Origin of the sequence: Vibrio sp. OPT24, assembly GCF_015163545.1 — a bacterium.
GTDB classification, from domain to species: Bacteria; Pseudomonadota; Gammaproteobacteria; order Enterobacterales; family Vibrionaceae; genus Vibrio; species Vibrio cyclitrophicus.
Window position 1 is genome coordinate 1 of sequence record NZ_JADDYI010000044.1, and the last position, 57671, is coordinate 57671.

Sequence of the window (57671 nt, forward strand, 5' to 3'; positions counted from 1 at the left end):
AGGCAGGGTGTGTAAGTGCTGCGAGGCATTGAGCTAACCTGTACTAATTGCCCGTGAGGCTTAACCATACAACACCCAAGGGGTTTTGTGGACTCAAAACTGTTTGTTTCCGCTTTTAAAAAGCAGAAGCAAAACTACAAACGCTTGAATGAGTTTGTGAGAAACTTTTATAGCTCTATTAAATAGAGAAGCAGCTTTCCAGATTATTTTGCCTTCAGTTTTTAAAAACTGAAAGTAAAAGCAAAATTTGCTTGGCGACCATAGCATTGTGGACCCACCTGATTCCATGCCGAACTCAGAAGTGAAACACAATAGCGCCGATGGTAGTGTGGGGCTTCCCCATGTGAGAGTAGGACATCGCCAGGCTTTAAATTTATTTTCACTTTTTTAAAAGTGAAGACAAAAGGTATCGCTATTTGCGTATGCAATTAGCAACATCATTAGTGTACTAATCTATTGATGACAATTTGTTGGAGGGATGGCTGAGTGGTCGAAAGCACCGGTCTTGAAAACCGGCAACCGTTAATAGCGGTTCTAGGGTTCAAATCCCTATCCCTCCACCACCATTGAAAAGCCCGCTGAGAAATCAGCGGGCTTTTTTTGTCTGAAAATCATATGAAAACAAGTGTTTATCTTTCAATGCATGTATTAGCATAGGGAATTCGGGTATTTAAAATAACTTCCTTTTAAAATGGTCCCGAATGAAACTGAAGTACTGCAGTTTTAGGCTGGCGAAGTACTTTGACACAATGGAATGATTAACTCATTTATGTTGATGCAGGGCCTGAACTGCTTGATTGTTTTCGTTGGCAACCGCTGCTTAAGGCGTACCGCCATACTCGATTGCGTTTGGCAACTACGTCCTCGGTTTGATGCTCCTAGCTATGCCGAGCGATTAGAAAGCTTTGAATGGTGGCATTGGGATGATGAAACACTAGCAGAAATATTGCCACCATTCCAAAAAGATTGCGGTGAGTTTTTGGCTTACTTTGAGCAAGTCTAACCCCAATATATTTTAAGTCTGAAACTAAAAAAGCAGCCTAGGTGGCTGCTTTTTCGTTTAATAACTTTATAGCGGTTTAGCTGGCAAGCCGTTTAGTTCGCTAACTGATTAATTAGAAAGCTTAGCCTCGACTTGCCCAAGTGCGCGTTGGTACATAAACCAAGCACATGTACCGGCAAGCACATTACCCACCATGGCACCCCAGAACAGGCCTTCAATACCAGCAAGCTGCGAACCAACCCACAAGCAAGGCAAGAAGAAGGCGAACAGGCGCAGCGCTGAAATCGTCAAGGCGGTGTAAGACTTGCCTAGAGCGTTAGACACAGAAACCATCAGCATACAGATTCCCAATGGCCCTAAGCTAATAGGCACGATCAGTAGGTGATAGTTCAAAATCGTTGATACTTCGCTTTCACTGGTCATTAGGTTGGCCAGTCCGCTCGAAAATAACCAAGTCACTAATGCTATCACCAGCTGGAAACCCAATACGAACATGACTGCAATCTTAACGAGCTTACGTATGTTTATCAGGTTGTTCTCTCCTAACATGCGTCCAATCATTGGTGGCATCGACATCGTTAGTGCAAGCACGGCGACAATCGAGAAGAATTCAAAACGTGAACCCAACGCCCAAGCAGCAACGGCAGCGGTGCCATAGCTAGCAAGTAGCTTAGTGGCAAACATTGATGAAACGGGTGGCAGCAGCTGACTGATCATCGCTGGTCCCATGATGTTGCCAATGGAGCGAACACTCTTACCAATGTTGAGATCGTGCCAGTCAAATGTCATCCAATGTTTCTTAGTTACCTTAGGAGCAACGATAAAGATGCCCGCACCGAACGCTAAAATGGTCGCAATGGCTGCTCCATTGATGCCCATGTCGAAAGTAAAGATGAAAATCGGATCCAATATCAAGTTGATGATACTGGTCGCGATCATCATTGAACCGGGCAGCATGGTATTACCGTTGGCACGACAAACACTGTAAAAGAAGTAGAGTAGGGCTCCTGTCCAAGAGCTGGCTAGCCAATAGATCCAATAAGAATCAATGATCGGTAATACCGTCGGTGGCGCATCCAACAATTGTAAAATTGGCCCACGAAGCAGATAGATGATGACAGAGAAAAGCGCGACACTCACGCTGCCCATCGCAATCACTAATCCACCAAGCTGCTTAGCGTAGCGCGTTTCATTCGCGCCAATGGCTCTTGCAATTACCGCGGTCGTTGCGATTCCTAGCCCGACCTGTATACCAATGATGATCATCTGTATCGGAAGTGTAAAACCTTGAACAGCGAGCGGTAGCACGCCCAGTTGGCCAATGAAAGCACTGTCTACAAGTTGGAAGCTCATCAGGGAAAGTACCCCAAATAGCATTGGCCATGTCATTGTATAGAGTTGTCGGCCAAGAGAAGGCAAGGGAGTTGCGGTAGTAGAATTCATAACACTCTTATCGGTCTTGAAGTTAGGCTTGTTGTGGTGACAAACCTCTCAATGAAGAATTGCGTAAAGGATAACGTAAGGTCAGCTCGATACCAATAATTGTTATTAGATCTATCGATATTACCTTTGCACAGCTTCATCGGTATGTGAGCATTGTGCGATGCAACTTTATGCGTTCGCTTATTGAAATTTACGGTGTCGTATCTTGTTTCTGAGTTTTATATTGGCGGATTGGGTCTAAAGGTTTTTAAGTCGACTATTTCTAATGTTTCGCTTTGTGCCGATAACTTGGTGCTGTGATACCAACCCAACCTTTGAAAGCACGGTTAAAGTTGCTCAAATCACTGTAACCAACTTGCCAACTGATCTCTTGAACTGAAAGGTCGGTCTCTTCGAGTAGCCGTTTTGCCTTGGTTTCACGAACTTGTTCTTTGGCTTCTTTAAAAAGAATGCCTTTACTCTTTAGATTTCTCTGTAGTGTTCGTTTTGTCATGCCGAGCATGGTCGCAAACCACTCAATATTGAACCAAGGTAAAGTCGAGTAAGTGTTTATCAGTGTCTTTACTGCTTGATCCCAATCTTGGGTACTATTTTGTTCTGAGATAGCGCGATAGTCGTCGGGCAGTGGGATCGCAATCGCACCATATTGTTGCTCAAACTGAATATCAGAATTAAAAAAGTGTTTAGGTAACTGACGCGCACCGTTGTTGGTAGAGACAAGTTTAGCGCGTGATGGTTGCCACTGGTCGTCTATAAACTTACGGCATAGGGTAATCACTGTAAGAGATCTAAACCATTCGGATTGTTCAAATCCAGAGGTTGATGGATGATAGCAACTGCGATGACATAACCACCACAAGCCATCTTTTTTCTCGGTCCATATCGTGACGTGGTTGTTCAAACTAGGCATTTCAGCGATCAAACAACGAATGGCTTGTTCTAACGATATGCATTTCTCTATCTCATGGTGTAGCTGTGGTGAAAGTTGTTCGAGAGAGGTTTTTCGCCCAACTTCAATACCAATCGAATAACCAAACTTACGTTCAAGTCGATGAATAAAAAGAATTAAATCTTGGGTAGGGAGCCATTGGTTAGACTGTGTTAGCTCAATTGGTAAACCGCACTCGATAGCGACACTGCGCCAGTCAAGCGATCTCTTGTCACAATATGCAATGTACGGGGCAATATTACTGGTAGAGCTCAATAGTATGTTAGTTATGTTCGATGATGCTTTCATTATTGTTAGTATTACCTATAAATGTCACCAAATGACCTAATTAAGTGTAGCGCAACTTCATATACTTCTTCTAACCCAAAGAGGAGAAGAACATGAAACTTACACCTATTGCCCTAATTCTTTCATCACTCACGATTTCATCGCTTGCTGTGTCATCGACTGTATTTGCAGAAAACCCAGTAGAAGCTGCGCTTAAGATTGAAGGCGCGCAGGTTACTCTACCTGTAAAAGATGCTCACCAATCTTTTACTCCTAGTTTCGTTGATTCAGCTCGCGAAAATTTCAATAATTTCCATTGGCAAATGGGTGGTGATCATAGTGTTTATTACAACATGCACATGAGTGAATTTATGCCGACTGCTCTTGCCGCTCCTAATGCTGAATATAAGCCATTGGTTAAAAACATCGATTCACGCCTTGCTAAATTAACCGTAAACACCGAAACCAAAGGTGAACTGACGATGGAGCAATACCTAGCGGATGAGCAGTTCAGAACTCAAGGCTTCATGTTAATTCACAAGGGTGAAATTGTTTATCAGGCTTACCCTGGCATGAGCCCAACAGACACCCACGTTTGGGCGTCAACAGCGAAAACGACAGTAGGCGCAGTAGTCGCAATGTTGGTTGAAGAGGGAAAAGTCGATCCTGAACAAGACATTACTCACTTTGTTCCCGAACTCAAAGCAACTAATTGGGAAGGCATCACTGTTCATCAGATTCTCAATATGTCGACTGCGCTAGACAACGAAGAAACGCTTGAATCGATACTTAACCCTGATTCTGACGTAGTGCGTTTCTTTGCTGCATCGTTTAATTCACCAAGAGCTAAAACCGGTGAGATGGAAACGTGGATGAATGTTGCGAAAGGAGCACAAAAACTAGAGGGTGAGAAAGCAGGTGATCATTTCCGCTATGCCTCAATCAATACCATGGTTTTGACCAAACTAGTCGAAAACATTGAAAACAAGACTTGGACTGAGGTATTTGAAGACCGTGTTTGGTCTAAGGTACATGCTCGTCAGCCTATGCAGATCAACCTAACACCTGATGGAATGGGTATCGCGGTAGGTTTGGTTTCGACGACCTTAGAAGATATGGCACGTTGGGGAACGTTATTTACACCGAGCTGGAAAGCCGTTGCTGATGAGCCTGTGATCTCACAAGCGGTGATTGACCGCATTCATAATGGTGGCGATCCGAAAACCTTCGAAGGCACCAGCAAAGATAGTAGTTCAGTGCATGCTTTTAACGAAAAGGCCGACTACAACTCTTATCAATTCGATTATATCTTCAATGACGGTGCGATGTCGAAAAGTGGCAACCTTGGCCAGTTTATCTATATCGACCCAGAGCGTGATTTTGTAGGCGTGATGTTTTCAACCAACCCATACCACTCAGGTTTTGGTGAGAATAAAGGCCCGGCACTGATGCGCTCTGCAGCGAAACTACTTGCCGGCAAATAATCTACTTATAATCCAACAGGATGTTCCAGGCTTCAAGGAGGAAGCAAACGACTTTCGAGATATATAATGAAAAAGTTTGCTCTATTGATCCCTTTGAGTTTAGGTTTAGCGCTGCCTGCACATGCAGAGTCCGAACGTGTTATCGACCCGGCTGATGTCACCAAAGTTTATACTCAAGCTGCATTGATGTTGAACGGTAGCTCAGATATCCAATTTCAGGGACAAGTTTCTGGCGGTTTAGAAAACGGTCAACAGTTTGCCCTACTTGCTGAAGCGACGTTTGTCGATGAAAGTAACACAGCGCTTCGCGATCCAGACAAGTTTGGCACTGAGTACAGTAACTCTAGAGTCCAGTATTTCCATGTATTTGAGACGGGTACTAAGGCGACACCTAAAGTGGGTCTGTCATTAGATTACATTAATACGCGTACTAACATCAAAAACGATTTGTTGTCGGTTGGCGGGGTTGTTGCGATTAATCCTGCTTATACCGGTGGATTTCTTGTATTTCCAAGAGCAGGGTTGATGACAGGTAGCATGGAGATCCCTGGTGTTACTTCATCTAAAGATGATTTAACGGGATACTCTCTTGGTTTGATTACCGCGAAGCATCTCGGTGACTTTGGCGCCTATGTGTCTTTAGTACCAGAGTGGCAGGATCTTTCTGGCGATGACATCGATATGCAGAACTTCTCTTTCAAAACATCATTAAATGTACCGATGAACAGTGCAAGAACTTGGTGGTTGAATACGCGTTATGACATTACCAAAGCAGATGTTGATGTGAAAGGTGTGTCAATGCCGAATGATTGGCAAACCGAGGCTTGGATTGGTGTGAGATACTACTTCTAACCCCTAGTTTGCTAACATGCAAAGAACCTAGAAAAGCCAGTCATCGTGACTGGCTTTTGTCGTTTAGGTCTCGCACGAAGCGTTATTTATTTGCTACGTTACCAAGCTTCAACCATGTATCGATAACCGTGTCTGGGTTTAGGGATACAGAGCTGATGCCTTGTTCCATTAACCACTCCGCTAGGTCATCATGGTCAGATGGGCCTTGACCACAAATGCCCACGTATTTACCCGCTTTGGTTGCCGCGTCGATAGCCATTTTCAGCATCGCTTTTACAGCAGGGTTACGCTCATCGAATAGGTGTGCAACATCGCCAGAGTCACGGTCAAGACCAAGCGTCAGCTGTGTCATGTCGTTTGAACCGATAGAGAAGCCATCGAAGTATTTCAAGAACTCTTCAGCCAAAATTGCATTCGATGGTAGTTCACACATCATGATGACTTTCAGACCTTGGTCGCCACGGCGAAGGTCGAACTTAGCCAGAATGTCGATAACCGATGCTGCTTCGCTTGGAGTACGAACGAATGGAATCATGATTTCAACGTTTTTCAGACCCATTTCGTTGCGAACACGCTTGATCGCTTGAGTCTCTAGCTCGAAACAGTCTTCGAATACTGGTGAGATATAACGAGATGCGCCACGGAAGCCCAGCATTGGGTTCTCTTCATGTGGTTCAAACGTTTTACCACCGACTAGGTTGCTGTACTCGTTCGACTTAAAGTCAGACATACGTACGATTACACGCTTAGGCCAGAATGCAGATGCGATAGTCGCGATGCCTTCTGTCAGCTTGCTTACGTAGAAATCGATTGGATCTTTGTAGCCGCGAATACGCTCACTGATTTCTGCTTTTAGCTCGTCAGTTTGAGCATCGAAGTTCAATAGAGCTTTCGGGTGAATGCCGATCATCTTGTTGATGATGAACTCTAAACGAGCAAGGCCAACACCTTCGTTTGGAATCTGTGCAAAGTCGAATGCGCGATCTGGGTTACCCACGTTCATCATGACTTTGGTTGGCAGCATTGGCAGCTCATCAACTTCAGAACGTTTGATTTCAAAGTCGAGTTCGCCGTTGTAAACGTAGCCGGTTTCGCCTTCTGAACATGACACTGTTACTGTGTCGCCGTCATTCAGGCTGCTTGTCGCTGTACCACAACCAACAATTGCAGGAATACCTAGCTCACGAGCTATGATTGCTGCGTGACAAGTACGGCCACCACGGTTAGTCACAATCGCGGACGCTTTCTTCATCACAGGTTCCCAGTCTGGGTCTGTCATGTCTGTTACCAGTACGTCGCCTTCTTGAACCAATGACATTTGGTCTAGAGAATCAACTAAGCGAACAGGGCCTGAACCGATGCGTTGACCGATAGCACGGCCTTCAACCAAGACATCCGCCTTGTTGTTTAGTTCGTAACGCTCGATAACGTTTTGGTCACTTTGAGAACATACGGTTTCAGGACGAGCTTGGACGATGTAAAGCTTACCGTCGATGCCATCTTTTGCCCACTCAATGTCCATCGGACGTTGGTAGTGCTTCTCGATGATCATCGCTTGTTTCGCTAGTTCTTTGATCTCTTCATCGTTCAGTGAGAACTCGTTACGCTCTTGTGTATCGGTGTCGATGATATCAACTTGCTTGCCGATCTCTTGGTTGGTTGAGTAGATCATCTTGATCAACTTAGAACCAAATGTCTTTTTAACGATTGGATAGTGACCCGCTTCTAACATTGGCTTATGAACGTAGAACTCATCTGGGTTCACCGCGCCTTGTACAACCATTTCACCTAGACCCCAAGAAGAGGTAATGAACACCACTTGGTCGAAGCCAGACTCAGTATCAAGCGTAAACATTACACCTGAAGAGGCTTTGTCTGAGCGAACCATACGCTGGATACCTGCAGACAATGAAATTCCACGGTGATCAAAGCCTTGGTGTACACGGTAAGAGATGGCACGGTCGTTAAACAGTGAAGCATAAACGTGCTTGGTTGCTTCGAGTACCGCATCGATACCTTTCACGTTAAGGAAGGTTTCTTGTTGGCCGGCGAAAGAAGCATCTGGAAGGTCTTCTGCGGTTGCAGATGAACGAACCGCAACAGACAATTCTTCGTTGTCTTCGATCAGCTCGCGGTAGTTATCGCGGATGTCTTGCTCTAGTGATTCAGGGAAGGGGGCGTCTAGAACCCATTGTCGAATTGTTGCACCTGTCTTACGCAGTGCGTCAACGTCTTCAACATCAAGTTCATCAAGTAGTTGGTGAATGCGCTCATCAAGACCTTTGTAGTCAAGAAAGTCGTTAAACGCATACGAAGTGGTAGCAAAACCATTAGGTACAGAAACACCAGCATTGGATAGGTTAGAAACCATCTCGCCCAGTGAGGCGTTCTTACCGCCGACTTTGTCGACATCTTCCATGGATAGGCCATTGAACCATAGGGTATTATTTTGCATTTATTTCTCCAGAAACATAGCAAGCATTGTAGGGATTTAAAGGCAAACGATTACGTATCAGTTTAAAAAAATGTAAATTATTTTCTAAAGCTGTGGGGGACGTAATAGTCAGCAGGGTTTTATTATCTATATTATGGTTACCATCCTACTCAAAATAATTTTAAACATTAAATAAAAAATGCAAATTGATATTCAAAGTCGTGATGTATTCTATGTTTCTGATGGAACGGCCATAACATGTGAGACTTTAGGGCATGTTGTTCTAGGTCAATTCCCATTCAAAGCCAATGAAAAAACCTTTCCGTTTGTGGAAAGTGAGGACAAACTTTCTGATTTATTAAAAGAGATTGATATTTCGTATCGTGATACCGGGTTAGAGCCGTTAGTGTTCTTTTCTATTGTGATCCCAGATATCAAAGCGAAATTACTTACAGCGCAAGCTCACTGTTATGACGTATTGGAAAGTATTGTTCAAAAGGTTCAGGATGATATTCAAATGGCACCGGTTCCTAAATTACAGCGCTCACGCAGTGTAAATAAGGATTCGGTTAAGTATTTCGACCGTATTGCAGCAATTGAATATACGCTCGCGCATGATGACGGCATTACTTTAAAAGGCCTGGAAGAGGCGGACATCATCTTACTGGGTGTTTCTCGAAGCGGTAAGACACCGACAAGCTTATACATGGCAATGCAATTTGGTTTGCGCGTTGCGAACTACCCATTTATCCATGACGATTTAGCGCGTTTGAAGCTTTTGCCAGAGTTTGAGATTTACCGACATAAGCTGTTTGGTTTGACCATAGATGCAGAACGATTGACTGAAATCCGTGAGAACCGATTGGCAGGCAGTGAGTATGCCAGTGATTCGCAATGTTTGTATGAGTTACAGACTGTAGAGGCGATGTTCCGCCGAGAAGCGATACCTTATATCAACACTTCTTCGCTATCAGTTGAAGAAATTTCTACACGGATCTTGGAGCGTACAGGGTTGAGGAGACGCTTGCTCTAATTAGGGGTATAGGGTGTTTAAAAAGAGAAGTTCATCGGTGATCTTCTCTTTTTGTTTTTAACGAGTTAACGAAGCAGCGAAAGCTTAAGTGTTTGGCTCTGGTGTTCTAACCAACGCTCAAGTGCTGGTGGCCACGTGATGCTTGGCTCAACGCAGAAACCGCGCAACATAGAAAAATACACAGCTTGGTCAATAAGCGGCAGCGACGACTGACCATTTTCTAGGTTCAGTAGAAGCTCAGTATCTTTTAATAACGGGTTAATCTGATCAACAAACTGTGGTGTTTGCTCAATCAGCTTATCGAAGTTGAGTTCTTCGGTTTCTTTGGCTGCACGCCATGCTTCTTTGCTTGCTGGTGATTGGTATTCGGCAAGGTCCAGTTTCCACCAACGTGGCAAACCAATACGCTGACTCAACGGGAATGCGCGGCTTTGAAACAGAATCACCTGCTCTGAAGGTTCTCGCTGTTCATCGCTTGATTTCAAATTCATAAAGTAAGCGATGATATCTAAGCTCTCCGCCATGATAGAACCGTCATCTTTTTGTAAGACCGGTACCATTTTTTTACCGATCAAATCGATAAGGGTTTGAGCATCGTCATAATCCACAGAGACAAGCTCGATGTTCAATTCTAGAGATTGAGCGATGTAGGCAACTCTTGCACAGAAAGGGCAGTGGTCGTAAATGTAAAGCTTCATAGCTTCCCTTAGTTCATAGTCAATACAAGTATCAGATGACGCTAATGTAACAGAAGTCTAGGCGGACAATAAGTGTTTGGTTTAAATGGCTACCGTCTAACTGTATGGCCCAAGTTTAGCCTGAGGCTTCTACTCTATGTATAAGATAATCAGTAGATTGAGGGAATTGCAGGCATAAAAAAGGCTCTGATTGTCCACTCTAATGCAGAAGAGTGAAGTCAACCAAAGCCTCAATATTGTTATCTTTAGAAGAGTGACTACTAAAGGAACACAGCAATCAAACTATGCTTTTTTAAGATCTTGCATTGGGTAAGTAAGCGGCAGTGCGCTTTCTACAGTTTTAACGTGAACGTAGTAACCACCAGCACTTAGGCCTGTAACTACCATCTCACCAAGCTCAACACCTTTTGTTGCAACAACGCGATCATCAACTGAAAACACTTTACACACCTTCAATAAATTAAATTAATACGATAGATATCGAACGCGGATTTAAACAGATGGTACGTTAATCGACTAATCCGGTTATTTGTCGTAAAGATTAAATTTGATTATGTATAAATTAAGAGATCTTAAAAATCATATTGTTAACTGACTAAGCGAGTTTATTTGTCCGCAGGATAAACGACACCAACTTGCTGACGCATCTCTGTAATTAACTTAGCAACTGTTAAAGCGCGTTTTTCCGCTTCAGCTTGTGTTGTTTTATCCCCACCGATACAGTTTGCAAAAGCTTGCGCTTCGTAACTCATTGAGTTCTCGCTCTGTGTTTGAGTGAGATTTTCAATGCGGCCATCTCGGTATCGGATCTTAACATCGGTACATTCGGCGATGTGATCGATGATGATCGCGCCGCACTCACCTTGGATCTCACTTGGTGCGTAAGAGTCACTGACTTTGGAGTGCGCAAGGGTTACGTCAAACTCTGGGTATTGGAAGACCGCACAGCCATGCGCATCAACGCCAGAATCAAGCAGTTTTGCTGAAGCATGTGCACTTTCTGGCTTGCCAAACAGAGCAACTGTTGCGGCTACGCAGTAAAAGCCGATATCGACCAAAGAGCCGTTAGAGAAGGCTGGATTGAAGGTATTAGGATTATCTCCGTTTAGATATTTCTGATAACGCGATGAATATTGGCAGTAATTGATGTGTGCCTTATGTACCTTGCCGATTTTTTCTAATCCGAGTTGCACTTGTTTAAAGTTTGGCAGAAATTGAGATTTATACGCTTCAAAAAGCACCACACCGTTTTGCTCTGCGACTTCAAACATTTGAGTTGCTTCATCGATATTGGATGCGACAGGCTTTTCACATATGACATGCTTGCCATGTTTCATCATTAAGATGGATTGTGTGCAGTGCAATGAATTTGGTGAAGCAATGTAGACCGCTTCGATAGTGCTATCACTCGCCAAAGCATCAAGCGAGTCGTAGGTTGTATTAACATTGAACTCTTGAGCGAATTGAGAGGCGCTCTCTATGTTTCTTGAATAAACTGCAGCAAGTTTCATCGATTGAGTTTCGTGGGCAGCTTGAACAAACTTCTGAGTGATCCAATTGGTTCCAATTACAGCAAACTTAATCATATAGGTATCCAGTCGTTAGTGTGTTGATTCTGCAGAGATAGTAGCATTCCACGTCATCGAATGTGTCTGAGAATTGAGGAACAATTAGTTCCCAAATGTTGCCTTATATCAAAAATACGGAATCATGGGACACGTTGGGATTCAGTTACAACGGTGCATAACGAAGGCATTTTTGCTAAAGTATTATGGAATTTAAATAAGGTAATGATATGCAAGTTCGGACAGCCAAGGTAACTGATATTCGCTCGATCTTAGAGCTTTCTGACCAGATAAATCGCCAACATCATCATGGCGCTCCAATGGTGTTTGCTCCCGCGTCTCAATCTTTTTCAGATAGTGAAGAGTACTGGTTGGGGCTGATGCTCGATCCCATTGGTGCTTTCTTAGTCGCTGTTAAGGGTGGTCAAGTTATCGGATTTTTGGCTGGGAAAGTTACGCAGAATCGCGGGGTGAGTTTTATCCAACCTCACAAGATCGCGAGAGTGAATACGATTGTAGTTAACGATGAAGTTCAGAGCCAAGGTGTTGGTAAGTCATTAATGAAGTCATTTAATCAGTGGGCTCAAGCGAGAGGAGCCATTGAACTCCGTTTGGAAGTGATGGAATTCAACCAACAAGCTCAGAGTTTTTATGAATCCTTGGGTATGGAGACGCAATCACGAACCATGTCTATGCGATTTGAGGAGATTTAAGCGTGCGTCTGTTTGCTCCTTTATTCGCTTATTTAGTTGTGTCGATGCAGATTGTTTATGCTGAAACATCTCCAATCGTGGATGTCCCCGTCTATGGTAACAAGTTAGTCGTAGAAAAAATCGTTTCAGATGCAACAGCTATTGAAACTATTGTGTTTGAGTCCGCACCTTCTCAATCTAGTCGCACTCCAACGTCATCAGTATCAGTGCCTCCAAAGCCTATCCTTAACCAAGACTCGCATAAAAATGGCGTTATTCAAAATACTAATAGCGAGCAGTTCGCCCAACTATCTCAATGGACATCCCGCCGAATTTACACAAAACAAAATACCGATTCTTCAATCGATCCGTTGTTACAAGTTGTGACTTTGGTGAAGGTTGATAAATCTAAACGTCGAATGTATCTGCTGAAAGGGAATGAGGTCATTCAGGAGTTTCGAATAGCGTTGGGCAAGGAACCAAAAGGGCATAAACGTTTTGAAGGGGATAACCGCACGCCAGAAGGTCAGTATCAACTGGATTACATCATGGAAGACTCTGATTTCTATCGTTCGGTGCACATTAATTACCCGCGTTCTTCCGATAAGCAATGGGCCAAAAAAAACAAGGTCGACCCAGGTGGCAATATCAAAGTCCACGGTATTAAAAATGGTGAATGGCGTTCACCTAGTTTTATCCAAAGCTTCGATTGGACTGATGGCTGTATTGCATTGACCAATCAAGATATGGATCAGTTTATCGAATTAGTTGGAATGGGTACCCCTATCCATATTGAATGGTAGGATATCGGCACCCAATTTCCCTGAACAACTCTCAAAACAACTCTCAAAAACAATTGCCGAAATCAGCGCTAGAGCCAGTTACAGTAAGACTCGACCTGCACTGAAGATAGCAATTACAATGAGCAGTGCAATCGTGACGGGCTTGAATTTCTCTCCGCCAAATCTCTCAAACAACTTAGAACCCACATAGCCACCCAACATACTGCTTGGTAAAAGAACTGCGGTATGCCAGATCACATCTCGGTTTACTAAGCCTGCTATCGAAGCAGAAACAAATGCACTCGAATCGGCCAAAACAAAGAAAGCGATTAAGCCCGCTCTTGCAATGTGAGGCTCTACTGGGCTAGCTAATGCATGTGTACCAACAGGAGGCCCTGACATTGATGCTGCACCATTCATTACGCCAGCAAGGCTTCCCAGAAGATAAGGAGCAAATCTAGGCTCACTTTGATACTGGAACCCTTTGTAGATCATAAGTGCAGAGGCGAAGATAAATGCACTTATGATCAAGATTATCGCATCTTGGTTCACGGATTTGAGCAGGATTAAGCCGACAGGGGTGAAGGCTAAGCAAGGAATAAACACCTTCGAAACCCAGCGCCAATTTACGTGATGTTTAACCTTCGGTAATAATTGGATATTGCCTAACAGGTCGATCAGCATGAAAACGGGAACGAGTTCGATAACAGGCACGAATAACGCACTTAATGGCAATGCCACTAGGGTGAAACCGAAACCTGAGAAGCCACGAACTATGGCAGCGAAAATGAAGATTGCACCCAAAATTGGGAAAGTTGGACTAAAAATGAGATCCATAAATGAAGTAACCAATGAAGCTGCTTAAGAAAAGCGAGCTAATGAAACCAAGTGAGTAGCGGAATGTACTCCTACTCACTTGTGTTTACTACTTAATTTGCAGGTTTCTCGGGGTTAATTTCAAAGACGTTAAAGGTTATTTTCTGGTATTTACCAGGTCAATTTATAGCGCTGAATTTATCTGGAAAATCAGTGAATACCGCGTCCACTTTTGAAAGGAATTTGAAGCGAGAGGGGTCATTCACGGTATAGCACCATGTTTGAATTTTTGCTTCGTTAAGCGTATCAAGATCGCTCTGATTCACGTGTTCATAATTCATATGGCAGCTGAACGCTTTGACCTTATCAATGAGCATCAGATCGGCTTGAGTCAGTTGTTCGGTAATCACGCCAACGCGGTATCTCGGTAAATGGTGAGCGATTTCAACGATCACTTGATGACTGAAGCTAGATAATAAAATCCTATCTGTATCCAGATTTGAACGGATCAATTCTGAGTGCAACAGATCAACCACATGCGGGGCTTGATGTCTGCTATCGACCTTGATCTCTAGGTTAACGCTAAGACCGTGTTGTTCAACTAGGCCAAGTAGCTCTGAGAGCGTCAGTATTTTTTCTCCAGAGAACTCTTCAGATTTCCAGTTTCCGAAATCAAGTTGGCGCAGCTCTGCGAGCGTGTGCTCATCGACACGCCCTTTACCATCACTACAACGTTCTAGTGTGTGATCGTGACAAACCACAAGTTGATCATCCTGTGTAGGTTGAATATCAACTTCCACCCATTTCAAACCGAGTTTTGCGGCTTGTTCAATGCTTGCTTTGGTATTTTCTGGGTGAGTACCTGCTACACCTCGATGACCTACGATGATAGACGACATAATTAATCCTTCTTAAAGACGCACCGTAAAAACGCATTAATTATCAGTGTACTCGATTAAGCTAGAGCCGTCGTTAAGCTTGTCGTATCTTCGTGTGACTCCTGTGATGTGAAGTTATTTGGGTGAATGCGTTTGCCATGATTGTCAAAAATATGCAGGTTGGATTTATCGATGCTTAGTCCGAGAGGGACGGCTTGGCACAGCGCCGTTTCGGGTGTCACAGCGATAAAGGGTTGTTCGTTCACAAGGCCATGAACCAATTGATTTGGCCCTAAAGGCTCAACCACGCTGATGCGTAATTCAAGCGGCAGCGCGTTCATGACTAAATCGGCACAAACCTCAGAGTGTTCTGGCCGAATACCAAGTGTGATGGATGTGTTTTTTACGTGGGCGTATTCGGGCAAGTACATTTGCTGGTCGCCAATTTCAAGGTAGCCGTCGTCGAGTGTTGCTGGTAAGAAATTCATCGCAGGGCTGCCAATGAAGCTTGCCACAAAGGTACTGGCTGGCTGGTGGTAGACCTCTCTTGGTGTACCGACTTGCTCTATTTGACCGTTGTTGAGTACCACAATTCTGTCAGCTAGTGTCATGGCTTCAACTTGATCATGAGTGACGTAAACACTGGTCACGCCAAGCTCGCGTTGCAGCTTTTTGATTTCTAACCTCATGTGAGCACGCAGTGAGGCATCTAGGTTAGATAAAGGTTCATCAAACAAGAACAGTTGAGGGTCGCGTACGATCGCTCGTCCCATGGCAACACGTTGACGTTGACCGCCTGACAATTTAGCGGGTTTACGATTGAGATATTCTTCGATTTTGAGTGTCTTGGCGACTTTCTCAATTTTCTCTTCAATTGTGTGTTGGCTGACACCTCGGTTTTTTAACCCATAAGCCAGATTTTTATACACTGTCATGTGTGGGTAGAGCGCATAATTCTGAAAAACCATTGCGATATCGCGCTTTGCTGGCTTCTCGGTATCGACTCGACGACCGGCTAAGTGAATCTCACCGCCAGAGATGCTTTCTAACCCAGCAATGGAGCGCAAAATAGAAGATTTACCACAGCCTGAAGGGCCAACTAACACGAGAAATTCACCTTTTTCGATATCAAGAGATACTCCTTTAACGGCACGGTGACCATTTTCGTAAGTCTTGACCAAGTTCTTGATACTCAACATGATTGGTGTCTTACGCGTCTGTCCGTTGTTTGTCTGGTGGTGACCAAGTATTTGATGACGAGTCGTCATTTGCGAGTCCTCTGTATTTTTGTGGATAGTTTGTTGAGAAGCTTTGTACTCATCTAGCGATTGAATATGGTTATCTTTCATTTGAGTTGTGTCGTTATTATTTTTCACTTTCTACTAGCCCTTTTACAAACCAACGCTGAAATACAACCACCACTAAAACGGGCGGTAACATGGCTAAAATGACCATGGCGAAAACATAGTCGTAGCGTGGTAAACTGGTTTCATTGATGTTGTTGAGTACTTGTTTGATACCCATCACGATGGTGTTGTAGCCTTCGTCGGTGGTCATCATGATTGGCCACAGATATTGGTTCCAACCCACCACAAACATGATGATGAAGATTGCGGCGATCATGGTTTTAGACAGTGGCAGTAAGATGTCGATCAAAAACCTAAATGGACCTGCGTTATCTAATTGTGCGGCTTCTAGCAATTCGTCGGGGATGGTTTTGAAGAACTGCCTAAAAAAGAACGTCGCGGTGGCTGACGCGATCAAAGGCAGAATTAAACCTGTGTAGCTATTAAGAAGCCCGAGCCCTGCAACAACTTCATAGGAAGGGATAATACGAACCTCTAATGGCAGTAACAGCGTCACGAAGATCAGCCAAAACCACGCCGTGGCGTAAGGGAGTCTAAAGTAGACCAAAGCAAACGCGGCCATCATCGAAATTAAGATCTTACCGATCGCAAAACCGAGCCCCATGATCATCGAGTTGGCGATCATTTTACTGGCGGTGACTTCGCCACTAAAGCCCATACTCTTGTTCCAAGCTTCGCTATAAATGGCGGTAAAGTTATCGCCTGGGAGCCATTGCAGGCCATCGCTGACAATGGTGTTTGGGTTATGCGTCGAACTGGCGAAGATTAGCCAGATAGGGACCAACATAAACAGCATCCCAGCAATTAAAATTAGGTGGTCAGAGACCTTATTACTTTTCATAAATAACTCCTGTCGCGTAATTCATTGCACGCTTGGCTTTCACTGGTGGTTGCTCTCTATTGCCGATAAGTAGCGCGATTGAAGGGTTAATAGTGAACACGCTTTTCTACAACGCGGAACTGGATAAAAGTCAGAGTGAGTACCAGTACTAAAAGCACTACAGATTGCGCTGAACTACCGCCCAAATCGGCACCAACAAAGCCGTCTCGATACACCTTGTAAACTAACGAAGTTGTACCGCCACCAGGACCGCCATTGGTCATGGTGTCGATCACGCCAAAGGTTTCAAAGAAGGAGTAGGTGAGGTTGATGACCAACAGAAAGAAGCCAGTAGGGGCCAGTAGTGGGAAAGTGATGGTCCAGAAACGTTTCGAGTCACTGGTACAATCCAGCATCGCTGCTTCTTTTACCGCGTAAGAGATCGATTGAAGTCCCGCCAGAAAGTAGATGAAATTCACCGAAACCTGTTTCCAAACCGACACTAAAATCAGAGCAAACGTGGCATCTATAGGATCGGTCTGAAAGCTAAAGTCCCAACCAATAACTGCAAATAACTCGGTAAACACGCCAATGTGTGGGTTAAACAAGAAAGCACCGATTACGCCTGCGATCGCAGGAGCAACGGCGTACACCCAAGTGAGAGTGACCTTGTAAGCCCCTTGTCCGTGAATGATATTGTCGGCTTTTGCGGCGAGCAGCAAAGCCAAGGCAAGCGATAGGAAAGAAACCACAATCGCGAACATCAGGGTAAAGCCAATTGAGCTGAGATACTCGCTCGATTCGAATAGCATTTGATAGTTTTCGAACCAAACGAATAGAGAAGATGTGCCCCAAGGATCTTCCAGCATAAAGGAGAGATAAACTGCCTTTGCCGCTGGGTAGATAAAGAAAACCGCAATGATGAGTATCTGAGGTGCTAAAAATAGGTAAGGCAGCGGAGAGTGAAAGAATTGTTGACGTCGTTCCACAGGGTAATCCCAAAAAGTTATTAAAAGTTGACCACTAGCTAGTGACAGTTATCACTAGCGCGATATCAAGGAATGCATCCAGTTGAGTTATCGTTGTTGGAGCAAGAAATGGCGCTAATGAATAATCTCCTCGCGCCTCGTCATGACTCTATTTATTCGAGGGTGCTGACAAGACGTGAGGAGTAATTTACTGCTTTGGTTAGTTAAGCTTCTAAACAGAAACTTCTGAGTTAATAAAGCAGCTTTAGCTAACGAGCCGACCTAATTCATCGTGCGAGCGAAGCGTTTTAGTAGCTTGCTGCTTTCATCTTCGACTTTGTCTAGGCTGTTCTCAACGCTAGAGCGGTCAGCGAAGATATTGTCGAACTCACGGTGCATCACTTCACGGATCTGCGGGTAATAACCTAAGCGGTAGCCCTTAGTCCATTCGCCCGATTTAAGGCTTAGCTGCTTAACACCCACTTCTGCGTCTGGTTGTTCTTTGTAGTAACCAGACTCTTTCGCTAGTTCATATGCAGCGGTTGTTACAGGTACATAGCCCGTGGTTTTGTGCCAGTAAACCTGTGTTTCAGGCTTAGTCAGGTAGTCAAAGAATGCAGCCACACCTTTGTCTTGTTGTTGGTCATGACCATTGAGTGCAAACAGAGCTGCACCACCAATGAAGGTTAAGCCAGCATTCGGGTTAACCGATTTCCAGTATGGAAGGTAAGTTGTGCCTAGCTCGAAAGGTACGCGGTTACGTAAACCACCGAATGAACCTGAAGAGCCCATCCACATTGCCACTTCTTGGCGCTCGAAAGGCGTTTGGTTCGCATCCCAATCGCTGCCGTAATACTTGTAGTAACCTAGATCTGACCACTCTTTCATCTTGCTGACGTGCATCATCATGTCTTTGGTGTTGAACATAATTTTAGTGGATAGGCCGTCGTAGCCGTTGTTCTGGTCTGAGACTGGTAGATTGTGGCGAGACTTAAAGTTCTCAAACATGATCCACGGCGTTAGAGATTGAGAGAACGCGATGTGCCCTTCTGCTTTCAACTTCTTGGCTACCACTTCTAACTCTTCATAAGTTTTAGGCGCTTTGGCACCTACTTCCGCAAGAAGGTCTTTGTTGTAGTAGAGAACTGGTGTCGAACTGTTGAAAGGCATACCAACCATCTTGCCTTGGTTGTCTGCATAGAAGTTACGAACGCCCGCCAGGTAATCATTCGAATTAAAGTTGTAGCCAGACTCAACCAGAATATCTTGTACGGGTTTGGCGACACCTTTAGCGTTCATGATGGTTGCAGCACCGGCATCGAATACTTGTAGAATGTTAGGAGCTTCGCCTGCTCGATATGCCGCGATACCCGCTGTTAAGGTCTCTGTGTATGAACCTTTATAGATTGGCGTGATCTTGTAATCATCTTGTGACGCATTAAAGTCAGTCGCAATCTTATTGACGGTTTCTCCAAGTTGGCCGCCCATTGCGTGCCACCAAGTGACTTGAGTCGTTGCGAACGCTGGCATTGCCGCTGTTGCGGAAAGAACGCCTGCCAAAATTAGCTTATTCATCTTCTTTTCCTTTTGGATGAAATCGATGTAGAGGTATTGAATTAGAGTATTAACGAGACGGTAGGGGTGTCGTTTGAAGCTATCTTGAACAAGCCATATTTCACTTACGTGGCTAAACCGTTTCAGTGATATGAAAGATTCGTTTCGATTTTATTTAAGAGTAAAGTTATTGATGGTTTTGATGTTGAACATGTTCGGTTTTTAAGACGTTTTATTGAACAACTGTTGTTCAATAAAAAAGCCTCTCGATGGAGAGGCTTAGAAGAAGGTTCGATGTGGATACAGTTTTAGTGCGCGATGTCCAATTGGTTGTCTTTCACACCGTTAATACGGAACCAACCGGCAATACTGAATCGCTCTGTGTTTGTCGGCAGTACCTCGTGTGGGAACTGTTCAGACAAGAACACAAATAAGCGGCCTGACTTTGGTGGAATGGTCGCGATGTGGTTGTCTTTTAGATCGTAAACCACGAGCTCACCAGCGTCTTCTTCTGTCCACTCATCATTCATGTAGAACACAGTAGTCAGGCGGCGGTTTTCATTGCCCTTGAAACAATCTAAGTGCTTCTGGTAGAAGTCGCCTTTTTCGTATTTAGCAAAGTGCGCTTCGTACTCGAACAGACCCAAAAAGAACGCTTGGTTTGCCGCTAAACGAATTTGTTCCATCTTGTCTAAAAACAGAGATGCTGGCTGACCCATATCACGGCGTACCCACTGAATTTTGTCACTACGAATCGTTGCTTCTCGTGCTACATCATCGTTACGGCCGATCCTAGCCTTTTTCCAGTTCTCTGGAATGCAATCCCTCAATGCCACCACTTCTTCGTGAGTTAAGAAGTCGTCCCAAACGAAATAACCTTGGGTAGAAAGAGCATCGATCAATTGGTTCATGTATAGCACTCAGACAATAAATTAGAGGCGCATATATAGTCCGAATAACTCGGGCTAACAAATCACATGTTTTGTTGTCACGACAAATAGATTCATAAGCTTTATCTGAAAGGTTGATAGAGCAAGGTTTCCGATAATGTGAGCATTCAATAATGATGAAAAACATCGGATTAAATTGATGATCATCTTTGAAATTTGGTCCCATTGCACTGAGTTGAATTGGATTTGAGTAATTTAGTGGTTACCAGTGGAAATGTTGATGCGAGCTATCTATCCGGTTTTAGATTATTGTTTTTAACAAAATGATCACAATTAAAGTTGGATTTGCTAATATATAGGTCTGACCAGTTGTTTTATCACAAGGAGTGGGTTTGCAGCTGCATACCATTAAAGGCTATATCCAAGACATGTATCTCGTAGAGTACCCTGACAGGTTGCTCTTGCTTGATGGTGCGTGTCGAGCCGACATCCCGCATTTGAAGGATTTCATCGAAACTGAGCTTGTGCGTGATTTTGCTGATTTGCATACGGTTGTGGTTACGCACATGCATCCAGACCACGCAGGAGCAGCGCACAAGCTCAGAAAGCTGACCAATTGTCATTTGGTTGCAGCAAACCGAGACAAGGATTGGTATTACGGCATTGATGGCATTTTGATGCATCTGACCGATCTGGCATTGGCACGATGGATGGCGAACCGATTGGGCAAGCCAAAAGCAAATTTGTGGTATTCAAGAAAGTTAAAGCCCGACTTCAAGTTGTCGGATGGTGATAGCATTCCGGGGTTTGATGACTGGTTAGTTCTAGAAACACCGGGTCACACTGACAGAGATCTTTCCGTCTATTGCCCATCACACAGTATTGCCTATGTGGCGGACTTAATGGTTGAGGTCAAAAAGAAGCTGATTCCGCCTTTCCCAATTTTTCATCCCAATAAGTATCGAGCGTCGGTGTCTCGTATCTATGACATGCAGGTCGACACCTTGCTGGTGGCGCATGGGGGACAAGTGAATTTGAGTGAGCAAGCATTTGAACATTTGTTGCTGAGTGCGCCAAGAAGGCCCGTGACACATTGGCGAGTGACTAAAATTAAACTCAAAGGTTTGGTTAAATCTGTTTGGCGATTTGGGTTTAACAATAAAAAAAATCGCCACAAATAATAAAGGCCAGTCTCAAAGACTGGCCTTTATTAGTGTGTGTTGTTGACTCACTATTTGAGCTGTGGAGCAGTTCAATTAGTGAGAAATTAGAAACTCACCTGCTGGGTCAACAATCACTTTGTCACTCATGCCTTGACGACCAAGCAGCATCATATAAGTCATATCCTGACGGTTGCTTAGCGTGATATCGATAGGCCATTCTTGACCACCGATTTTTAGCATGGTTTCAATCACACAACGGTGTTCAACTTCGCCGTTAGATGATTTGATTCTTTTACTTGCTTTCAGTTTCGCCTTGCAGCGTACGGTCTCTTCTAGGTGGTAAACATCTGGGTGAAGATCGAACTCAACGAAGTTTTCACCGTCTGTTTTTACACATAGTAGATTGTCTACGTGCAGAGAAGAGGTTTGAGCCCCTGTATCAACACGCGTATGTAGTCCAGTTATCCCTAACTCTGGTAAGCAAAGTGCTTCTGTATTCCCTATGATCATTTTATTGTTCATGTTTTTTCCAATCATGAGTAAACGGCGTTTAATCAGCCTTTGCCACGAGTACGGTTAGCGTTTGGTTTTGCATTTTTCTCGATGAATCCGAAAATCATATCTGCTACATCTTTGCCTGTCGCTTTCTCGATACCTTCTAGGCCTGGAGAAGAGTTCACTTCCATTACAACAGGGCCATTCTTAGATTGTAGAATATCGACACCACATAGGTTTAACCCCATGATTTTAGCTGCATTGATCGCTGTTGCGCGCTCTTCTTTGGTTAGTTTAACCAGTTGAGCTGTACCGCCACGGTGCAGGTTAGAGCGGAATTCACCCTCACCAGCTTGGCGCTTCATTGCTGCAATAACCTTGTTACCCACAACAAAACAACGGATGTCTGCGCCATTAGCTTCTTCAATGAACTCTTGAACCAATATGTTCGCTTTTAGGCCCATGAATGCTTCGATAACGCTTTCAGCTGCTTTGTTTGTTTCTGCTAGAACCACACCGATACCTTGAGTACCTTCAAGAAGCTTGATAACCAGTGGCGCGCCACCTACGTTTTTGATCAAGTCTTGAATCTTGTCTGGGCGGCTAGCGAAACCTGTTTTTGGTAAGCCAATACCTTTGCGAGACAACAATTGTAGTGAGCGCAGTTTGTCGCGAGAACGACTGATTGCTACTGACTCATTGATACAAAAAGTGCCCATCATTTCGAATTGGCGAACAACCGCAGTGCCATAAAAGGTAATGGAAGCGCCAATACGTGGAATAACAGCATCGTATTGAGGTAGCTCTTCACCCATGTAGCGAATCTTCGGATTGTTACTCGCGATATCTATATCACAGTGCAGCGTGTCGATAACATCGACCTGGTGACCACGTGCTTCTCCAGCCGCTTTTAAGCGAGAAGTAGAGTATAGATTTTCGTTGCGAGAAAGAATTGCGATACGCATGGCGTTTCCTTAGTTAATACCTGATTGGTAACTGCAAATAAATGAGTTGTTAGCTGAGCTTTCAGTTTTTCTGAGGCTCTTTGCTTGCTTCGGGGCGAACCTTAAGGCTTTTCGTTTAACTAGGAAAACGAATTAAATTTGTCGAGTCGACAACGGAAATTTATCGAATGTGTGAGCGATTGGTACAACTAGGTTGAGAGGGAGTTTGGAATGGAAAAGCGAGTTGAGACCTAACTCATATTGGGGGTAGGAGCCTATTAGGTTGTACTCAACTCGCGTTAACTCGGTGCTTAAAAGTGTACTAATAACGCCAGTTACATAGCTCTATAAGTGTTCGTAGTGCTTCTCTTTCGAGCTTGCTACAGGTGCTTTTTAGCTTATTAAGATAGTATTTTCTCATGATGATTACTTCTCTTGTATTAGGCTTTGGTAGGAACTCGTCGTTCCTTGTTGACCCATTAATTATGGTCACTTAATAGGAAGTAATAAACAGATGGATTTTTAATAAGTTGTTCCTGTTTTTGTCTTTTATCGCTACTTTTGAGCTGATGTGTTTTATAATGAGCTTAATCAGGAAGGGTTGTTTCTAAAAAGGTTCATTATTTGTCTGATCTAAACATGATGCGTTACTACACAAGGCTAGATTCGTTTGAGCCTAACCTCTCACACTCGGTTACCTTAACTGAGGTCGCAGACAAGCTGTTCACCAGCTTGCGCCATGCTCGCACCTTGTTAGGTAAGATGCATCAGGCTGAGTGGGTGGTGTGGGAACCAAAAGTCGGTAGGAATCAACGTTCTAATCTGACCTTGCGCTTTAGCAATCAAGAATTAAATCAACATGTTGCCAGTAAATTGATAGAGCAGGGCAAGTGTTCAGTTGTTTAGTGACTTGTAATGGCAAAGGGGAGTTGAAGCCTGAGTTGGCGCATCACTGGCAATATGATTCTGAAAAGCTCGTTTGGACTTTCTATCTGCGCCCAGGGCTTACTTTCCATGACGGACAGCCTGTGGATGCTAAGCAATTAGTTTCGATGTTTTCTGCGTTGCAAACCTTACCTTTCTATCAGACAGAACTTGCCCATGTCGCTTCAGTTTACAGTGAGCAGCCGTTAAGAATCAGCTTCCAACTGACCAAGGCCGATACTGGTTTTGCTGGCTTGCTTGCTGGCGTTAAGTATTCAATTCAACCTGCTGCGCAAGTGACCCGTGAGCCATCGCCATTCAATTCGGTATCTCATGCTGTTATTGGAACAGGGCCCTTCAAAGTGGTTGAGACCAATAATGAACGTATCAAACTCGCGGCATTTGAACATTATTATGGCTGTCGTTCTTTAACGGATGAGGTCACCATTTGGCAATTTGAAGAATCAATGTCGGGCAGTGCTCGTTTTGATGACAGCCAAATGCACGTATCGCCTTATGAAGATTCTTCTTGCTTTCATCAGTTAGGGAAAAGCGATGCGGAACTTGTTTCTGCAGACACAGACGGCCTTCGTAGCCGAGTCGAGGATGGGTGCTTATTTATCCTGTTCAATCAAAACTCTGGGGCAACTCCGCTTAATAATGAGCAGCGTAAATACCTTTCAGAACTGACCAACCCACAAGCGATCTTGTCTCAGTTGGAACATAACAAAGGTCTGTTTAGTGTCTCTTTGGCTCAAAATATACTGCCAAGTTGGCAGAAATTGTATCGAACGCCTTCGAAAGAGGCACAACTGCCGAAAAAGATGAGTATTGCGGTTTACGACTATTATGCGTTGTATCGATGTGCCCTCTGCGTTTCAGACATATTGAAGCGATATGGCGTGGAAGTTGAGGTGAACACCTACAGCTTTCGCGAACTGGCGCAGCTCTCTCAGAGTGGCGATTTAAAAGAAGACTTGGTGCTGTGTAACTTAAACCTCGATGACAATGCCCCGTCTTCGCTGTTTTCGTGGATGATGAACGATCCTGTTTTGCACTCTGCTTTAGGAGAGATGAACAGCGACTGGCTCAAGCAGCGTTTAGACCATCACAAAGCGTCGGTTGAACTGCCGAATTACTTGGCAGAGTTGGAGCCCGTTGCATCGACGCTGATCTCGGATTATTGGTTAGTGCCTATGTTCCATCACCTACAAACCGTGCGTTTCCAAGGTATTCTGAAGAATGTAGCCATCACGAACTGGGGTTGGCCAGATTTCAAGAATGTATGGTCTGCGGATTAATATTTCTAACTAAATAGATTCACTATTCTTTTCTAGCCGATCTCGGCAGGTCCACATATAGCCAAAATATAAGTTACACTAGCCGGTTTACTTTTTAGTTTTACTATGTAAACTAATCAGTGTAGTTTTGCGTTGGGATAGACCCAATGATTAAAGAGATACCAATGAAAAAATATCTATTACCGATTTTAGGAGTACTTGCCGTGGTCGCTATCGTAAGCACAGGTTCACAATCAAACGACAATCTAGATAAGCTTCCGAAGAAGTTTGTTAACAGTGAGTTGGAATACAAATCGGGTATGTCTGATATTTTTTCAATCTTGAAAGCTTACGTGACTGTGGAAAGAAATGAGCCGGTGCCACGAGCTGCATTGCCTCTGATACCGATGACAGCCGAGCAACTGATCGAAGAACAAGACGATGTTGCTTACCGCTTGGGTCACTCTAGCGTGATGATGAAACTGGATGGAAAACTAGTGATGACTGATCCTGTGTTTAGTGATCGCGCATCGCCAGTGCAATGGATGGGGCCAAAGCGCTTCCACCCAACACCAATCTCATTACAAGAACTGCCTGATATTGATGTGGTAGTGATCAGCCACGATCATTACGACCATTTAGACAAAGGTGCCGTAAAGGTATTAGCAGACAAAGTAGGGACATTTTTGGTGCCACTCAGAGTCGGTGCTCTACTAGAAAAGTGGGGCGTGGATAAAGCAAAGATCATTGAGTTGAACTGGTGGGAGTCAGCAACCGTTGCTGATATCGAGTTCACTTTGACGCCGACACAACATTTTTCTGGGCGTGGCTTACTTGATCGTGACCAAACATTGTGGGGGAGTTGGGTCATTAACGCTTCAGATAAGAAAGTCTTCTTTAGCGGTGACTCTGGTTACTTCAACGGCTTTAAAGAGATTGGTGAGCGTTTCGGACCGTTTGATTTAACCATGGTTGAAACGGGCGCGTATAATTCACTCTGGGCGGATATTCATATGTTCCCAGAGCAAAGCGTTCAAGCGCACATTGACCTTAAAGGTAAGGTGATGATGCCAATCCACAACAGCACGTTTGACCTTTCTATGCACGATTGGCAAGACCCAATGGAGCAAGCACTGACGATAAGCAAAGAGCGAGACGTGCAAATGGTGAGCCCTGTGATGGGTGAACGCCTAGTGATCGCAGAGCCAGTCCCCGTTCAAGCGTGGTGGAAACTAGCATCGAATTAGAGCTGTTACCTAATTAAAACGGTCATCTAAGTTAGAGGTAGCCCTACCGCTAATCTATATCAAATCAGCTCATACAAAAAATGCCACCGATCGTACGATTCGGTGGCGTTTTTTTCATCTTTCTAAAGATCGGCTTTGTTTCAAAGAGCCGATCTATTTCTAATCACTCATTCTCTAGATCAGTTTTCTAGATTGTGAGCCATCTTGCTCGCGATCTTTCGAAACTGTTCTAATTCATCGTCGGCCATGCCTTTGGTCATTCTCTGCAGCATCTCTCGGTCAATATTCGATACCTTACTCATGATCTCTTGACCCTTATCGGTCAGAACCAATAACTGGCTTCGCTTGTCTTCGGGATTAGGCGATTTCTTCACAAGTTCCTGACTGATCAACGCGTTAACGAGCCTAGTGACTTGCGCCTTATCGCGGTTTAGGAAGTGTGCAATATCAATAGAAGTACATGGAGACTTCTTGGTAATGATCTTCATTACACGAATATTCATTGGCGCGATGTCAGAGTCCAAACTCTCAATCTGTTCACTCATTTGACGTTTCAAAGAGTGTACCAAACGAAAGATGGATTCTAGCGATGTGTTATCAGACATAAACGATCCTTAGAAATCTAGTTGACAATATCAACTACTTTATTTATAGTTGACATTATCAACTTAATTGTTCGTAAATTCAAGACGGGAATATAGATATGACGATTCAAGCAACATTAACGCTAACTCTTCCTGAGCAAAAAGCCACGCCTGTATTGCACAAAGCTTTGGTCATGATGAGTTTAATGCTGACGATTGGCGGCAGTTTAACAGCGGTTATGACTTACATGAATGTCGGGTTTGGTGAGGAATTCATCAGCAATTGGCTATCATCGTTAGCGCTTGCTGTCGTGATTATGATGCCAATCGGCATGGTGATGATGACTTTGGTGACTAAAGTCACTGCTAAGGCGTTGCCCAATTACGGCGAGAAAGCTCGCAACCTAATCGTGGGATTGATTATGGCTTTTATCATGGAGTCCATCATGGCATTTGTAACAGCGGCAAATAATATTGGATTTTCGGATACATCGGCGTTTACCAGTGGATGGTTTAATGGATTTATTGCTGCGCTTCCTATTGGCCTTACGATCATGGTCGTGATGTCGATGACGGTTAAACCTAAGCTCGAACGATTCATGAAGAGCTAGCCAAAATACTTTTTAAGCATTGTAGGAGATCCACATGACAGCATTCACAGGCAAACACAATAACTACCGTATCACTATCGAAGAAGTGAACATCAAAGAAGATCGTGAACTGCAAACCATGCAGTTTGAAATTGAAGACAGAGAAAACATGTTCGCGATTGTTGAGAAGATCAAACAAGACAGCGGCTTAGACGAGCAATCAGCAACGCGACTAGGGGTGAGCATTCGATTACTCGGCCCAATGATGATGCAAGATAGAAAGCACCCTCTGTTTGTTGATTTCATGCCTCATTTCAGAAACTTCATGCAGAATCTGAAGAAGACGTTGAAAGGGCAGTAAAGCCTAATCATCAGTAATACATCGAAAAGCCAGTAACCAACTTACTGGCTTTTATGGTATTTAAATCAAAATGATTTCAGTTGTTTGCGTCTAGAATATGCGAAAATTGATGGCTTAATTTTCGGCGTTGCTTCGTTGTTGAATTGTCTATTCAAGCTTCAATAAATCCGATATTATACTGGTCATAAAACTAAAGGTGGTATTATATGACAAATGTATTTAAGCAAGCAGCTGAAGAATTGCTAAGTCGCCGCGTTGCGGGAACTAAAGCACCAAGATTAGACGAACAGTACCGTCCGAACAACTTGGAAGATGCCCTGAAGATCCAATCATCAATGATCGATCTCAAGAGCGACAAGGTCGGTGGTTGGAAGTGTTTACTTCCTCTGGCTGAAGACAAGTTTGTTGTTGCACCTATCTTTTCGGGTAGCGTTCAACAAGGCGAAGTTTGCGAACTGTTTGCAGACAACGACGTAGTGCGCGTTGAGCCTGAAATTGCATTTACGCTTGCTAAGAGCCTGCCTGCAAGCCAAGAAGGTTACAGCGAAGAGCAAATCAATGAAGCGATTGGTTCTTGCCATATGGCTCTTGAGTTAATGCAATCTCGCTTTGCTGATGACAGCGGTGCCGAGTTCTATGAAAGACTTGCTGACGGCCTAGTAAACCAAGGCTTGTTCATAGGCCCTGAGATTGATCGCGAAAAAGCGTTCACTTCTGCTGAGATCAGTATTGAAGTAACTCAAGGCGAGCAAGTTCAAGCATTCGACGGTAAGCATCCGAATACACTGCCACCAAGCCCTATCTACTGGCTGATTAACTACATGACTCGTCGTGGTGTTGATTTCCAAGCGGGTGAAGCAATCATCACGGGTTCTTACTGCGGTATCGTGGAGATGGGCTTCGATAAGCCAACGACCTTCCACTACGAAGGCATTGGTGAATACCAAGTGACGTTCCAACAAAAAAACTAAGTAAGAAAAAAGCTAAATGAGCAACAGCACTAAGCAGGCAAAAGCTAGCTTCTGTGTAAAAGCTATTTGTTCTCGAAAAGCTTTCTGTTCTCAAAAGGCTATTTACTGGTGAGTAAATAGCCTTTTCTATTATGTGATGTTCAATAGTGTGCCTATCACTTTGCATTAAATTGGGCGTTTAGACGTCTAGACGTTGACAAGTTCTAAGTGTGACATTAGTCTCTCTTCTCCCTGTTCTATTGCGTTGTCGTTCCATGTCTAATTCGAAAAATTCTAATGCTGTAATTGCACCTTCTGCAGTTGCACTTATCCCTCTGATTGTTTTCCTTTCGCTGTTTATTGGCGTAGGTACGTACTTGTCGTTGCAAGGCGTCGACTTTGCGTTCTATCAGCTTCCAGCTCCGATTGCGGCTTTGCCTGCGGTGATGTTGGCGCTGTTACTAAGCAAAGATAAATTGAACCGTGCTATCGAGCAATTCCTGAGTGGAGTCGGTCACAAAGACATTATTGCAATGTGTATGATCTACCTATTGGCGGGTGCTTTTGCGGCTGTGGCTAAAGCGTCTGGTGGCGTTGACGCGACTGTAAACCTTGGCCTATCTGCTATTCCAACTAGCATGATTCTGCCGGGTATCTTCCTTATTTCTGCTTTCATCGCAACAGCAATGGGCACTTCTATGGGTACCATCGCTGCGGTTGCACCTGTGGCGTTAGGCATTGCAGATTCAGCAGGCATGAGCATTCCACTGACAGCAGGTGTTGTTTTGAGTGGCGCGATGTTTGGTGACAACCTGTCTATCATCTCTGATACCACCATTGCCGCGACACGTTCGCAAGGCTGTGAGATGAGAGATAAGTTTAAAGAAAACATCCGCATTGCACTTCCAGCTGCTCTTATCGCGATTGTTATCTTTGCTTTCAACAGCACTGCAACTCAGGTTCCTGAAACAGGCCCAATCGAGTGGCTGAAAGTCCTTCCGTACATCACTATTTTGATTCTTGCTGTATCGGGTATGAATGTATTCGTTGTGCTGACGATTGGTATCTTGCTGGCGGGTGGCGTGAGCCTAGGTTCTGTTGAGAACTACGGTATGACGGATTACGCTCAAGATATCTACGCAGGCTTCGGCAACATGCAGGAGATCTTCTTACTGTCGATGCTGATTGGTGGTTTGAGTGAGCTAATGCGTCGCCAAGGTGGATTGGCGTTTCTGACTAACTTAGTGAGCGGTTTGATTCGTGCGTTTGGTTCTTCACACTCTAAGCAAGCCAATGGCCGTGCGAGTGAGCTCGGTATTGCTGGCTTGGTATCAATGGTGAACCTATGTACGGCAAACAATACGGTAGCGATTATTGTATCTGGCAGCGTGGCTCGCCAATTAGCTGAAGAAAATAACGTGTCTCCACGTCGCTCTGCCAGCTTATTGGATATCTTCTCTTGTGTGATTCAAGGCGTACTGCCTTATGGTGCGCAGGTGTTGCTATTAGGTTCAGTATTTAACTTGTCTCCCTTGGATATTGTGGCTAACTCTTACTACTGTTTTGCTCTTGCGATCGTGGCTGTGGTAGCTGTGTTTATCAAGCATCCAGCGCGCCAAGTAGCTAACGCTTAGTACCAACTTATCAAGCTTAGTCATCATTGATTTCGATAGAAGGCTCCGCAAGGAGCCTTTTTTGTGCCTGTTCCGAATGGGCAGACAATTAAGGCTTGATTTGAGGTTAAAGAAAACCGCCTGTGAATGAAGGCGGTTTTGAATTTAGTTAAAGCAGGTTCTCAAGTTCATTCGCGGACGCGACATTGGCATAGCCAAAGCTAAGAGCAGCCATAAATGCAGCGTGGACATGCGCTGCTGGCACGGTAATACCGTTGAATTCCATATCTAACGTTGTGCAAGCGTCGTGCGCTACATGGCACTCATAGCCTAAATCGGTAGCTGCGCGAGTTACAGCATCAATACACATGTGGCTCATTGCGCCGACAATGATCAGTTTTTCAATTCCTTTTGCCTTCAGTACTTCGTTCAGCTCTGTTTCTCTAAAGCTGTTGATCTGATGTTTTACAATCACAGGTTCACCTTCTTGAGGTGCGACACTGTTGTGGATTTGAGCACCGTTTGAGCCCGGTAGGAAGAAGGGCGCCTCATTGGTTGGGAACTCATGACGAACATGAACAATAGGAAGCTGTTTCTTTCTAAATACAGTGAGTAGTTGAGAGCCTTTTTGGGCTGCTTTTTCTGTCTCAGACAGCGCCCATTTCGCTCCCTCGTATGAAGGGAAGTAGTCATTTTGAATGTCGATAAGTAGTAGTGCAGTGTTCGTCATAGTCCATACCTTTGTATTTAGTGTATTGCGGTGTAGGAATATTATGAATACTCTGTATTTTTTATCGCACGTCAAAAATGACAGACTATATGGCAATAGTGACAAAATCAGTGATGGTCGAAATCATCGACTATCCAGGTTCTCTTCAGAGTGCAGTGTTCGGGGTGAAAGAGTTTCTTCAGATGGCAAATTCTCTTGAACCTTCGGCTGAGAAGACTCAATTCAACGTTCAGATCCAAGCGCATGACAGTGTTAGCGTATCGAACGCCGATATCATCATACTCCCACCGAATTTAGATGGTTGTTACTATCTAGAGCCGAGTGACGCCTTGCTTGAGTACCTGATTGAGTCTCACCAAAGGGGGGCGATCCTTTGCTCAGCTTGTGCAGGCGTGTTCATTTTGGCAAAAACAGGTTTGTTAGAAGGGCGAACCGTGACCACGCACTGGCAAGCGCAGCAGAAGTTTACGGAGCTTTACCCACATATCGCAGTCGATATCGACAAAATCTTGATTGATGATGCGGATGTGATGACCGCTGGTGGTTTGATGTCGTGGATGGATCTCGCTTTGTTTATCCTGACCAAATACACGACACCGACCAACACTCGTAATCTAGGTAAATATTTGGTGCTTGATACGGGGGTGAGAGAGCAACGTTACTATCAGAGCTTTGTGCCGAACTATGCTCACGGCAATGAAAAAATTGTGTCGGTGCAGCGTTTTATTCAAATGAACCATCACCTTTCGTTGTCTCTTGATCAATTGGCTGAAGAAGCGTTTATGACTCGAAGAACCTTTATTCGTCAATTTACCAAGGCGACCAGCTTTACGCCGATTAACTATATCCAACACGTACGTATTCAAAGTGCATGCGAGTTATTGGAAAGCTCTCATAAACCGGTTGAGCAGATCAGCTACCTAGTTGGTTATGAGGACGTAAATAGCTTCCGTAAGGTCTTTATGAAAATCATTGGCTTAACACCATCAAGATTTCGTTCTAGATTTCTCTCTGAGGAATGATTTTAATTAGTTACCATTCCTCAGGCTTATCGAATCATACTGTCAGTGATTATCTTGGAAGGACTTAATTCAGATTATTAGTCACGAACTCTTTGTTTCTGACCATTAGCCACATCAGGCCGCCTAACGTACCGACGGATAATTGAATAAAGCCTAGGTTTTCAATCAGTGAATCTGGGCGGATTGAAACTAACACCATGCCAAGCGAACCACAAATCATGCTGAAGAACTGTATCAGTGCGACGGCAGAGCCCGTGTCATGATCTTGTTGATTCAACATCAAGTTGGTACCCGGTACTCGCATGATGATCGCCATTAATGTCGCTGGTGCCGCGATGAACATGAAGAACCAAGGGGATAGGTCGCCAATGGTTAGAGTGAAGATTCCCGCAAGCGCTAATAAAGCAAAACATCCTGAGATGACCTTTTGAACCGGCATTCGGTAGGACAACTTCATGTAAATTGTTGGACCAAATGAGGCGCACAATGCATTGAATGCGAACGCGTAACTAAACTGTTGTTCGGTCAATCCAAAGTGATCGATGTAGATATAAGAACCCGCCGCAAGAAAGCCCATCAACGCCATCGGTATGATAGAGAAAATGACCAGCAGCTTGACGAACGAGCGGTTTTTCATGACCACGCCCATTCTTCCCCATGAGCGGAATATGGAACCTTGGTATTTGTTTTCGAGTGTTTCTTGGTAGCAGCAAGCTAATACTGACGCAAATGCACCAAAAATGGCGAGCGTGACAAACATCATTCGCCAAGAAGCAATTTTCAGTAAAAAGGCTCCAAACACAGGCGCAACCATTGGTGCGATGATCACCAGTGACATGATAGTCGCCATGATCTTTTCACGTTCTCGGCCGTCATAAAGATCTTTTACAATGGCAGTCGCGATAACGGTGATGGCACTGCCCGCAAAGGCTTGGAATACACGAGCACCAATCAACTGTTCGATGCTATTGGTCATCGCGCACAATATGCTCGCGACCATATAGCCCGCTAATCCAATCAATAGGATCGGCTTACGGCCAAATTTTTCGCTGAGCGGCCCCCAGAACAAAAGACCGATGGCGTAAGTAACGAAGTAGCTGCTCAGGGTTAGGTTGACCATGGATCGATCAGTATTAAACACCTCGACCATCTGCGGAAGCGCAGGTAAGTAAAGGTCGATAGTCAATGGAGGGAAAGCACTTATTATGACGAGAAAAAATAGCATACCGGTCTTTCCCAGTACTGGTTGTGGTCTCTTCAAGGTGGCTCTCCGTTGTCCAAGGTAGGTTTCTAATTGATGTGATATTGATATACAGAAGGCTAAGGCACGTCAGACAAGAAGGATAGAGTCGTTCAAGAATATGGTGAAAGTATCGATGAACTTATTTCTATGAGTTCGAATCTACGAAGTCGGTCTGCGAACTGAATTGTATTACAAAACATTATTACTTTTATAGCTAACGAGTTCAATCAGTTAGTAGCAGGGTGGCTTGTGATCGCCAACGACACATTGTAATGATTATCGACTTGGCTTGTTATCTTTTCTTTGGGCGTTTTTCGACTAAACCGTTACGCTCTAAACCACGTCGAACGCTGCTGCAAAGCTTACCAAAGCGGCGCAGTTCCTCGAAGTTGGGGCCTTGGCCAATGGAAATACTGTGCTCCCAATACATTAACTCACTGTCGACCATCTCTAGTAGTTTCTTAGAGCAACCCGAGCAGTTTCCTTTTGGCCCACAGATAAACGTCTCCGATTCGTAAAGTGGGAGTTCGTTTTTAACTTCTTCAATTAAGCTTAGCATTGCCAAATTTAGATTAGGCTTTTTGGTTGCTAGTGGTTTCAAGCTTGGTGCTTGCGCAGTTATCAAAGAAGAAGTTTGTGTGTTGTGGTGCAAATTCAAAGCAGCTGATGACATATCAAAGGCCTCAAGGAGAGAAGAAGGTGGGCATGCTACTCTTCACAACAAAGTGAATCTTGATGTAGTGCAATAAGCGTGGAGATATACCCAAAAGAGCTAGGAGCCACAAGCGGTGTGACTCATGTTTTAAAGCTCGGTACTAATGAGAGGTTTAAAACTCAGCGTCGAACTGGAACTCCATCCACTCTTTGGTGACTGGGTGGTGTAGCGCAAGTCTTTCTGCGTGTAGGTGCAGTCGGTCAGCTTTATTGCCATATAGGCCATCACCCACGATAGGCATGTTAAGCCCTTCTTGGTGTGAACAGTGAACACGTAATTGGTGTGTGCGGCCAGTTTTCGGGTGCAGATAAACCTTAGTGGTGTCTTGGTTTCGCTCAATCACTTCCCACTTAGTTTCAGCTGGCTTGCCGTGTTCGAAGCATACAATCTGACGAGGACGGTCATACAAGTCACCACGCAATGGCAGTCGAATATAGCCTTCATCTTGGCCTAGCACACCTTCAATCATTGCGACATATCGCTTCTCAACTTCACGAGTAATGAACTGCTTCTGTAAGCTTTTGTTCGCACGTCGTGTTAAAGCAAATATCAGAATGCCAGAGGTCGCCATGTCCAAGCGGTGGATAACAAATGGCCCTTCAACATCGGGATGCATTTCTTGAACGCGTGTGTAGGCGGAATCTTTAATGTTTTTACCCGGTACGGACAGAAAACCTGCTGGTTTGTGTACTACAACGATGTGTTCATCTTGGAACAGGATATCGAGGTCTTTTCCTTCTGCTGGGTTATCTAGCAATGGGTTGGGGTCGACTTCCAGACCTTTCATCATGTGGCCTAAAATCGGTACACATTTGCTTTGGCAAGAGGCGTAGTATTTCTTGTGTTTGCGAATTTCAGATTTTGGTGAACGGCCCCACCAAAACTCAGCCAGTGCCAGCGGTGTATATCCGTTCAAATACGCATATTGCAGAAGTTTTGGCGCCGCGCATTCACCAGAACCGGCTGGTGGAATCTTGTTTGGTGTATTTTCAAAGATCTGGTTAAGGTCTTCGACATTGCCTTCCGCATTTTGGAAAGCGTATTGTGAAAACAACTTGTGTTGGAGCTGATGAGAGATGCGTGCTCTTTGCTCTTTGAGTTCCGCTATTTGAGTCGTAAATACGTCAACTTTACCTTGAAGCTCATTCAGAGTTTGTTCCCAGTTGAGTTTAAGGTACTTCTGCTGATTCTTGTTGGCAACACTGGCTTTGTTTAGTTCGTCATTTAGCTCTTCGAAAGCTTGCTCATCAAGGTTTTCTTTGCCTTTTTCACGTTGTTCTTTACGTATTTTTCGGCCTTCTATAATCAATAGACGCTGGGCTTCAATCTCTTGCTCTGCCTTTGCTTTCTGTTGTGCTAATTGTTCACACAGTTCAACGTAATCAGCGTTTGCTTGCAGCGCTTTAAATTTCGCATTAACAGCCATCATGTCGGCCGTGTCTTGATGGAAAAAACTGTCGCTGCTGAGCATGTCGAAGACTGGCGGTACAAAGTGAGGTAATAAGTTTTGATCAGCGATTTTACCAGAGAAAGCAGAGAAGTAACCCAATTCACCTTCTGGACTTCTTACTAACAACACACCAAACATTTTGCCGCGACCAGCGTCAGAATCCAGTCCGAAGTCATGCTGCCAGTCGGTTTGAGTTTCTAGATATTGTTGAAGCTGATGAGAAGCGATTTCACACAGTGCGTGTGGTTCATAATAGAACGGGAAGGTGAAACGCTCAGGCAACGAATATGACTCGATCGGCTGTTGAAAGCGAGTGAAGCAATGCTCAGGTGTGTGGCTGTTTTCTGAGTCGTGCGTTGGTTTGGATGAGTGCATATTGTCGTCTTACTACTTATATCTTGGTGATAAATGGTTGTGAGTCTACTGTGTATGTTTAAAGGCTTTAAACACAGTACAAGGCGGCGATTCTACTCTTTATCGAAAAGCGCCTCAAATAAGAAATGGTTCTATTACTGGATAGCTAAGCGAGATGGTTAACATTGAACCCATGAGCTATGGCTTGAACTTCATTAATTGATGAGTAACTTCTCGTTTTTAATCATAGAAAACAATTTAACAAACGAAGGGTGGTAGCCTTGCCGCCTTCTTGTTCAACCTAAGGTAACGTTATGATTCCACTCAATACTTCGATTGTATCTGGTGTCGCTATTTCAGAGATCGACGGACAAATGAAAATGCTACTTATGAAGCGTGTGAAGGGCGAGTTTTGGTGCCATGTCGCAGGCTCGATTGAAGCAGGTGAAACAGGCTGGCAGGCTATCGTGCGCGAGTTTGAAGAAGAGACCCAAATTAAAGTGGAAGCCTTGTATAACGCGCAGTTTCTGGAGCAGTTTTACGAGGCTCACGTTAATGTGATTCAGCTCATCCCTGTGTTTGCGGTGCTATGCCCACCCAACCAAGCGATTGAACTGAATGACGAGCATACGGAGTACCGTTGGTGCAATTTAGAAGAGGCAAAAGCGTTAGCGCCATTCCCCAACCAACATGCTGTCTACGATCATATCTGGTCGTATTTTGTCGATAAGCCAGTCAACCCGCTTTACCGAGTGAAATTGAACTAATACTGGTTGTTTAAGATCTAGGACCTACCAAGGTAAGGGGATAAAAAGGCGCTCACTTGTGTTTGGCATAACCCCACATCCACCTTCACGCCGTGCGATTCAAGGATCGCAACACCACGACCATTATTACGAGGGTCTGGGTCTAGCATCGCCACCACTACGTGTTTCACACCGGCTTTAACTAATGTATTGGCGCAAGCGGGAGTTCTGCCGACAAATGAACATGGCTCTAAAGTTACGTAAGCGGTAACGCCTTCCATTGCTCCGTCCGTTTCGCTGTCATAGCCATTCAGTGCTTCAACCTCGGCGTGGTTTCCACCGACTTTTTGCGTATATCCAACAGACACCACTTTATCGTTCCTAACCAAAACACAGCCTACAGGCGGGTTTGGTTGGCAATCAGGTAAGGCTTGGCGCGAAGCTTCGAGTGCTTGCTGCATGTATTGTTGGTTCATGGTCGTTACTCAGTATGACGAGAGAGCGTAGCAGCTAGTCGCCACGCGCGGTTGATGATTTGGTTAGTTACTAACTTACTCAGCTAGCAAGCTAACAAGTGGGGCATGTTCGATCTGATTCGGTTTTTAGTCAATGGTTTTAGCGTTTGAATTCGAAAGTTAGTTCACTGTGACTAGTCGTTAACTTCGACCAATGAGTTAACCAGTTTTTAGATTGTACTCTTTGATCAAAGATATCTCGGTTACGCTTTGGGTTAGGTGTGATTTGCAAATCAAACAAACTCTCTAAACCAAAAGACGAAATACACTCGATGTCTCCAGTTAGGCTCTGTTTCAAGGCGACTGCGGTCTCTTTCTCTGGCCAGTAACTCATCGCATCTAATGAGCTTTGGTAAGGTTCATCCCCATTTCTGGTGTGCATGCAGGCTTGATTGCGAACTTGCCAATTCAGTTCAGGTAACCGTTGCTTAAGCAGAGCCTCGTATCGAAGATCCGATTCGTATGAGGTATCAATGGTATCAAAGTAGATCACATCAATATCATTGAGTGGAGTCGGGGAGGCATGACCATGTAGGTGATCCCAAACGAGGTTTCTCACAAAGCCCGCAGCAACATAGCACTGCGGTAAACCCAGCTGAGCGACACAGTCTAAAATCTGCATTCGTAAGGGATCTTGTTTGATCAACGTGACGATACTGTTGGCTAGCGGGTCAATCATTATGATGTCGGAACATCGGTGATTTGGTAGTGACGTGTCACGTTCTTGGATATGTCACCCCATTGAGAAGCTTTTACTCGCTGTTGGTGCGCTTCAAATGCTTCTCGATTCGTAAACTCTTCATAAACTTCAAAGCGATTAGGTTGAAGGGTACTTTGACTAATTCGAAACACGATACAACCAGGTTCTGCCAACGTGAGCTCTTTGTGTACAACCAAGGCTTGGATGACTATTTCGAGATCGTTGTCTGGCACTAGAATATGCCCTTGTAGAATTGTTTTACTCATTATTACGTCCATTTAATTTTGTCAATTACGGCTTTTTTCTATCAAAAGCTCTATCCGTTGCAAACATAATCCCATTTTGAGTTTGTAACGTATAGGCTAATGTGAATAAAAACGTGTAACCCAAACTTACTGCAGGTTACGCTGTCACTTTGGGCGGTAACGGTAAGAAAATCTTGGGAACTAAATTCGTGTTAGTCCGGTCTACTTAATACGTATCATTGAACTGTATTGATACTGAAATGAATTTGTCATCTGCGAGAACTAACCTTAATTTCGAACAGCAGCTCATTAGATTAAATTGAGTCATAGTTGATATCTAGGTCATACTTTGATGTAAATGGTACTCAGAACTCTATATATTTTGTGATTTGTATCATTGAACTAGGCGTCAAACACCGTTAGATTCGAATAGTTGGTAATAAAAATAGCTCATGAAGAGCAGTTATAGAAAAGGAAATATCTCTTATGAAAAAAATGAGAAGAGCACAGCTTCATCGCGTTCGTATCCAATACTGGAAAGACACGTCAAAAGAAGCATCAAAGAAATAAGCTTTAAATCGTAAAGCTTTAAAAACTTAAAAACTGAAACAAATGTAAAACGCAACAAACTGATTTCACTAGCACTCTCAAGGACCTTCATCTGGTCGGCGACTAAAGAAATCATCCCCCAAAGAGCTGACAGGCATCAAAAATGCAATCCAATGTCAGCTCATTAATACCTATATTTGTTTATCTTCCTCCGTAAAACCTGTTACCCCAAACTAAAACTTGTTTATCTCTTGGTTCTGTCTACCGGGTCGCATCCCTGTATTTGTTAAAGCTCTGATAATAAAAGCTCCCGATTTCTCAGAAGCTTTGGTTTGGATATCTTATGTGACTGCCTGATAAAAGTTCGCGCTTGGGATATGACGCTAGCTAGCGTTGGAATAGCGTCTTCAAGCTAACATCGTCGGTTCTATTCAATTTAAGGCTCAGAAGATAGCCACCTACACCAATCAGTACGTAAATACTTAAAGATAAAACAGGTGCTTCTGCAAGCACGCTGAATGGGTTACTTGCTATGAGCACATTCATTGGCAGTGATGCGATGAGAGATAGGAAGTCGTTGATGCCGTAGAAGCCAAATACAGCGACAGAGAGGAACTTAATCGCATAGCTTGAGATAAAAATGACAAGCAATGGAGAGTTTACCAGTTGTGAAATTGCCAGAGTTACTGTTGCCAATGGCAATAAAACCAGTGCAACTAACATCATTCGTCCAAAGAACACAATCCAGTTGCTCATCACATAAAACAGAGATTGCTGCTCAACCAATAGCGCCAGTTGTTGCTCACTTGAGACGTTCAATATCCAGAATAGAAAATCTGCGAACAGCACTAACAATGCACAGATAGCCGGAATAACCACTAAACCGAAGCCTAGCTTCACGCCGTGAGTCATTGCATTGGATACCGGCATACTTCTCCAAAACATTGAACTGCCTTCTTGGCGTTCTTTACGCAGTGTTTTAGGGATATATAGCGTCGACAGGATCAGTGAAATAAGGCCCGCGCCAAAGTAGATCACTGAATTGAGATCTTGTGCGAACTCTCTGTGGATGTCGCTCACGTCACCATTCACTTGCATTTCAAAGAAAAACTCATGTTGCGCTGCGCCATTAAAGAACAGACCAACGAACAGTAAGAAACCACATAACGCGACAAACAGAGGCAATCGAGTGTTAACTTTGTGCTCGATGAGTTCTTTTTCTAGCATGTAAAAACTTGGATGCATTACGCCTTCTCCATCTGTGTTGCAAGGAATAGATCTGCGAGACCAACGTTATAGGTGTTACCCAGTGACTCAACCTGCGCTTTGTATTGACCTTCCAATAACCACTTAGTAGTGCCTAGCCCTGATTGTGAGGTCAGTGGGTTGAATCTCTGAATCTCGCTTGAATAGTTGTTTGCGACTTCAATAATGAAATAATCGTTTTCAATGTCTTCCATGCTTTTCTGCAAAACACAGTGACCTTGTTTCAGAATCAACACATCAGTTAATAGGTGTTCGATCTCTGAAACCTCGTGGCTTGCAATGATCATGGCGCGTTCACCATCATAAAACCACTCTAATAAATGACGATAAAAAGTATCGCGGTACAGCAAATCTAAGCCCAGCGTTGGCTCATCTAAGATCAGCACTTGAGTGTCGGTCGCGATGATGACCGCAAGGTGAAGTTGTACCTTCATTCCCTTAGAAAGCTGCTTAATAGTAGAAGATAGATTTATGTTGGTGCTACTTAATACCTGCTCTGCTTTTTGCCTGTTGAAGCTAGGATGCACACCTTGGGTATATCTAAGAAGTTGTTTCACTGTCATCCATTCTGGCAACACGTTCACATCTGAAATATACGATAAGTGCTGCATGAGCGCTGCGTGCTGGTGGATAGGGTGGTAGCCATTCACCTCTATTTCGCCTTGATAGTTGTGACCACCAAGCAGTGATTTGATCAGAGTCGATTTACCCGCGCCATTGTGGCCCAGCAGACCAAGAACTTGACCTGGCTTTAGCTCAAAGCTGATGTTCTCGACACCCACTTGATTTGAATAGGTTTTGGTTACGTTTTTCACGGAAAGTAAAGTACTCATGACTTGTCCTTTATACGTTGTGCTAGCTGTTTCACGAGTTCTTCGACACTCATATCAATGATGCCTAGCGTCTCAGCGATGGCTGGGATCTGTGTGTTGATGAATGACTGGTGTGCAGACTCTTTCAATTTTTGAAGTGCCCCTTCGGCCACATACATGCCTTTGCCGCGTTTTTTCTCTACCAAGTCTTCATCCACCAGTAACTGATAGCTTTTCATGACAGTAAGGTGGTTGATCTTGAGATCGGCAGCAACCGCACGCACAGAGGGTAATGCTTGTTGCTCTAACCAAACACCTTGAAGAATTTGGTCACTGATCTTTGCGGCAAGTTGCCTAAAGATCGGTTGGTCGTCTTTCCATTCGGTCATAATTAAAACTGCATGGTGATATACATATGTATAACACTAAACTATTTATTAGAATTGGCAAGCTCTTTATTGGTATGAGAGGGAAACGAATAGAAGTGCTAACGGTAAAATACAGAACGCGGGAAAGATGTTGAAGTCGCGGTCATTTCGCTTCGGTTTATCTTTGGATGTTAATTTGGTAGCTGTTGGTGGTTCGATGAAAGGTTATGTAATACTTTTCCTGTGAGCTCTGAAATAGTTATCGTTTTATGACTAATTTCAGTTGCCTTAATTGAGCTCACAGGTGGTTAAGATCGATAAAGCGATCAGTAGATTGTACTTTGAGGTCTGCTGTATAAGTAACCTTGATGCAAGTTGTAGCCAAGTTGACACAAGATGTATTGTTGTCTGCGAGTTTCGACACCTTCGTAAATCATGGTGATGTTTGATAGGCGCCCAATTTCTGAGATGTTGAGCAACACGCCTTGATGGTGATCCCCAGACTCAATGTCTTTGACAAAACAACGGTCCAGTTTCAAGTAGGTTGGGTCAATAGTGCTAATGATTTCGATGTTATTGTTTCCTGTACCAAAATCATCTAATGCGATCGTAATTCCCAACTTTTTGATCTCTTTGATGTTATCTATAACTTCACATCCGTAGCCGATATTGGAGTATTCGGTTATTTCGACAACAAATTCGTTCGCTTCCATCGCCATTAAGTGCTCTTTAATCTTCGTAAAGTTGGCACCGACTAAAGAGCTAGGGCAGACATTAACGCCATAAATTTCGTGGCTATTGTGTAACTTGGCATTTCTGACCGTTTCAATGATCAAAATAGTATGGAAAGTGAGTAAATTGGTACGTCTCATTGTGTCGATGAAGCTTAAGACCCCAACGTTACGGACTCGAGTCAACAGCTCATAATATAAAACGCTGTTGTCTTCAGTGTTAATGATGGGTTCCTCTTCACAGGAGATATGCCTCCAACGAAGCAGGTATACGACGAAGCCAATAATATAAGAGTGATATAGAAGTGCTGCTAGCAGCAGTGATAGTATGATCCACAATGCGACGATGTCATCGCTGTAGAACGTAATGGATGCACCTGTAGGCAAAGAGGCTTGATAAATCGACTGACTATTTCCACCTAGATTCAAAATATAGTAACCATCCTTTTCGATAGTTACTGAATCAATAAGCAGTGGGATTAACGAATTTCTGTAGCGTGCTTCGATAGCGCGCTTAGCAATACGAGCGGTGAGATCAATATTTTGCTCAGGGAGCACGAATCGTGAATAAGCGAAGTCCAAGCTATTGTAAAATTCGTCAATTTTATCGAGCTCCACTCTTTTTGAGCGTGTGGTGGAGATGTAGCATGAGCCGGAGGGGGTCGTCATCACAATCGAATCAAGATTGAGAGAATGTCTCATCGCGTGTACAGAACCATCGCTTCCGCAGCCATAATTCATGATCTCTTCTACTATAAGCTTAGTGTTTTCACTGTATTCGTCTGCAATCTTTGTCGTGTAAAGGATTTGGAAAAGGTAAACAACGAACAAGAAAAATGCAGAAACTGTGAATACAACGACCAGAGCTCTGATGAAATCTCGGTGGTAAGTGTTGAACATCAGCTTTAACATTTTGATGTGGTTTGGCTTAAATTTGTTGATATTGTACTTTGGGGTTATGCGGTCTGCTGAGCTTTTATCGAGATCAATAAAGTAACCCACTTTATAAAGATTAGAGATAAGTTCATTGTCGTTATTCACTTTTGCTTTCTTGCAGAGATTACGATACTTCTTTCTTATTGAAGCGATAATGTTTTTTAATGCGTATAGGCTGAACTCTTCATCAAAATGTGCTTTAAAAGATTCTTCAACATCTCTCGCGGATTGCGGGTTTGATATTGATGAGTTTTCAATTAAGTATTTAAATACGAAACTCTCTTTACTATTTAGACTTTCCTCTGATATCTTATTACTGTTTCTTTTTATATAGATCTTTTCTTCATTATAAATAAGTTGCAAGCTCTCATTATTGTTGTTTATATTGAAAGAACAGTGCATAGCTCAACTCCTAGGCGATCGTTGTTATATTTTCGTGATTGATGTGTAGTGACTGGGATTTTCATTCAACCCAAGAGTCCTTTCTAAATAACATAACTAAAATGTCACCATTCTCTCTCAAGATGTTGATATTAATCGCAGAATTCTGACTTTAATGAAAGGTTATGGAGATGTTCATCCAAAACCTGAATTTATAAATAAAAGCCGATGATTTACAAGGGATAAAGAGGATTTATCCATTTGTTTTAGCATTTATCCATTTCTCGCGTTACATTTTGCCGCTTTCATGTCGATATTTAGGGTTTGCTAATTTAGATGTTGTTTCTATTATCAAGGTTTATTGTTATGTGAGATTTATCAGAAATTTTCAGGATAAAATTAATTTATTAATATTTACATTACTAATTAGGATGTATAAAATTTAAGCTAATACTTTAAACATACTAGTTTTACGGTATTGATTTAAATATAAATATATTTTGTGTGGGTAATTTATAAAAATGGATTTGAAGGGGTTTCATTGGTTGGAGAGTATTGTGCTGATCTTAAGGGTAGATAATTTTAAATTTAACGTAGAATACGTATTGGCTGTATTTTGCTAGCACGTGCATTGCCTTGGATATTTAATAACTTCACCATCGAAGCGGCGGAAATCAACCCTAGAATTAATAAACAGGTGATAATTTACAATAAAGTGAAGCCACGTTGTTTTCTCATTTTCTTTAATTTCTTCTTAATATACAATTATAGGCAAAGGGTAATCTAAAAACTTATATCATTACAGTTAGTAGGTATAATGTTTGAGCTGTTTTCTTATCGTTTTTTTAACTATATTAAACAGTTGCTTATGAAACATTGTAATCTTGTATTTACTTATGCAAGCCTTTGTAAGCGTGACTTATGTGTGTAACAAGTGGTCACTAAGAAAGCGATTTTCTACTTCACTAGATGGTATAGGCTTGCTAAACAAGAATCCTTGCAAGTACTGATAACCACACTCTACTAAGAAAGCCTTCTGTGTTTCTGTCTCGACTCCTTCTGCAATCACTTTGAGCCCTAACTTTTCACATATAGCATAGGTCGCTTGAACAATAGCCTTACTCCCTTTGTGTGACCCGTGGACAAAGCTTTTGTCGAGTTTAACGGTACTAATGGGTAAGTCATGGAGCATTGAGAGCGATGAGTATCCGGTGCCAAAGTCGTCTAGATGAAGTTCTACTCCTAGCTTAGAAATGTCGCTTAATGCTTGTCTAACTTCACCATGTTTAAAAATCATTGACGATTCAGTGATCTCAAGTGCGATATTCTGAGGTTGTATGTTGTAGAAGTTGAGCATCGCAGATAGTTGTTGGGCGAAACTTGCGTGCATCTGGATACTAGAGATATTGATGCTCATCATTAACTGATTATCAAACTCTCTATGCCACATCGAAAGCTGTTTTAGCGCAGAATTAAGAACCCACCTCCCAAGCGGTACAATTTGCCCAGTTTCTTCCGCTAAGGTAATGAATTCATCAGGGCCAATGTCACCTAAGTCTTTGTCAGACCATCGGAGTAGAGCTTCAAACCCTTTCACTTTATTACTGTTAGTGTTCATGATGGCTTGGTAGTGCAAGTTGAGCTCATCATTTTCTAAGGCTTGGGCCAAGCGATGACGGATTTCAGCTTTGCGGTGAAGAGTTTGTGCTAAGTCGGGAGTGAATGTCTGAAAGCGATTTCGACCATTCGCTTTGGCTATGTGCATCGCCATTCCCGCTTGCTTCAACAGTGATTCTTGATCAACGGCGTTATCTGGAAAATGTGCGGTACCAATACTGCATCCTACTGACAGCGTTCCAATACCACTGATATGAAAGCTCCGGTTTAATGCATCAATAATGCGAGAACATAGTAGTGGGATATTATGATTACGGCAGTTATGAGCGATTACAATGAATTCATCGCCTCCAAATCGGCCGATCATGCAGGTTTCATCTACCAGTTGTTTAAGACGCTCACCAACTTGTTTGAGCAATTGGTCACCGGCACTGTGTCCATACGTATCATTGACTAATTTGAAGCCATCAAGATCGACGAACATTAGTTCAAATGGCGCACGGTAGGCGATGCTGGTTTCCAATAAATTAGTAATGCCCCGCCGATTATACAGTTCGGTTAGACAATCGTGTTCAGCGTTGTACTTAGCCTTTATCAGGCGCTCTTTTTGCTTTGTTGTGCATGTCAGGTTTAGCAGTAATTCACTTTTATCGAATAGCCATTTGCCTTGAACATCAAAGTGATGAGTCTTTTCATCAATTTTACAACTGACTTCTTCTAAAATCTCTCCCCCCTTACGAGCGTAAAACAACCATTGTGCAGCGATCTCTTCGCTTGAAACGAAATCAGAGAGGGTAGTAAATGGGCTACCATAGTTTTGGTAAATGCTGAGTTAGCGCTCACTACTTTTCCTGACTTATCAAATAGGAGGGATAGGTTCGCACCGTCAGAGCATGCTAGATCATGTTTGAGGCTGCCTTCTTCAGCTATGACTTGAACTAACATACCGGTACGGTCATCGGGCAGTGGAATCCCAGAAAACAAACATAATGCCCGTTTAGAAATGTATCTAGGTGTGAAATTCCACCATGTCTTGATGCTTTCATTGCGCAGAAATTGCCTTTGGTATTCTTCCAGTGTTGCCTCTATCGCTTTTGACATCTCTACACTAAAATCGCGAGATGTTAGCTCAAATAAAGACTCCGATTCCCACAAAGGGAGGGCACTGGTATTTGCCCAAGTTATTCTTTTATTATCAATGTCATAGATCCAGATTGGACATTTGAGATGTTCGAAAGGTTGATAACTGGTCATCATGTTGAGCTCTACATACTGATTTTTTGGTCGCACGATGCCTACCGAACTCATTCATTCAGTTGGTCGCGTATTCAATTGGATTCTGGCGTTTAATAGCCAATGCGAAACCGTGTGTTAATGAAAGAATCTATGAAAGGAAAAGCAATATTTTCAATGAGAACACGTGTTAAAGGTTTAGAGATCGGATGATCTTGGTGACTTTACCGTTTGGATTGGTTTCGATGGCATAGCCTTTCTTATCATCAAAAATTTCACCATCGATGAAGTGCCACCCGTTAGAGACCTCTAAGGTTTCTTTAGTGAAATTATCGTCGAACATAGAATGGTTTGGGTATACCGTTTCAATGGCTTCGAACAACAGTTGAGCTTCATCTCTATTGGTAGCCGTAAAGTCTTCTTTTAGGCACATTGTTAACTCCGGTAGAGGCTGAGTGGTAAAGGGTTCTGTCATTGACCCCAACACACCGTTATACGAGTAAAAGCGGTAGGATCCCGAATTACTTTCACTGCCGTCCGGTGATTTGATGTAAGGCGTTGCATTATAAAAGTCACAGGTGAAGACCATCTTTTGAATAATGCTGCTTTGTGAGATGACTTGAATGTCTATCCAAGACTTAACTTGATCTTGAATCTTACTGACCATTTCTTGCGAATGGGTATCAGCAGCGAGTGGTGTTGATACGAAAGTAGCAGTAGTCAGTAGTAATGACAGTGATTTAATCATTTGAAAAGTGGCCCTGTGAGGAAAGTCATTATTGCAAAATATTGTCTCTATTTGTTATTTGATTGGATGTTACTTGAAGAATATATGTCTTAACAGACGGCGCCTTCTTTCTAACAATCTAAAATACTGCAATGGAAATGACGCAACCGTTTTTATTGCGTTTTTGGTATTCTTGATAAGATTTATAATCTTTTAATTTCATATTTTATGGTGATATTAACTAGTATATAGGTGGTGTATGGATGGTTGATTTGAACGGTTGTTGTAAAGATCTGAAATGTAAGTGTGAGTAAGAAAATAAAGCAAATGTAAGGGCTGTAAAGTTACTTAAAAACTCGAGGAGGTATCCGCTCTAAACTACGGAATTTACGTAAATTAGAGTGAACTGATAGCTCATTGCTATGCTTTGTAAATGTATATTTACAAAAATGATTATTATGTTTTGCGTACGGTAAAATCGATACTCTAATAACAATATTGATGATATATGATCTGTATATATACTGCCTTTGCTTTTAATTAATACGGGTGATAGGAATGTTGAAAACCAAAGTGCTCATTGTCGAAGATGACCAAGAGATAGCTCGTTTAACTACACTTTATCTTGAAGCTGAAGGCTACAATGTTAGCGTTGTTCATGAGGGTAATTTTGCTCTTGATGCAATCCGAAATATCGAACCAGATTTGGTCTTATTAGATTTAATGCTTCCAGGTATGAATGGTGCACAGATTTGTCGCCAAGCTCGTGAGTTTTACAATGGGATGATCTTGGTCTTGACGGCTTCTGCTGATGAAATGAGCGAAGTAAGCTTATTCAAATTTGGTGCAGATGATTATGTTGCGAAACCGATTCGTGGTCATGCGTTATTGGCGCGAATTGAAGCGTTATTACGCAGAGCTTCTCCTGTTACTGCTTCTATAGAATCTGCCCCTGAAAAGCAGTGTGATATCGTGATCAACACGACCGCCCAAAGTGCTACTCTGTATGGACAAAACCTCAAACTTACTTCTGCTGAGTTTGAAATCTTAAACCTTCTGGTTAATAACATCAGTCAAGTCGTTACTCGAGATCAATGTTGTCAGTTGTTTAGAGGGATTGATTACGCCTTCAATGACCGTTCGATTGATATGCGAGTCTCTGGTTTACGACGAAAGTTACGTATTCATGCAAAAGATAAGCAGTTGATCCGTACGGTTCGTAATAAGGGATACATGTTAGTTGCGTAAATTCATAGCGGCGAAACTTCGCTCTGTTTCAATGTTTGCCCGCTTGTATCTTGGGATTGTTGTGGGCATGTCGGCAACGATCTTTTTGTTTGTGAACCTAGGCGAAGGCCACATGCGAAGAACTGAGATCGAAACCTTCCTGAATGATGGTATTTACTTCGTTGAGCAGTATACCCGTCAACATAATCAAGAAAACTCTCTGTATAAAGAACTCGACAGAACAGGCTACCAACAATTTTATATTTTCAATTTACGTCTGTTAGATAATTGGTCGGGAGAGGCTCCTTGCCAACGATGCGAGTTATTTACTACTTTAAACGGTGTGCCAATATACCTTAGTGATAACAATCTGTATTCGGCGGTATTCCAACTTCCAAATTCTAAATTTAGTTTCGCATTTAGTGAGGTAGGGGATTTCTTCTCTCCTGAAATTGAATGGTATGAAGATTCAGAAAGGAATTTTTTGCTTGGGCTTTTGTTGGCCGTGATTGTCTCAATTGGGGCGAGTGTCTACTTACCTGTGAGGCGTTTTCAAGAAAGAATAGAATTGTTGGTTGAGAAGCAGAAACAGTTTGGCAAGGGGAAGCTCAGTACTCGCTCTGACCTCGACGACATTCATCCTGTGTCTGATTTAGCCTGCAGCTTTAACTTTATGGCGGAAGAGATCGAGAGCAAGGTGAAACAAAGCCACATCTTTGCTCAAGCTATCCCACATGAAGTGCGAACTCCGCTGAGTCGTATTCAATTGGCAACTGATATTTTGAGAAGAGGCGCGCCTGATCATCATCAAGCGCTTTTCGATGATATTGATACTTACATTGAAGATATCAACGATCTCACTTCAGAAATCATCATGCTGTCAAAATTGAATGTCATGGACAACTCATTCTTTGAACTGGTTAAAGTGACCTCTGATCTTCATGAGTACTGTCTCGATCGGACTCGTTATTCGCAGTTAGATGACGTGACCTTTGATTCCAAAGTAGGTCAAGATTGCAAGATTAAGTGTGACTGCTCGATGGCACGTTTGGTTTTCGATAATATTCTAAAAAACGCTGGTAATTACACACACGATAAAGTGTGGATGACACTGGATGAGAATTCAGAAAATTGGTTGGTGGTTATTGAAGATAATGGTTCAGGAATCCCAGAGGACAGGCGTGATGATGTGTTTCTTCCGTTTGCGCGCCTAGATTCAAGCAGAGCTTCTACAACAGGTGGCTTGGGGTTAGGGCTTGCTATTGCCATGTCGGCGGCTAAAAAACTCACTTGGGATATCAAAGTCAACGATAGTAGATATGGTGGCGCTAAATTTAGTATTGTGATTCCTAAGTGCATATAACGGGTTGATTTAAGAGCTACTTTGGTTCATAAAATAACAAAGTCACGGTTCAATATTGTGGCTTTGTTATTTTTAATCGACATGTGTTTATCGCTTTGAACGATGTAGGCCATAAATAGCATGGTCTATGATTCGGCCATTCAAGTTCTCATTACGAGTGATGATACCTTCTAACGTGAATTGTAAGCGCTCACAAACTTTACGGCTGCTCATGTTCTCAGTCGCGGCTGATATTTCAATCTTTTCCATATCTAACTCTTCGAAAGCAATCTCAATCAGTTTTTGAACTACACGAGTGACAATACCTTTGCCTTGTTTAGTCTCTGATAACCAATAGCCAACCGTTACCTTCTTTGTACTGTGGTCAATTGTATTGAAGCTGCAGTTTCCGACGACGTTGCCTTTATAAATAATCGCACATGTCATGCTTTTACCTTCAGCATAATCGAGTAACGAACGTTGAATGAAGATTCTAAAGTCTTGCGCTGTTTTACAGTGTGGTGGCCACGCAAGCCATTGGCTTAGGTACTCGTTTTGGCTCTGTGAGATTTCCGCGTAATGAGAGGCGAAATTCTCTTCAACCAATGCGATGGATAGTTCGTTATCTATTATAGTCTTAAACATGTCTTTCCCTTTTTGGTTGTTTTGCTCAGTGAATATTTGCCAGCAGAATATAATGTCGGATGATTTTCAATATGCAACCAATTGTGGCACGAATTTTTCGTGATACGTTAGGTCAATCACGAAACTCATTAATCCTCACAATAATTGTGTATATAATCATTAACTATGCATTAGTATTAGCAACCTAAATATATAAAAACTATAAAAATTCTAGGCTTAATTAATGAATCTACATTGCCAAAATGTAACCGTAGACCTAAGGAAGGCTCTATTTGGTATAGCGAAGGCGCTTGATAACGTCGGTTTTGAAAGCAAAAACCATGGACAAAGAGTGGGCTATATCGCCTATCGGTGTGCTTTGAGTGTAGGGTGGGAAGAAGAGCAGGCGCAACTCGCGTTTTCTCTAGGCTTAATTCACGATTGCGGTGTGTCACAAATTGACGAACAACTCAGTTTGACCTCAGTGTTTATTCCAGACTCAAGCTACCACCATTGTCAAAAGGGCTATCAGATTCTAAAAGAGTGCCCCGTCCTTTCAATCTTCTCTAAACCTGTACTTTATCACCATACTCCTTGGATTGAGTTAAAGACAATGCCAATCAGCGAGCTGGAAAAAGAGTTGGCTGCAATTGTGATGCTAGCCGATAGAGTAGATTATCTTTACGGTGTCACTTCTTCAGATCGTTACGGAAACCTGACACCAGATGGCAAGGCGAGCATTATTGAACGTTTGACTGAACAAGCCGATGAGATGTTTGAAACTAACCTCGTTCAACACATGTGTGAGTTAGTTGATTTAGATGATTTCTGGTTTTCGATGGAGATCCCTTACATCGAAAATATGAGGGATAATTTTGAGCCAGTCCCCTTCTTTTCTCAACAAATGTCATTGGATGAGACGGTTGCCTTTGCTGAATTTATTGCTAATGTTGTGGATACCAAAAGTTCGTTTACTTTTAAGCACTCCTTGAAGGTTGGGCAACTTTCAGAATATTTAGCCAAACAGCTTGGTTACTCCTACACCACTCAACGCAAACTCTATTTAGCAGGGTTAGTTCACGACATTGGTAAATTGCAAACGCCAGGTGATATTCTCCATAAGCCTGACTTACTGACTGATGAAGAGTATTGCTGTATTAAGAGGCACGCCACGGACACTCGATTCGCGTTGCAGGAACTGTTTAGCTCACCTCAGGTTTGTCAGTGGGCATCGAATCATCATGAAAGGTTAGATGGATCAGGCTACCCTATGGGAAAAACCGCTGAAGAGTTGGACCAACCGAGTCGAATTGTTGCTGTGGTGGATGTTTTCCAAGCATTAACGCAATCTCGACCTTATCGTAAGGGAATGACACTACAAGAGGCTCTCGCTATCTTAAGAGCTTATGTTGATAGCTATAAGTTGGATCGAGAAGTGTTTGAGTGCCTTGAAAAACACGCACAATATTGCTTTGAATTATCGACTGATAAAAGAATGTATGCGTTTTGATGTTAGTGGATGCTGAAAGCAGTAAAGCATTTGTAAGTCATGTTCGAAGATAAATGACTAGACAATAAAAACAGAAAAGCGATGGCCGAGGCTATCGCTTTTTAATGGGGGCTGTTAGGAGATAAAGATTAAGATCTATAGAGCAAATTAGTATCGTTTTAAGATCTCGATGATCTCTTGCTCTGTTTCCGCTGCAATGATGGCATCAATGTCATCATCATTCTGGAACAACTCTGATAGCGCCATAATGGTATGGATATGGCTATCTGAATCCATTGCAGCCAGAGTAATTGAAAGGTAAACGTCACCGTTGTCTTCCGACTCTAAATCAACCCCTTTCTTGAACACGGTCACTTGCAGTGATGCCTCGTTCACACCATCTTCAGGGCGAGCATGAGGCATCGCAATCTTTGGTGCTAGCACATAGTACGCGCCAATGTCTTTATGCTTTTGTTTAATAGCATCAACATAGCCTGCCTCGATTTTGTTGTGTGCTAGCAGTCTTGAACAGGTCACATCAAGCGCAGCGTCAACGGTTAGGTTCTCGTCAGAGTTGATGATAACGCCTTGGTTACCAATTAAATCAAACAGGCTCATGAAACAATCCATCCTAGAATCAGACCAACAACGCCGAAGTCGAAGTCAGCAAATGTTGTTGCTTCAAGACCAAGGCCACCCAGTACTGGAAGTAGCAGCATCGGTAGGAAAGAGATACATAGACCTTGCGTGAATGAACCTAGAATTGCACCACGTAGACCGCCAGTAGCGTTACCGTAAACACCAGCTGCGCCACCAACGAAGAAGTGAGGAACCACGCCTGCTACAATGATGGTCCAGCCAAGCGCACCTTGAACAGCCATTGCTAGTAGGCCAGCTGCGAAAGAACAAAGGAAACCGATAAGTACCGCGTTTGGCGCTACAGGGAATACCATAGGGCAATCAAGAGCAGGTTTTGCACCCGGTACTAGTTTGTCCGAAATACCTTTAAATGCAGGAACGATTTCAGCAATTAGCATCTTCACACCTTGCAGTACGATGTAAACACCACCCGCAAAGATGAGAGATTGCATGAAGGTGAAGACAACCCAGTTCTGACCACTTGATACCGTTTCTACAAACTCACCGCCAGCAATAATAGACGCAAGCATGAAGAATATAGCCATGGTTGTTGCAACAGCAACAGGCGTATCACGTAGGAACATCAGGCTTTTAGGAACTTGAATATCTTCCGTTGTTTTCGATGTGTCACCAAACTTGCTACCAATGAAACCAGACACGATGTAAGAAAGGGTAGAGAAGTGACCGATAGCCAGTTGATCAGTACCCATCACTTTCTCTGTGTACTTTTGGCCTAGTGCTGGCATCACAACCATCAGTGTGCCCACAATGAGCGAGCCGATTGCGACTAGAGCAGTGCCTTCAATGTTTGCTGTAGACAAAATTACGGCTACTAGCATAGACATGAACATTGTGTGGTGACCCGTTAAGAAAATATATTTTAAAGGAGTAATACGAGCCAATAAAATATTCACAACGAATGCGAAGAACATAATTAGAGCCATTTCATAACCGAATGCTTCTTGTGCTAATGCAACAATTGCTTCGTTATTTGGAATAACACCACTTACGCCAAAAGCTTCAGTAAATACAACCGAAAAATTATTTAGTGCGCCAACAAGAGCGCCAGCACCAAAACCTAAAATTAGGAAACCCATCACGGTTTTAATTGTGCCTTTTAAAATGGTGGAAATATCTGCTTTTTGTGCAACAAGGCCAATGAAAGCAATTAAACCTACCATGATTGCTGGCTCTTTTAATAAGCCAAGCATGAACTCGAAAAAGTTTTGCATAAATTTGACCTTACATGAAAGTTTTTAATTGTTCTTCGATGGATGCTTTGTCAAAAATATTTTTAAGGCTGATGATATTCTCTTTTCCGCCTTCTTTTAACTGGTTTGCAACATCTGTTGCTGCTACCCAAATATCAGCATTACTTGAAGCCGCAGATGATAGATCTTCATGATCGACTTCTGCTTCAAAACCCATTTTTTTAGCGACTTCTTTTACTGCCATTTCCATCATAAGTGAAGTACCAAGGCCATTACCGCAAACTACAAGGATCTTTTTCATAATATTTGTCTCAATTGGATTTTAAAGGTTGAGAAGCTTCGTTCTCTTATTGTGTGAGAGCATAGTAATGGAAATATTACGAATTCAATAAGATCTCCATCACAAAGTCAAAATGAGATTGTGATGGGGGTCTCGTTAATTTTCAGCAAAGATACAGAGTGAGACTTTGATCAAATTTAACTTTTTTATTCGAATATGCAATGTATTTTATTCAAAGAGATTGGCTTATTTATTTGAGGCGTGCGGGTGTGAACATCGAGCGGCTTTATTGAGGAAAATAGACAATTAATCGTATCGACCGTAATCGGTAAGCATTTTCTTGAGCATGCTATTAACGTCTTTGGTCTTTTTGCTTCTTTTTGTTAATTGGCTAAGTGAGGTTGGTTTTGGATTTTCAATTTTTTCATTATCTATATCTTCAAGCTTGTCTTTCATTTTTTGTACTGCGGGTAAGAGCATGCGAATTTCTTCATTATTCGCATTCGTCAGCACAACAATATTTTCAGATTCGACTTGGGTGATAGTAAGAATACCGTGTTTTACAGATTCAACTTGTTCACCAATCATAATTGACTCAGGAGCTACTGAACGATCGGTAAGTTGACCTGTACGTAATTTCGCCGCACTAATAGCGCGAATATTTCCAGTATTTTCAAACGCAACAATAACAGTATGTGTATTGTAATATTCAACTACTGTCACATAGCCGTGTCTATTTGTTTTGAATCTAGCTCCATTGTTCATGTCGTGCGGAGCTTCCATTTTCTTCACGTGTGTCCTCTCTTCGTTTTGATGGCTGTTATATCTAATCAGCTCTAATTTTTATAGATAATGAATGGGTGAGTTAATACAAAGTATATACCCATCTAAACTTAAGATGAATCTTGAAGTGGCGGTAAATGAGGCACAACACAGAAAAGGGGTAATAATTACACAGAATTAACTGCACAATTACTCTGCTCACTACAAGGCATAAACATCTCGCGCTCATTTCATAAAGCTTGTTTACAAGTGACTGTTAGGTAGCTTTTTATTAGGTAATTGGTCAATAAATACAGGTAAATATGTGATGAAATCTGCATTGATAGTAGTTTTGTAAATTATTGATTTAATGAATGTTTACTGATTGCGTCTGTTTTTGTTAGAACATCCTATTCAAAACAATAAGATAGGTAAATATAATGAAAAAACTCGTCAGTTTACTGCTCGTTGCAGTATCGCTTGGGCTTTCTGGCTGTGCAACTGTATTAACTGCGGAACAAAGTGCTCCGCAATTGAGTGTGGTCCCACAAGAAAAAGCGCTGACTATTGCTGTCATTGATAAACGTCCATACGTTCTAGACCAAGATAAAGAACCAAAGTTTGAGGGCATCATTCGCAGTTCATTTGGGATACCTTATTCATATAATACGGCGACTCAGCAACCAATGTCTCAGTTTTTGACTGATAGGCTCGTTGCAGGCTTAAAGAAGCAGCAAGTGACGGTGGACTCAGTCGAGACGACACCAAACGAAGACATCACAAAAGTCGTTGAGCAGATGAAAGCGTTCGACAATAAATCTATGATGTTCGTCTTGAATGAATGGAAGTATGATTTCCACGCGTTCACAGATAACTCTTGGTACAACGTTAATGTGATTATTTATGATGAAGCCGGTAAGAAGTTACTGAGTAAAAACTTCCAAGGTGAGAATGATGTTCCGGATGGCGGCGCGATTATCAATGAGATGCAGCTTATCTATAAACAGCGTTTTGAAGAAATCTTTCAAGATGTTGAAGTAAAAAGTGCTTTGCTAAACTAGTTACTGGTATTTTCTTTTATATTCTAGAAAAGCCACGTCCTGTGGCTTTTTATTTTAACAATAGATCTAGTTAACTTATATCTGACTGCTCCGGTCGATCTCACCGATAAACACTCCGTTTTGCGCAATCCTTAACCGCGCGATCGTTTGCGTCAAAATATGTGATGAAAGTCTCATTTAACTGTCTATACTTCTCTTCCGGTTTTAAGCCGGTGCTTAGCCAATACAAGCCGTCACATGGATATGTGAATGACCCCACGGACCGGACCAGCTACGTTCCACTGCTTGTATAAGGTGATCTTTACATGAACAACTCGTTGTTACATTCGCTAACTTTGTTAGCTCCTTCATCGCGTAGCGTTTTGCTTGCGGTTCTTTGTCCTATTCCTTTGATGTCATTTATTTGGCTCATGTTCACTCTTTAAGGGCTACTAGGACACATTATGAATATTCTATTTGGTCTTGTCGGTGTGATTGCACTGATTGCTTGTGCGTGCTTGTTATCTGAAAGTCGTTCTGCGATTAACTGGAAAACGGTCTCTCGTGCACTATTACTTCAAATCGGTTTCGCAGCCCTAGTGTTGTATTTTCCATGGGGACAATTGGCACTAACGAGCATGAGCAACGGTGTTTCTAGCCTGCTTGGTTTTGCGGACGCTGGTATCGCTTTTCTTTTCGGTGATCTAGCCACTGATGGTTTTATTTTCGCAGTTCGCGTACTTCCAATTATCATCTTCTTCAGTGCTTTGATCTCCGCGCTTTACTACTTAGGCGTAATGCAAAAAGTGATTCAAATTCTTGGTGGTGCCGTGCAGAAACTGCTTGGTACCAGTAAAGCAGAATCTTTGGTCGCTACGGGCAACATCTTCCTTTCTCAGGGGGAGTCTCCTCTTCTTATTCGACCGTTTTTAAAATCTATGACTCGTTCTGAGCTGTTTGCCGTCATGGCTGGTGGTATGGCATCGGTTGCGGGTAGCGTGCTAGGTGGTTATGCCGGATTAGGTGTTGAGCTTAAATACCTTATCGCAGCAAGCTTCATGGCGGCTCCTGGTAGCCTTTTAATGGCGAAGATCATTGTTCCTGAGCGCAGTACGCCAAGTGATTACGAGCACATTGAGCTAGATAAAGCAGACCAAAGCAATGTGATCGATGCACTGGCAAGTGGTGCAATGAACGGTATGAAAGTGGCAGTCGCTGTCGGTACTATGTTGATAGCCTTCGTGAGTGTGATTGCGATGGTAAACACAGGATTAGAAAGCTTGGGTGAAACGTTTGGTTTTGCGGGTATTACGCTGCAAGCTATCTTCGGTTACCTGTTTTCGCCTTTAGCATGGCTCATTGGTATCCCGAGTGATGAAGTTTTGATGGCGGGTTCATACATCGGTCAGAAGATTGTAATGAACGAGTTTGTTGCTTTCATCGATTTCGTTGAGAACAAAGCGCTGTTATCTGAACACAGCCAAGTCATCGTGACGTTTGCTCTATGTGGCTTTGCTAACATTGGCTCTATCGCAATTCAGCTGGGTTCAATCGGTGTAATGGCACCAGAGCGTCGTGCTGAAGTGGCAAACTTAGGCTTGAAAGCAGTAGCTGCTGGTACGCTTGCAAACCTAATGAGTGCGTGTTTAGCGGGTATCTTCATCCTGCTTTAAGCGAGATTCAGTTGAAGCGAATATCTTTCTTGCGGATTCAACGTGAGAAGGGTGTCCGCTTTTTTGTGCCTGCTCGTTAAGTTGATTCAGATTCAAACTAACACTTTCATAGCTCTGCAGTGTACAAGGTTCACTCGGAAGAGTAATAGAGCAAGTCTCTCTTATCCTATATACTTGAATATCATTAGGTTGCGATTAATATCATTCTGTTTCGATTAATAGCATTCGGTTTCGATTAAGCACATCCGTTTTCGACGAAGAATAATGGCAACCAAGTCCAATAAATCAAAGGTCTCCCCATGAACATGCGCGTTCTCATTGGTATTATCACTGCCTTTATCGGCTTGTTTGCGATGGTTTATCTTATTGCCGGTGGTACTCAGTTTCCTATTTCTCAG

General features: G+C 43.0%; 53 protein-coding genes, 1 tRNA gene, 1 rRNA gene and 2 pseudogenes (1 of these 57 running past the window's edge). 23 read left to right on the forward strand and 34 right to left on the reverse strand.

The features are described 5' to 3' along the window. The first annotated feature begins 250 nt into the window (after positions 1–250). The 3 genes from rrf (at position 251) to IQO02_RS08575 (ending at position 1003) form a co-directional block, all read left to right on the forward strand. Positions 251–366, forward strand: a 5S ribosomal RNA gene (gene rrf, locus IQO02_RS08565). Positions 367–472: 106 nt separating this feature from the next. Continuing rightward, positions 473–563 (forward strand) — tRNA-Ser (locus tag IQO02_RS08570). A 206-nt stretch (positions 564–769) separates the two neighbouring features. Beyond that, a complete protein-coding gene (locus IQO02_RS08575) occupies positions 770–1003 on the forward strand; it encodes a phosphonate metabolism protein (protein WP_010428389.1) in 234 nt (77 codons plus the stop codon). A 108-nt stretch (positions 1004–1111) separates the two neighbouring features. Here the strand turns inward: IQO02_RS08575 and IQO02_RS08580 are convergent, their stop codons facing one another. Next, positions 1112–2446: an MATE family efflux transporter gene (locus tag IQO02_RS08580; protein WP_016789377.1), complete on the reverse strand. Its 1335-nt coding sequence runs from the start codon at positions 2444–2446 to the stop codon at positions 1112–1114. Positions 2447–2708: 262 nt separating this feature from the next. Continuing rightward, a complete protein-coding gene (locus IQO02_RS08585) occupies positions 2709–3683 on the reverse strand; it encodes a helix-turn-helix domain-containing protein (protein ID WP_010428403.1) in 975 nt (324 codons plus the stop codon). Positions 3684–3775: 92 nt separating this feature from the next. Between IQO02_RS08585 and IQO02_RS08590 the strand changes: the two genes are divergently transcribed. Then, on the forward strand, positions 3776–5146 hold the full coding sequence (locus IQO02_RS08590) for a serine hydrolase domain-containing protein (protein WP_016789382.1): 1371 nt from the start codon (positions 3776–3778) through the stop codon (positions 5144–5146). A gap of 66 nt (positions 5147–5212) precedes the next feature. Then, the gene (locus IQO02_RS08595) at positions 5213–5998 is read left to right on the forward strand and encodes a hypothetical protein (RefSeq protein ID WP_010428407.1); all 786 of its coding nucleotides are present in this window, start codon (positions 5213–5215) and stop codon (positions 5996–5998) included. An 82-nt stretch (positions 5999–6080) separates the two neighbouring features. Here IQO02_RS08595 and ppsA read toward each other — a convergent pair whose 3' ends face one another. After that, entirely contained in the window at positions 6081–8453 is a 2373-nt protein-coding gene (gene ppsA, locus IQO02_RS08600; RefSeq protein ID WP_016769087.1) for a phosphoenolpyruvate synthase, read from the reverse strand. 178 nt (positions 8454–8631) lie between these two features. Between ppsA and IQO02_RS08605 the strand changes: the two genes are divergently transcribed. Then, entirely contained in the window at positions 8632–9465 is an 834-nt protein-coding gene (locus tag IQO02_RS08605) for a pyruvate, water dikinase regulatory protein (protein ID WP_010428412.1), read from the forward strand. 65 nt (positions 9466–9530) lie between these two features. Here the strand turns inward: IQO02_RS08605 and grxB are convergent, their stop codons facing one another. The 3 genes from grxB to IQO02_RS08620 all read right to left on the reverse strand — a co-directional run bounded on the left by grxB (position 9531) and on the right by IQO02_RS08620 (position 11749). Further along, positions 9531–10163 carry a glutaredoxin 2 gene (gene grxB, locus IQO02_RS08610; protein WP_010428415.1) on the reverse strand — a complete coding sequence of 211 codons (633 nt, stop codon included), beginning with the start codon at positions 10161–10163 and terminating at the stop codon, positions 9531–9533. Between the two features lie 282 nt (positions 10164–10445). Beyond that, on the reverse strand, positions 10446–10604 hold the full coding sequence (locus IQO02_RS08615) for a hypothetical protein (protein ID WP_010428418.1): 159 nt from the start codon (positions 10602–10604) through the stop codon (positions 10446–10448). A 164-nt stretch (positions 10605–10768) separates the two neighbouring features. Next, positions 10769–11749 (reverse strand): Gfo/Idh/MocA family protein, encoded by a 981-nt coding sequence (locus tag IQO02_RS08620; RefSeq protein WP_010428421.1) that lies wholly within the window; start codon positions 11747–11749, stop codon positions 10769–10771. Between the two features lie 209 nt (positions 11750–11958). Between IQO02_RS08620 and IQO02_RS08625 the strand changes: the two genes are divergently transcribed. Together IQO02_RS08625 and IQO02_RS08630 are read left to right on the forward strand one after the other, a co-directional pair. Further along, positions 11959–12441: a GNAT family N-acetyltransferase gene (locus IQO02_RS08625; RefSeq protein WP_010428424.1), complete on the forward strand. Its 483-nt coding sequence runs from the start codon at positions 11959–11961 to the stop codon at positions 12439–12441. 2 nt (positions 12442–12443) lie between these two features. Further along, positions 12444–13223, forward strand: a complete 780-nt coding sequence (locus IQO02_RS08630) for a L,D-transpeptidase family protein (RefSeq protein ID WP_016769090.1) — start codon at positions 12444–12446, stop codon at positions 13221–13223. A 78-nt stretch (positions 13224–13301) separates the two neighbouring features. On the opposite strand, the gene IQO02_RS08635 is transcribed toward IQO02_RS08630, so the two are convergent. From IQO02_RS08635 to IQO02_RS08665, 7 genes are all read right to left on the reverse strand, one after another. After that, entirely contained in the window at positions 13302–14039 is a 738-nt protein-coding gene (locus IQO02_RS08635; protein WP_010428431.1) for a sulfite exporter TauE/SafE family protein, read from the reverse strand. 158 nt (positions 14040–14197) lie between these two features. Next, positions 14198–14917, reverse strand: a complete 720-nt coding sequence (locus IQO02_RS08640; protein ID WP_016769091.1) for a glycerophosphodiester phosphodiesterase family protein — start codon at positions 14915–14917, stop codon at positions 14198–14200. A gap of 56 nt (positions 14918–14973) precedes the next feature. Further along, the gene (ugpC, locus tag IQO02_RS08645; RefSeq protein WP_010428437.1) at positions 14974–16272 is read right to left on the reverse strand and encodes a sn-glycerol-3-phosphate ABC transporter ATP-binding protein UgpC; all 1299 of its coding nucleotides are present in this window, start codon (positions 16270–16272) and stop codon (positions 14974–14976) included. Further along, entirely contained in the window at positions 16262–17104 is an 843-nt protein-coding gene (gene ugpE, locus IQO02_RS08650) for a sn-glycerol-3-phosphate ABC transporter permease UgpE (RefSeq protein WP_010428440.1), read from the reverse strand. Before ugpE ends, ugpC begins: the two co-directional genes overlap by 11 nt. An 86-nt stretch (positions 17105–17190) precedes the next feature. Then, a complete protein-coding gene (locus IQO02_RS08655) occupies positions 17191–18072 on the reverse strand; it encodes an ABC transporter permease subunit (RefSeq protein WP_010428443.1) in 882 nt (293 codons plus the stop codon). Between the two features lie 261 nt (positions 18073–18333). Further along, positions 18334–19626, reverse strand: a complete 1293-nt coding sequence (locus IQO02_RS08660) for an extracellular solute-binding protein (protein ID WP_102282577.1) — start codon at positions 19624–19626, stop codon at positions 18334–18336. Positions 19627–19913: 287 nt separating this feature from the next. Further along, positions 19914–20516: a 2OG-Fe(II) oxygenase gene (locus tag IQO02_RS08665; RefSeq protein ID WP_016788870.1), complete on the reverse strand. Its 603-nt coding sequence runs from the start codon at positions 20514–20516 to the stop codon at positions 19914–19916. A gap of 371 nt (positions 20517–20887) precedes the next feature. Here IQO02_RS08665 and IQO02_RS08670 point away from each other — a divergent pair, with 371 nt between their 5' ends. Further along, positions 20888–21676, forward strand: coding sequence for an MBL fold metallo-hydrolase (locus tag IQO02_RS08670; protein WP_016784160.1), 789 nt, complete (start codon positions 20888–20890; stop codon positions 21674–21676). A 75-nt stretch (positions 21677–21751) separates the two neighbouring features. Here the strand turns inward: IQO02_RS08670 and IQO02_RS08675 are convergent, their stop codons facing one another. Then, complete coding sequence (locus IQO02_RS08675; protein WP_010428454.1) at positions 21752–22180, reverse strand: ATP-dependent zinc protease; 429 nt, start codon at positions 22178–22180, stop codon at positions 21752–21754. A 32-nt stretch (positions 22181–22212) separates the two neighbouring features. Next, positions 22213–23118, reverse strand: a complete 906-nt coding sequence (rimK, locus tag IQO02_RS08680) for a 30S ribosomal protein S6--L-glutamate ligase (protein WP_010428457.1) — start codon at positions 23116–23118, stop codon at positions 22213–22215. A 603-nt stretch (positions 23119–23721) separates the two neighbouring features. Between rimK and IQO02_RS08685 the strand changes: the two are divergent. Then, a pseudogene (locus IQO02_RS08685) lies at positions 23722–25322 on the forward strand (ABC transporter substrate-binding protein). A 164-nt stretch (positions 25323–25486) separates the two neighbouring features. Then, positions 25487–26548 carry an MBL fold metallo-hydrolase gene (locus IQO02_RS08690; protein ID WP_010428470.1) on the forward strand — a complete coding sequence of 354 codons (1062 nt, stop codon included), beginning with the start codon at positions 25487–25489 and terminating at the stop codon, positions 26546–26548. A 179-nt stretch (positions 26549–26727) separates the two neighbouring features. Here the strand turns inward: IQO02_RS08690 and IQO02_RS08695 are convergent, their stop codons facing one another. Next, positions 26728–27153, reverse strand: a complete 426-nt coding sequence (locus IQO02_RS08695) for a MarR family winged helix-turn-helix transcriptional regulator (protein ID WP_010428472.1) — start codon at positions 27151–27153, stop codon at positions 26728–26730. Positions 27154–27251: 98 nt separating this feature from the next. Here IQO02_RS08695 and IQO02_RS08700 point away from each other — a divergent pair, with 98 nt between their 5' ends. The 4 genes from IQO02_RS08700 (at position 27252) to IQO02_RS08715 (ending at position 30667) form a co-directional block, all read left to right on the forward strand. Further along, a complete protein-coding gene (locus IQO02_RS08700; protein WP_010428474.1) occupies positions 27252–27743 on the forward strand; it encodes a DUF2798 domain-containing protein in 492 nt (163 codons plus the stop codon). 34 nt (positions 27744–27777) lie between these two features. Next, a complete protein-coding gene (locus tag IQO02_RS08705) occupies positions 27778–28083 on the forward strand; it encodes a DUF3861 domain-containing protein (RefSeq protein ID WP_010428476.1) in 306 nt (101 codons plus the stop codon). A 206-nt stretch (positions 28084–28289) separates the two neighbouring features. Further along, positions 28290–29054 (forward strand): hydratase, encoded by a 765-nt coding sequence (locus IQO02_RS08710; RefSeq protein ID WP_010428477.1) that lies wholly within the window; start codon positions 28290–28292, stop codon positions 29052–29054. 254 nt (positions 29055–29308) lie between these two features. Beyond that, positions 29309–30667: a Na+/H+ antiporter NhaC family protein gene (locus IQO02_RS08715; protein WP_016793576.1), complete on the forward strand. Its 1359-nt coding sequence runs from the start codon at positions 29309–29311 to the stop codon at positions 30665–30667. A 148-nt stretch (positions 30668–30815) separates the two neighbouring features. Here the strand turns inward: IQO02_RS08715 and IQO02_RS08720 are convergent, their stop codons facing one another. Beyond that, positions 30816–31376 (reverse strand): cysteine hydrolase family protein, encoded by a 561-nt coding sequence (locus IQO02_RS08720; RefSeq protein ID WP_010428481.1) that lies wholly within the window; start codon positions 31374–31376, stop codon positions 30816–30818. An 89-nt stretch (positions 31377–31465) separates the two neighbouring features. Here IQO02_RS08720 and IQO02_RS08725 point away from each other — a divergent pair, with 89 nt between their 5' ends. Then, positions 31466–32398 (forward strand): GlxA family transcriptional regulator, encoded by a 933-nt coding sequence (locus tag IQO02_RS08725; RefSeq protein WP_010428484.1) that lies wholly within the window; start codon positions 31466–31468, stop codon positions 32396–32398. A 64-nt stretch (positions 32399–32462) separates the two neighbouring features. On the opposite strand, the gene IQO02_RS08730 is transcribed toward IQO02_RS08725, so the two are convergent. The 3 genes from IQO02_RS08730 to IQO02_RS08740 form a co-directional block, all read right to left on the reverse strand. Next, a complete protein-coding gene (locus tag IQO02_RS08730) occupies positions 32463–33623 on the reverse strand; it encodes a multidrug effflux MFS transporter (RefSeq protein WP_016799633.1) in 1161 nt (386 codons plus the stop codon). Positions 33624–33933: 310 nt separating this feature from the next. After that, the gene (locus tag IQO02_RS08735) at positions 33934–34314 is read right to left on the reverse strand and encodes a hypothetical protein (RefSeq protein WP_004729929.1); all 381 of its coding nucleotides are present in this window, start codon (positions 34312–34314) and stop codon (positions 33934–33936) included. A gap of 154 nt (positions 34315–34468) precedes the next feature. Next, the gene (locus IQO02_RS08740; protein ID WP_016799634.1) at positions 34469–36181 is read right to left on the reverse strand and encodes an RluA family pseudouridine synthase; all 1713 of its coding nucleotides are present in this window, start codon (positions 36179–36181) and stop codon (positions 34469–34471) included. A gap of 293 nt (positions 36182–36474) precedes the next feature. On the opposite strand from IQO02_RS08740, the gene IQO02_RS08745 reads away from it, so the two are divergent. Beyond that, positions 36475–36927, forward strand: coding sequence for an NUDIX hydrolase (locus tag IQO02_RS08745; RefSeq protein WP_016769103.1), 453 nt, complete (start codon positions 36475–36477; stop codon positions 36925–36927). 17 nt (positions 36928–36944) lie between these two features. Here the strand turns inward: IQO02_RS08745 and IQO02_RS08750 are convergent, their stop codons facing one another. The 9 genes and pseudogenes from IQO02_RS08750 to IQO02_RS08790 all read right to left on the reverse strand — a co-directional run bounded on the left by IQO02_RS08750 (position 36945) and on the right by IQO02_RS08790 (position 47007). Then, positions 36945–37382: a bifunctional diaminohydroxyphosphoribosylaminopyrimidine deaminase/5-amino-6-(5-phosphoribosylamino)uracil reductase RibD gene (locus tag IQO02_RS08750; protein ID WP_010428504.1), complete on the reverse strand. Its 438-nt coding sequence runs from the start codon at positions 37380–37382 to the stop codon at positions 36945–36947. Positions 37383–37521: 139 nt separating this feature from the next. Further along, positions 37522–38100, reverse strand: coding sequence for a nucleotidyltransferase family protein (locus tag IQO02_RS08755; RefSeq protein ID WP_010428507.1), 579 nt, complete (start codon positions 38098–38100; stop codon positions 37522–37524). Next, positions 38100–38387 (reverse strand): putative quinol monooxygenase, encoded by a 288-nt coding sequence (locus IQO02_RS08760; RefSeq protein WP_010428510.1) that lies wholly within the window; start codon positions 38385–38387, stop codon positions 38100–38102. The genes IQO02_RS08755 and IQO02_RS08760 overlap by 1 nt, the downstream gene beginning before the upstream one ends. Before the next feature lie 915 nt (positions 38388–39302). Then, positions 39303–40160 carry a hypothetical protein gene (locus IQO02_RS08765; protein WP_010428513.1) on the reverse strand — a complete coding sequence of 286 codons (858 nt, stop codon included), beginning with the start codon at positions 40158–40160 and terminating at the stop codon, positions 39303–39305. After that, positions 40160–41014, reverse strand: a complete 855-nt coding sequence (locus IQO02_RS08770; protein WP_010428515.1) for an ABC transporter ATP-binding protein — start codon at positions 41012–41014, stop codon at positions 40160–40162. The genes IQO02_RS08765 and IQO02_RS08770 overlap by 1 nt, the downstream gene beginning before the upstream one ends. Further along, a complete protein-coding gene (locus IQO02_RS08775) occupies positions 41011–41382 on the reverse strand; it encodes a GntR family transcriptional regulator (RefSeq protein ID WP_016799635.1) in 372 nt (123 codons plus the stop codon). Before IQO02_RS08775 ends, IQO02_RS08770 begins: the two co-directional genes overlap by 4 nt. A 305-nt stretch (positions 41383–41687) precedes the next feature. Continuing rightward, positions 41688–43430, reverse strand: coding sequence for an EAL domain-containing protein (locus tag IQO02_RS08780; RefSeq protein WP_010428524.1), 1743 nt, complete (start codon positions 43428–43430; stop codon positions 41688–41690). 898 nt (positions 43431–44328) lie between these two features. Continuing rightward, positions 44329–46334 (reverse strand): annotated as a pseudogene (locus IQO02_RS08785) (putative bifunctional diguanylate cyclase/phosphodiesterase). 115 nt (positions 46335–46449) lie between these two features. Next, entirely contained in the window at positions 46450–47007 is a 558-nt protein-coding gene (locus tag IQO02_RS08790) for a hypothetical protein (RefSeq protein ID WP_010428529.1), read from the reverse strand. Positions 47008–47544: 537 nt separating this feature from the next. On the opposite strand from IQO02_RS08790, the gene IQO02_RS08795 reads away from it, so the two are divergent. Together IQO02_RS08795 and IQO02_RS08800 are read left to right on the forward strand one after the other, a co-directional pair. Next, the gene (locus IQO02_RS08795; RefSeq protein WP_010428531.1) at positions 47545–48234 is read left to right on the forward strand and encodes a response regulator transcription factor; all 690 of its coding nucleotides are present in this window, start codon (positions 47545–47547) and stop codon (positions 48232–48234) included. Further along, positions 48227–49576, forward strand: coding sequence for a sensor histidine kinase (locus tag IQO02_RS08800; RefSeq protein ID WP_010428532.1), 1350 nt, complete (start codon positions 48227–48229; stop codon positions 49574–49576). The genes IQO02_RS08795 and IQO02_RS08800 overlap by 8 nt, the downstream gene beginning before the upstream one ends. Before the next feature lie 87 nt (positions 49577–49663). Here IQO02_RS08800 and IQO02_RS08805 read toward each other — a convergent pair whose 3' ends face one another. Then, on the reverse strand, positions 49664–50200 hold the full coding sequence (locus tag IQO02_RS08805) for a GNAT family N-acetyltransferase (protein WP_016799636.1): 537 nt from the start codon (positions 50198–50200) through the stop codon (positions 49664–49666). Between the two features lie 223 nt (positions 50201–50423). Between IQO02_RS08805 and IQO02_RS08810 the strand changes: the two genes are divergently transcribed. Further along, positions 50424–51689 (forward strand): HD-GYP domain-containing protein, encoded by a 1266-nt coding sequence (locus IQO02_RS08810; protein WP_010428535.1) that lies wholly within the window; start codon positions 50424–50426, stop codon positions 51687–51689. Positions 51690–51836: 147 nt separating this feature from the next. On the opposite strand, the gene IQO02_RS08815 is transcribed toward IQO02_RS08810, so the two are convergent. The 4 genes from IQO02_RS08815 to IQO02_RS08830 all read right to left on the reverse strand — a co-directional run bounded on the left by IQO02_RS08815 (position 51837) and on the right by IQO02_RS08830 (position 54581). Next, entirely contained in the window at positions 51837–52286 is a 450-nt protein-coding gene (locus IQO02_RS08815) for a PTS sugar transporter subunit IIA (protein WP_010428538.1), read from the reverse strand. After that, positions 52283–53539, reverse strand: coding sequence for a PTS ascorbate transporter subunit IIC (locus IQO02_RS08820; RefSeq protein WP_010428541.1), 1257 nt, complete (start codon positions 53537–53539; stop codon positions 52283–52285). Before IQO02_RS08820 ends, IQO02_RS08815 begins: the two co-directional genes overlap by 4 nt. 10 nt (positions 53540–53549) lie before the next feature. Further along, a complete protein-coding gene (locus tag IQO02_RS08825; protein ID WP_010428543.1) occupies positions 53550–53819 on the reverse strand; it encodes a PTS sugar transporter subunit IIB in 270 nt (89 codons plus the stop codon). A gap of 285 nt (positions 53820–54104) precedes the next feature. Further along, a complete protein-coding gene (locus IQO02_RS08830) occupies positions 54105–54581 on the reverse strand; it encodes a hypothetical protein (RefSeq protein ID WP_016769108.1) in 477 nt (158 codons plus the stop codon). Positions 54582–55000: 419 nt separating this feature from the next. Between IQO02_RS08830 and IQO02_RS08835 the strand changes: the two genes are divergently transcribed. The 3 genes from IQO02_RS08835 to IQO02_RS08845 form a co-directional block, all read left to right on the forward strand. Further along, positions 55001–55621: a hypothetical protein gene (locus tag IQO02_RS08835; RefSeq protein ID WP_010428546.1), complete on the forward strand. Its 621-nt coding sequence runs from the start codon at positions 55001–55003 to the stop codon at positions 55619–55621. Positions 55622–56064: 443 nt separating this feature from the next. After that, positions 56065–57273 carry a NupC/NupG family nucleoside CNT transporter gene (locus tag IQO02_RS08840; RefSeq protein ID WP_010428547.1) on the forward strand — a complete coding sequence of 403 codons (1209 nt, stop codon included), beginning with the start codon at positions 56065–56067 and terminating at the stop codon, positions 57271–57273. Positions 57274–57572: 299 nt separating this feature from the next. Next, positions 57573–57671, forward strand: partial view of a hypothetical protein gene (locus IQO02_RS08845; RefSeq protein ID WP_016798369.1) — the beginning only. Its footprint extends 171 nt past the window's final position; the window shows 99 of its 270 coding nt (coding positions 1–99); it begins with the start codon at positions 57573–57575; its stop codon lies beyond the right edge, outside the window.

Excerpts from the sequence above, each read along its gene's own strand:
- IQO02_RS08575 (WP_010428389.1), top strand. The coding sequence starts at position 770 with ATGTTGATGCAGGGCCTGAACTGCTTGATTGTTTTCGTTGGCAACCGC.
- IQO02_RS08580 (WP_016789377.1), bottom strand. The coding sequence starts at position 2,446 with ATGAATTCTACTACCGCAACTCCCTTGCCTTCTCTTGGCCGACAACTC.
- IQO02_RS08585 (WP_010428403.1), bottom strand. The coding sequence starts at position 3,683 with ATGAAAGCATCATCGAACATAACTAACATACTATTGAGCTCTACCAGT.
- IQO02_RS08590 (WP_016789382.1), top strand. The coding sequence starts at position 3,776 with ATGAAACTTACACCTATTGCCCTAATTCTTTCATCACTCACGATTTCA.
- IQO02_RS08595 (WP_010428407.1), top strand. The coding sequence starts at position 5,213 with ATGAAAAAGTTTGCTCTATTGATCCCTTTGAGTTTAGGTTTAGCGCTG.
- ppsA (WP_016769087.1), bottom strand. The coding sequence starts at position 8,453 with ATGCAAAATAATACCCTATGGTTCAATGGCCTATCCATGGAAGATGTC.
- IQO02_RS08605 (WP_010428412.1), top strand. The coding sequence starts at position 8,632 with ATGCAAATTGATATTCAAAGTCGTGATGTATTCTATGTTTCTGATGGA.
- grxB (WP_010428415.1), bottom strand. The coding sequence starts at position 10,163 with ATGAAGCTTTACATTTACGACCACTGCCCTTTCTGTGCAAGAGTTGCC.
- IQO02_RS08620 (WP_010428421.1), bottom strand. The coding sequence starts at position 11,749 with ATGATTAAGTTTGCTGTAATTGGAACCAATTGGATCACTCAGAAGTTT.
- IQO02_RS08625 (WP_010428424.1), top strand. The coding sequence starts at position 11,959 with ATGCAAGTTCGGACAGCCAAGGTAACTGATATTCGCTCGATCTTAGAG.
- IQO02_RS08635 (WP_010428431.1), bottom strand. The coding sequence starts at position 14,039 with ATGGATCTCATTTTTAGTCCAACTTTCCCAATTTTGGGTGCAATCTTC.
- IQO02_RS08640 (WP_016769091.1), bottom strand. The coding sequence starts at position 14,917 with ATGTCGTCTATCATCGTAGGTCATCGAGGTGTAGCAGGTACTCACCCA.
- ugpE (WP_010428440.1), bottom strand. The coding sequence starts at position 17,104 with ATGAAAAGTAATAAGGTCTCTGACCACCTAATTTTAATTGCTGGGATG.
- IQO02_RS08660 (WP_102282577.1), bottom strand. The coding sequence starts at position 19,626 with ATGAATAAGCTAATTTTGGCAGGCGTTCTTTCCGCAACAGCGGCAATG.
- IQO02_RS08665 (WP_016788870.1), bottom strand. The coding sequence starts at position 20,516 with ATGAACCAATTGATCGATGCTCTTTCTACCCAAGGTTATTTCGTTTGG.
- IQO02_RS08675 (WP_010428454.1), bottom strand. The coding sequence starts at position 22,180 with ATGAACAATAAAATGATCATAGGGAATACAGAAGCACTTTGCTTACCA.
- rimK (WP_010428457.1), bottom strand. The coding sequence starts at position 23,118 with ATGCGTATCGCAATTCTTTCTCGCAACGAAAATCTATACTCTACTTCT.
- IQO02_RS08690 (WP_010428470.1), top strand. The coding sequence starts at position 25,487 with ATGAAAAAATATCTATTACCGATTTTAGGAGTACTTGCCGTGGTCGCT.
- IQO02_RS08695 (WP_010428472.1), bottom strand. The coding sequence starts at position 27,153 with ATGTCTGATAACACATCGCTAGAATCCATCTTTCGTTTGGTACACTCT.
- IQO02_RS08700 (WP_010428474.1), top strand. The coding sequence starts at position 27,252 with ATGACGATTCAAGCAACATTAACGCTAACTCTTCCTGAGCAAAAAGCC.
- IQO02_RS08705 (WP_010428476.1), top strand. The coding sequence starts at position 27,778 with ATGACAGCATTCACAGGCAAACACAATAACTACCGTATCACTATCGAA.
- IQO02_RS08710 (WP_010428477.1), top strand. The coding sequence starts at position 28,290 with ATGACAAATGTATTTAAGCAAGCAGCTGAAGAATTGCTAAGTCGCCGC.
- IQO02_RS08715 (WP_016793576.1), top strand. The coding sequence starts at position 29,309 with ATGTCTAATTCGAAAAATTCTAATGCTGTAATTGCACCTTCTGCAGTT.
- IQO02_RS08720 (WP_010428481.1), bottom strand. The coding sequence starts at position 31,376 with ATGACGAACACTGCACTACTACTTATCGACATTCAAAATGACTACTTC.
- IQO02_RS08725 (WP_010428484.1), top strand. The coding sequence starts at position 31,466 with ATGGCAATAGTGACAAAATCAGTGATGGTCGAAATCATCGACTATCCA.
- IQO02_RS08730 (WP_016799633.1), bottom strand. The coding sequence starts at position 33,623 with ATGCTATTTTTTCTCGTCATAATAAGTGCTTTCCCTCCATTGACTATC.
- IQO02_RS08735 (WP_004729929.1), bottom strand. The coding sequence starts at position 34,314 with ATGTCATCAGCTGCTTTGAATTTGCACCACAACACACAAACTTCTTCT.
- IQO02_RS08740 (WP_016799634.1), bottom strand. The coding sequence starts at position 36,181 with ATGCACTCATCCAAACCAACGCACGACTCAGAAAACAGCCACACACCT.
- IQO02_RS08745 (WP_016769103.1), top strand. The coding sequence starts at position 36,475 with ATGATTCCACTCAATACTTCGATTGTATCTGGTGTCGCTATTTCAGAG.
- IQO02_RS08750 (WP_010428504.1), bottom strand. The coding sequence starts at position 37,382 with ATGAACCAACAATACATGCAGCAAGCACTCGAAGCTTCGCGCCAAGCC.
- IQO02_RS08755 (WP_010428507.1), bottom strand. The coding sequence starts at position 38,100 with ATGATTGACCCGCTAGCCAACAGTATCGTCACGTTGATCAAACAAGAT.
- IQO02_RS08760 (WP_010428510.1), bottom strand. The coding sequence starts at position 38,387 with ATGAGTAAAACAATTCTACAAGGGCATATTCTAGTGCCAGACAACGAT.
- IQO02_RS08765 (WP_010428513.1), bottom strand. The coding sequence starts at position 40,160 with ATGCATCCAAGTTTTTACATGCTAGAAAAAGAACTCATCGAGCACAAA.
- IQO02_RS08770 (WP_010428515.1), bottom strand. The coding sequence starts at position 41,014 with ATGAGTACTTTACTTTCCGTGAAAAACGTAACCAAAACCTATTCAAAT.
- IQO02_RS08775 (WP_016799635.1), bottom strand. The coding sequence starts at position 41,382 with ATGACCGAATGGAAAGACGACCAACCGATCTTTAGGCAACTTGCCGCA.
- IQO02_RS08780 (WP_010428524.1), bottom strand. The coding sequence starts at position 43,430 with ATGCACTGTTCTTTCAATATAAACAACAATAATGAGAGCTTGCAACTT.
- IQO02_RS08790 (WP_010428529.1), bottom strand. The coding sequence starts at position 47,007 with ATGATTAAATCACTGTCATTACTACTGACTACTGCTACTTTCGTATCA.
- IQO02_RS08795 (WP_010428531.1), top strand. The coding sequence starts at position 47,545 with ATGTTGAAAACCAAAGTGCTCATTGTCGAAGATGACCAAGAGATAGCT.
- IQO02_RS08805 (WP_016799636.1), bottom strand. The coding sequence starts at position 50,200 with ATGTTTAAGACTATAATAGATAACGAACTATCCATCGCATTGGTTGAA.
- IQO02_RS08810 (WP_010428535.1), top strand. The coding sequence starts at position 50,424 with ATGAATCTACATTGCCAAAATGTAACCGTAGACCTAAGGAAGGCTCTA.
- IQO02_RS08815 (WP_010428538.1), bottom strand. The coding sequence starts at position 52,286 with ATGAGCCTGTTTGATTTAATTGGTAACCAAGGCGTTATCATCAACTCT.
- IQO02_RS08820 (WP_010428541.1), bottom strand. The coding sequence starts at position 53,539 with ATGCAAAACTTTTTCGAGTTCATGCTTGGCTTATTAAAAGAGCCAGCA.
- IQO02_RS08825 (WP_010428543.1), bottom strand. The coding sequence starts at position 53,819 with ATGAAAAAGATCCTTGTAGTTTGCGGTAATGGCCTTGGTACTTCACTT.
- IQO02_RS08830 (WP_016769108.1), bottom strand. The coding sequence starts at position 54,581 with ATGGAAGCTCCGCACGACATGAACAATGGAGCTAGATTCAAAACAAAT.
- IQO02_RS08835 (WP_010428546.1), top strand. The coding sequence starts at position 55,001 with ATGAAAAAACTCGTCAGTTTACTGCTCGTTGCAGTATCGCTTGGGCTT.
- IQO02_RS08840 (WP_010428547.1), top strand. The coding sequence starts at position 56,065 with ATGAATATTCTATTTGGTCTTGTCGGTGTGATTGCACTGATTGCTTGT.